This is a genomic window from Bacillus sp. ABA4_010, from assembly GCF_056159105.1.
The window spans coordinates 519044-576097 of the sequence record NZ_JBSWUN010000003.1 but is presented as its reverse complement, the minus strand read 5'-3'; the positions used below and the strand labels follow the sequence as shown (position 1 = coordinate 576097).

At 40.8% G+C, this 57054-nt stretch carries 66 protein-coding genes (1 of these 66 running past the window's edge); 10 read left to right on the top strand and 56 right to left on the bottom strand.

From position 1 onward, the window contains the following. From resB to ACXAEO_RS04085, 10 genes are all read right to left on the bottom strand, one after another. Positions 1–524: the beginning of a cytochrome c biogenesis protein ResB gene (gene resB / locus ACXAEO_RS04130; protein WP_474878307.1), read on the bottom strand. It extends 1099 nt beyond the left edge of the window; 524 of the gene's 1623 nt are visible here — the first part of the coding sequence; it begins with the start codon at positions 522–524; the stop codon falls past the left edge of the window. Between the two features lie 13 nt (positions 525–537). After that, complete coding sequence (gene resA, locus ACXAEO_RS04125; RefSeq protein WP_474878304.1) at positions 538–1059, bottom strand: thiol-disulfide oxidoreductase ResA; 522 nt, start codon at positions 1057–1059, stop codon at positions 538–540. Between the two features lie 213 nt (positions 1060–1272). Further along, positions 1273–1998 carry a pseudouridine synthase gene (locus tag ACXAEO_RS04120; RefSeq protein WP_474878301.1) on the bottom strand — a complete coding sequence of 242 codons (726 nt, stop codon included), beginning with the start codon at positions 1996–1998 and terminating at the stop codon, positions 1273–1275. A gap of 150 nt (positions 1999–2148) precedes the next feature. Continuing rightward, positions 2149–2679: a spore maturation protein gene (locus ACXAEO_RS04115; protein WP_474878299.1), complete on the bottom strand. Its 531-nt coding sequence runs from the start codon at positions 2677–2679 to the stop codon at positions 2149–2151. Next, complete coding sequence (locus tag ACXAEO_RS04110) at positions 2679–3275, bottom strand: nucleoside recognition domain-containing protein (protein WP_474878297.1); 597 nt, start codon at positions 3273–3275, stop codon at positions 2679–2681. Before ACXAEO_RS04110 ends, ACXAEO_RS04115 begins: the two co-directional genes overlap by 1 nt. Next, entirely contained in the window at positions 3268–4437 is a 1170-nt protein-coding gene (locus tag ACXAEO_RS04105) for a D-alanyl-D-alanine carboxypeptidase family protein (protein WP_474878294.1), read from the bottom strand. Before ACXAEO_RS04105 ends, ACXAEO_RS04110 begins: the two co-directional genes overlap by 8 nt. 221 nt (positions 4438–4658) lie before the next feature. Next, entirely contained in the window at positions 4659–5546 is an 888-nt protein-coding gene (locus ACXAEO_RS04100) for a superoxide dismutase (RefSeq protein WP_474878292.1), read from the bottom strand. Positions 5547–5670: 124 nt separating this feature from the next. Continuing rightward, positions 5671–6159 carry a DUF3907 family protein gene (locus ACXAEO_RS04095; protein WP_474878290.1) on the bottom strand — a complete coding sequence of 163 codons (489 nt, stop codon included), beginning with the start codon at positions 6157–6159 and terminating at the stop codon, positions 5671–5673. Positions 6160–6261: 102 nt separating this feature from the next. Beyond that, complete coding sequence (gene scpB / locus ACXAEO_RS04090; protein WP_474878288.1) at positions 6262–6843, bottom strand: SMC-Scp complex subunit ScpB; 582 nt, start codon at positions 6841–6843, stop codon at positions 6262–6264. Further along, positions 6840–7622, bottom strand: a complete 783-nt coding sequence (locus ACXAEO_RS04085; RefSeq protein ID WP_474883961.1) for a segregation/condensation protein A — start codon at positions 7620–7622, stop codon at positions 6840–6842. The genes scpB and ACXAEO_RS04085 overlap by 4 nt, the downstream gene beginning before the upstream one ends. A gap of 163 nt (positions 7623–7785) precedes the next feature. On the opposite strand from ACXAEO_RS04085, the gene ACXAEO_RS04080 reads away from it, so the two are divergent. Next, the gene (locus tag ACXAEO_RS04080) at positions 7786–7878 is read left to right on the top strand and encodes a YjcZ family sporulation protein (RefSeq protein ID WP_474878284.1); all 93 of its coding nucleotides are present in this window, start codon (positions 7786–7788) and stop codon (positions 7876–7878) included. 123 nt (positions 7879–8001) lie between these two features. Beyond that, positions 8002–8532 (top strand): DUF309 domain-containing protein, encoded by a 531-nt coding sequence (locus ACXAEO_RS04075; protein ID WP_474878282.1) that lies wholly within the window; start codon positions 8002–8004, stop codon positions 8530–8532. Positions 8533–8550: 18 nt separating this feature from the next. Here the strand turns inward: ACXAEO_RS04075 and ACXAEO_RS04070 are convergent, their stop codons facing one another. After that, complete coding sequence (locus tag ACXAEO_RS04070) at positions 8551–8910, bottom strand: GNAT family N-acetyltransferase (protein WP_474878279.1); 360 nt, start codon at positions 8908–8910, stop codon at positions 8551–8553. A 488-nt stretch (positions 8911–9398) separates the two neighbouring features. Further along, positions 9399–9833 carry a peptidylprolyl isomerase gene (locus ACXAEO_RS04065; protein WP_474878276.1) on the bottom strand — a complete coding sequence of 145 codons (435 nt, stop codon included), beginning with the start codon at positions 9831–9833 and terminating at the stop codon, positions 9399–9401. A 198-nt stretch (positions 9834–10031) separates the two neighbouring features. On the opposite strand from ACXAEO_RS04065, the gene ACXAEO_RS04060 reads away from it, so the two are divergent. Next, a complete protein-coding gene (locus ACXAEO_RS04060) occupies positions 10032–10901 on the top strand; it encodes a DUF1002 domain-containing protein (protein ID WP_474878272.1) in 870 nt (289 codons plus the stop codon). Between the two features lie 151 nt (positions 10902–11052). Here the strand turns inward: ACXAEO_RS04060 and lysA are convergent, their stop codons facing one another. From lysA to ACXAEO_RS03935, 25 genes are all read right to left on the bottom strand, one after another. After that, the gene (lysA, locus tag ACXAEO_RS04055; RefSeq protein ID WP_474883958.1) at positions 11053–12372 is read right to left on the bottom strand and encodes a diaminopimelate decarboxylase; all 1320 of its coding nucleotides are present in this window, start codon (positions 12370–12372) and stop codon (positions 11053–11055) included. Between the two features lie 277 nt (positions 12373–12649). Beyond that, positions 12650–14125 carry a spore germination protein gene (locus tag ACXAEO_RS04050; protein WP_474878270.1) on the bottom strand — a complete coding sequence of 492 codons (1476 nt, stop codon included), beginning with the start codon at positions 14123–14125 and terminating at the stop codon, positions 12650–12652. Continuing rightward, positions 14088–14684, bottom strand: coding sequence for a stage V sporulation protein SpoVABEA (gene spoVAEA / locus ACXAEO_RS04045; RefSeq protein ID WP_474878268.1), 597 nt, complete (start codon positions 14682–14684; stop codon positions 14088–14090). The genes ACXAEO_RS04050 and spoVAEA overlap by 38 nt, the downstream gene beginning before the upstream one ends. Before the next feature lie 6 nt (positions 14685–14690). Next, positions 14691–15041, bottom strand: a complete 351-nt coding sequence (spoVAE, locus tag ACXAEO_RS04040; protein WP_474878266.1) for a stage V sporulation protein AE — start codon at positions 15039–15041, stop codon at positions 14691–14693. Continuing rightward, complete coding sequence (gene spoVAD, locus ACXAEO_RS04035) at positions 15042–16058, bottom strand: stage V sporulation protein AD (protein WP_474878263.1); 1017 nt, start codon at positions 16056–16058, stop codon at positions 15042–15044. It abuts the gene before it with no gap. A gap of 18 nt (positions 16059–16076) precedes the next feature. Then, the gene (spoVAC, locus tag ACXAEO_RS04030) at positions 16077–16532 is read right to left on the bottom strand and encodes a stage V sporulation protein AC (protein ID WP_474878261.1); all 456 of its coding nucleotides are present in this window, start codon (positions 16530–16532) and stop codon (positions 16077–16079) included. A gap of 73 nt (positions 16533–16605) precedes the next feature. Continuing rightward, on the bottom strand, positions 16606–17028 hold the full coding sequence (locus ACXAEO_RS04025; RefSeq protein ID WP_474878259.1) for a stage V sporulation protein AB: 423 nt from the start codon (positions 17026–17028) through the stop codon (positions 16606–16608). Then, entirely contained in the window at positions 17018–17638 is a 621-nt protein-coding gene (locus ACXAEO_RS04020) for a stage V sporulation protein AA (protein WP_474878257.1), read from the bottom strand. The genes ACXAEO_RS04025 and ACXAEO_RS04020 overlap by 11 nt, the downstream gene beginning before the upstream one ends. 251 nt (positions 17639–17889) lie before the next feature. After that, complete coding sequence (gene sigF / locus ACXAEO_RS04015) at positions 17890–18648, bottom strand: RNA polymerase sporulation sigma factor SigF (RefSeq protein WP_474878254.1); 759 nt, start codon at positions 18646–18648, stop codon at positions 17890–17892. Between the two features lie 12 nt (positions 18649–18660). Continuing rightward, a complete protein-coding gene (gene spoIIAB, locus ACXAEO_RS04010) occupies positions 18661–19104 on the bottom strand; it encodes an anti-sigma F factor (protein WP_474883956.1) in 444 nt (147 codons plus the stop codon). Then, positions 19104–19454 carry an anti-sigma F factor antagonist gene (gene spoIIAA / locus ACXAEO_RS04005; RefSeq protein WP_474878252.1) on the bottom strand — a complete coding sequence of 117 codons (351 nt, stop codon included), beginning with the start codon at positions 19452–19454 and terminating at the stop codon, positions 19104–19106. The genes spoIIAB and spoIIAA overlap by 1 nt, the downstream gene beginning before the upstream one ends. Positions 19455–19551: 97 nt before the next feature. Then, complete coding sequence (locus tag ACXAEO_RS04000; protein ID WP_474878250.1) at positions 19552–20718, bottom strand: D-alanyl-D-alanine carboxypeptidase family protein; 1167 nt, start codon at positions 20716–20718, stop codon at positions 19552–19554. A 115-nt stretch (positions 20719–20833) separates the two neighbouring features. Beyond that, positions 20834–22138 (bottom strand): pyrimidine-nucleoside phosphorylase, encoded by a 1305-nt coding sequence (locus tag ACXAEO_RS03995; RefSeq protein ID WP_474878247.1) that lies wholly within the window; start codon positions 22136–22138, stop codon positions 20834–20836. A 25-nt stretch (positions 22139–22163) separates the two neighbouring features. Next, the gene (locus ACXAEO_RS03990) at positions 22164–22982 is read right to left on the bottom strand and encodes a purine-nucleoside phosphorylase (protein ID WP_474878245.1); all 819 of its coding nucleotides are present in this window, start codon (positions 22980–22982) and stop codon (positions 22164–22166) included. A gap of 16 nt (positions 22983–22998) precedes the next feature. Beyond that, the gene (gene deoB / locus ACXAEO_RS03985) at positions 22999–24183 is read right to left on the bottom strand and encodes a phosphopentomutase (RefSeq protein ID WP_474878242.1); all 1185 of its coding nucleotides are present in this window, start codon (positions 24181–24183) and stop codon (positions 22999–23001) included. A gap of 279 nt (positions 24184–24462) precedes the next feature. Next, positions 24463–25356, bottom strand: coding sequence for a site-specific tyrosine recombinase XerD (gene xerD / locus ACXAEO_RS03980; protein ID WP_474878240.1), 894 nt, complete (start codon positions 25354–25356; stop codon positions 24463–24465). Positions 25357–25362: 6 nt separating this feature from the next. Continuing rightward, the gene (locus ACXAEO_RS03975) at positions 25363–25593 is read right to left on the bottom strand and encodes a DUF4227 family protein (RefSeq protein WP_474878238.1); all 231 of its coding nucleotides are present in this window, start codon (positions 25591–25593) and stop codon (positions 25363–25365) included. A gap of 107 nt (positions 25594–25700) precedes the next feature. Continuing rightward, entirely contained in the window at positions 25701–26159 is a 459-nt protein-coding gene (gene fur / locus ACXAEO_RS03970; RefSeq protein ID WP_474878236.1) for a ferric iron uptake transcriptional regulator, read from the bottom strand. Between the two features lie 137 nt (positions 26160–26296). Beyond that, on the bottom strand, positions 26297–26935 hold the full coding sequence (spoIIM, locus tag ACXAEO_RS03965; RefSeq protein WP_474878234.1) for a stage II sporulation protein M: 639 nt from the start codon (positions 26933–26935) through the stop codon (positions 26297–26299). Positions 26936–27017: 82 nt separating this feature from the next. Further along, on the bottom strand, positions 27018–28184 hold the full coding sequence (locus ACXAEO_RS03960; protein WP_474878231.1) for an endonuclease Q family protein: 1167 nt from the start codon (positions 28182–28184) through the stop codon (positions 27018–27020). A gap of 1 nt (position 28185) precedes the next feature. Then, complete coding sequence (locus tag ACXAEO_RS03955; protein ID WP_474878229.1) at positions 28186–28737, bottom strand: NUDIX hydrolase; 552 nt, start codon at positions 28735–28737, stop codon at positions 28186–28188. Between the two features lie 53 nt (positions 28738–28790). Beyond that, positions 28791–29330, bottom strand: coding sequence for a cysteine hydrolase family protein (locus ACXAEO_RS03950; RefSeq protein ID WP_474878226.1), 540 nt, complete (start codon positions 29328–29330; stop codon positions 28791–28793). Positions 29331–29491: 161 nt separating this feature from the next. Next, positions 29492–29806 (bottom strand): DMT family transporter, encoded by a 315-nt coding sequence (locus ACXAEO_RS03945; protein WP_474878223.1) that lies wholly within the window; start codon positions 29804–29806, stop codon positions 29492–29494. Further along, positions 29807–30148 (bottom strand): DMT family transporter, encoded by a 342-nt coding sequence (locus tag ACXAEO_RS03940; RefSeq protein ID WP_474878220.1) that lies wholly within the window; start codon positions 30146–30148, stop codon positions 29807–29809. 21 nt (positions 30149–30169) lie between these two features. Next, entirely contained in the window at positions 30170–30751 is a 582-nt protein-coding gene (locus ACXAEO_RS03935; RefSeq protein ID WP_474878217.1) for a TetR/AcrR family transcriptional regulator, read from the bottom strand. A 215-nt stretch (positions 30752–30966) separates the two neighbouring features. On the opposite strand from ACXAEO_RS03935, the gene ACXAEO_RS03930 reads away from it, so the two are divergent. Beyond that, positions 30967–31887, top strand: a complete 921-nt coding sequence (locus ACXAEO_RS03930; RefSeq protein ID WP_474878214.1) for an aldo/keto reductase — start codon at positions 30967–30969, stop codon at positions 31885–31887. Positions 31888–31925: 38 nt separating this feature from the next. On the opposite strand, the gene ACXAEO_RS03925 is transcribed toward ACXAEO_RS03930, so the two are convergent. Both ACXAEO_RS03925 and ACXAEO_RS03920 read right to left on the bottom strand, forming a co-directional pair. Further along, positions 31926–32183 (bottom strand): YqkE family protein, encoded by a 258-nt coding sequence (locus tag ACXAEO_RS03925; RefSeq protein WP_474878212.1) that lies wholly within the window; start codon positions 32181–32183, stop codon positions 31926–31928. Between the two features lie 144 nt (positions 32184–32327). Beyond that, the gene (locus tag ACXAEO_RS03920; protein ID WP_474878209.1) at positions 32328–33515 is read right to left on the bottom strand and encodes an acetyl-CoA C-acetyltransferase; all 1188 of its coding nucleotides are present in this window, start codon (positions 33513–33515) and stop codon (positions 32328–32330) included. A gap of 324 nt (positions 33516–33839) precedes the next feature. Between ACXAEO_RS03920 and ACXAEO_RS03915 the strand changes: the two genes are divergently transcribed. Then, positions 33840–34748: an alpha/beta hydrolase gene (locus ACXAEO_RS03915; protein ID WP_474878207.1), complete on the top strand. Its 909-nt coding sequence runs from the start codon at positions 33840–33842 to the stop codon at positions 34746–34748. A 98-nt stretch (positions 34749–34846) separates the two neighbouring features. Here ACXAEO_RS03915 and ACXAEO_RS03910 read toward each other — a convergent pair whose 3' ends face one another. After that, positions 34847–35173, bottom strand: a complete 327-nt coding sequence (locus ACXAEO_RS03910; RefSeq protein ID WP_474878204.1) for an iron-sulfur cluster biosynthesis family protein — start codon at positions 35171–35173, stop codon at positions 34847–34849. A 156-nt stretch (positions 35174–35329) separates the two neighbouring features. On the opposite strand from ACXAEO_RS03910, the gene ACXAEO_RS03905 reads away from it, so the two are divergent. Continuing rightward, complete coding sequence (locus tag ACXAEO_RS03905) at positions 35330–35554, top strand: CDGSH iron-sulfur domain-containing protein (protein WP_474878202.1); 225 nt, start codon at positions 35330–35332, stop codon at positions 35552–35554. Then, positions 35547–35756, top strand: a complete 210-nt coding sequence (locus ACXAEO_RS03900) for a YqzH family protein (protein ID WP_474878200.1) — start codon at positions 35547–35549, stop codon at positions 35754–35756. Before ACXAEO_RS03905 ends, ACXAEO_RS03900 begins: the two co-directional genes overlap by 8 nt. Before the next feature lie 15 nt (positions 35757–35771). Here ACXAEO_RS03900 and ACXAEO_RS03895 read toward each other — a convergent pair whose 3' ends face one another. Together ACXAEO_RS03895 and ACXAEO_RS03890 are read right to left on the bottom strand one after the other, a co-directional pair. Beyond that, positions 35772–36569, bottom strand: coding sequence for an SDR family NAD(P)-dependent oxidoreductase (locus ACXAEO_RS03895; RefSeq protein ID WP_474878197.1), 798 nt, complete (start codon positions 36567–36569; stop codon positions 35772–35774). Between the two features lie 21 nt (positions 36570–36590). Beyond that, a complete protein-coding gene (locus tag ACXAEO_RS03890; RefSeq protein WP_474878194.1) occupies positions 36591–37544 on the bottom strand; it encodes an MBL fold metallo-hydrolase in 954 nt (317 codons plus the stop codon). Positions 37545–37997: 453 nt separating this feature from the next. Here ACXAEO_RS03890 and proI point away from each other — a divergent pair, with 453 nt between their 5' ends. Together proI and namA are read left to right on the top strand one after the other, a co-directional pair. Next, positions 37998–38846: a pyrroline-5-carboxylate reductase ProI gene (gene proI / locus ACXAEO_RS03885; protein ID WP_474883955.1), complete on the top strand. Its 849-nt coding sequence runs from the start codon at positions 37998–38000 to the stop codon at positions 38844–38846. Positions 38847–38952: 106 nt separating this feature from the next. After that, on the top strand, positions 38953–39969 hold the full coding sequence (gene namA / locus ACXAEO_RS03880; protein ID WP_474878192.1) for an NADPH dehydrogenase NamA: 1017 nt from the start codon (positions 38953–38955) through the stop codon (positions 39967–39969). A gap of 79 nt (positions 39970–40048) precedes the next feature. On the opposite strand, the gene rnz is transcribed toward namA, so the two are convergent. The 13 genes from rnz to mce all read right to left on the bottom strand — a co-directional run bounded on the left by rnz (position 40049) and on the right by mce (position 56159). Further along, positions 40049–40975, bottom strand: a complete 927-nt coding sequence (rnz, locus tag ACXAEO_RS03875; protein WP_474878189.1) for a ribonuclease Z — start codon at positions 40973–40975, stop codon at positions 40049–40051. Between the two features lie 312 nt (positions 40976–41287). Beyond that, entirely contained in the window at positions 41288–42655 is a 1368-nt protein-coding gene (locus tag ACXAEO_RS03870) for an aminotransferase (protein ID WP_474878187.1), read from the bottom strand. A 21-nt stretch (positions 42656–42676) separates the two neighbouring features. Further along, complete coding sequence (locus ACXAEO_RS03865) at positions 42677–44152, bottom strand: CoA-acylating methylmalonate-semialdehyde dehydrogenase (RefSeq protein WP_474878185.1); 1476 nt, start codon at positions 44150–44152, stop codon at positions 42677–42679. 246 nt (positions 44153–44398) lie between these two features. Further along, positions 44399–45988, bottom strand: a complete 1590-nt coding sequence (locus ACXAEO_RS03860; RefSeq protein ID WP_474878183.1) for a PucR family transcriptional regulator — start codon at positions 45986–45988, stop codon at positions 44399–44401. 117 nt (positions 45989–46105) lie between these two features. After that, positions 46106–46282 carry a hypothetical protein gene (locus ACXAEO_RS03855; protein ID WP_474878181.1) on the bottom strand — a complete coding sequence of 59 codons (177 nt, stop codon included), beginning with the start codon at positions 46280–46282 and terminating at the stop codon, positions 46106–46108. Between the two features lie 158 nt (positions 46283–46440). Then, the gene (locus ACXAEO_RS03850; RefSeq protein WP_474878179.1) at positions 46441–46653 is read right to left on the bottom strand and encodes a hypothetical protein; all 213 of its coding nucleotides are present in this window, start codon (positions 46651–46653) and stop codon (positions 46441–46443) included. Between the two features lie 12 nt (positions 46654–46665). Beyond that, positions 46666–48138 (bottom strand): NCS1 family transporter, encoded by a 1473-nt coding sequence (locus ACXAEO_RS03845; protein WP_474878177.1) that lies wholly within the window; start codon positions 48136–48138, stop codon positions 46666–46668. Positions 48139–48322: 184 nt separating this feature from the next. Continuing rightward, positions 48323–49741, bottom strand: a complete 1419-nt coding sequence (gene hydA / locus ACXAEO_RS03840; RefSeq protein WP_474878174.1) for a dihydropyrimidinase — start codon at positions 49739–49741, stop codon at positions 48323–48325. Between the two features lie 15 nt (positions 49742–49756). After that, positions 49757–51043: an NAD-dependent dihydropyrimidine dehydrogenase subunit PreA gene (gene preA, locus ACXAEO_RS03835; RefSeq protein ID WP_474883953.1), complete on the bottom strand. Its 1287-nt coding sequence runs from the start codon at positions 51041–51043 to the stop codon at positions 49757–49759. Between the two features lie 23 nt (positions 51044–51066). Beyond that, the gene (locus tag ACXAEO_RS03830; protein WP_474883952.1) at positions 51067–52395 is read right to left on the bottom strand and encodes an NAD(P)-dependent oxidoreductase; all 1329 of its coding nucleotides are present in this window, start codon (positions 52393–52395) and stop codon (positions 51067–51069) included. A gap of 646 nt (positions 52396–53041) precedes the next feature. Further along, on the bottom strand, positions 53042–54163 hold the full coding sequence (locus ACXAEO_RS03825) for a tripeptidase T (protein WP_474878172.1): 1122 nt from the start codon (positions 54161–54163) through the stop codon (positions 53042–53044). A 27-nt stretch (positions 54164–54190) separates the two neighbouring features. Next, entirely contained in the window at positions 54191–55741 is a 1551-nt protein-coding gene (locus tag ACXAEO_RS03820; protein WP_474878169.1) for an acyl-CoA carboxylase subunit beta, read from the bottom strand. Beyond that, positions 55725–56159 (bottom strand): methylmalonyl-CoA epimerase, encoded by a 435-nt coding sequence (mce, locus tag ACXAEO_RS03815; RefSeq protein WP_474878165.1) that lies wholly within the window; start codon positions 56157–56159, stop codon positions 55725–55727. Before mce ends, ACXAEO_RS03820 begins: the two co-directional genes overlap by 17 nt. 174 nt (positions 56160–56333) lie before the next feature. Here mce and prli42 point away from each other — a divergent pair, with 174 nt between their 5' ends. After that, a complete protein-coding gene (gene prli42, locus ACXAEO_RS03810; RefSeq protein ID WP_474878163.1) occupies positions 56334–56429 on the top strand; it encodes a stressosome-associated protein Prli42 in 96 nt (31 codons plus the stop codon). Positions 56430–56518: 89 nt separating this feature from the next. Here the strand turns inward: prli42 and ACXAEO_RS03805 are convergent, their stop codons facing one another. Beyond that, on the bottom strand, positions 56519–57046 hold the full coding sequence (locus ACXAEO_RS03805) for a L,D-transpeptidase (RefSeq protein WP_474878162.1): 528 nt from the start codon (positions 57044–57046) through the stop codon (positions 56519–56521). Positions 57047–57054: the final 8 nt, after the last annotated feature.

Sequence of the window (57054 nt, the reverse complement as noted above, 5' to 3'; positions counted from 1 at the left end):
CAACTTGTATTCACACCAAATAAGCGCTGTCTTTTCAAGAAATTGGCATGACGGGTCACCCCTTGCTTTTTCAAAGCACGATACAAAGGGACTACCCGATCCAAGCTGCAAATGACAAGAGAAATCCCGATAGAAGCAACTAAAATCATGTACCACCATGAACCATATAAGTTATGAAATCCAAGCTCATAATACAATTTTCCACTCCAGCCGTATTGATCTTCATAATATTGTGCTGGTGTTACTGACGGAGGAATGTACATTTCCTGCGGATAAATGGTCCCAAGGGCTGAGGCCACGAGCGTAATCACAATGAGCCATACACCGACTTTAACAGATGAAAAGAAGTTCCAAACTTTATCGACAATCGTTTTATTATACGTTTGCGAACGTCTTGCACTTCCTTCATAGCGCATATCTAATAGCTTTTTTGACTGTTCTTCCGCTACGGGCTTTCCGCACGATTCACATAAAACTGTCCCATGTGGATTGACATGCCCGCACTCACATTTTACATGTTCCATTGCTGAAAACTCCTTACGGTTTAATCATTTCCATGTATTCATTTATTTTCTGTTCATCTAAACCACCGAGAAATACATCGACAACTTTTCCGTCCTTATTAATTAGAAATGTCGTCGGCAAAGGTTTGACGCCGTAAGTATGTAGCACTTGTGAACCTTTGTCAATCATAATTGGAAACGATAGTCCGTAACGTTCCGCAAATTTTGTAACCGCTATATTTGTTTCGTCTACATTGACCGCCAAAATTTCGACTCCTTGGTCTTTGTAGATTTGATATTGCCTTTCCATAACAGGCATCTCTCTCTCACACGGCTTGCACCATGTACCCCAAAAGTTTAAAAATACCCCTTTTCCTTGGTAATCGGATAACTGATGGGTGTTTCCTTCCAAATCTTCTAACACAAAATCTGGCGCCATATCCCCTACTGCCACTTTTTCTTTGTTTGTAAAAAAATTTGTATATAACGTATACCCTAAAGCAGCTAGGAGTACAGCCAAAATAACCGTTCTCATCATTAAACGACGATTTTTCATGGCAATTCCCCTCTAAGACGTTCTGAAAATACAGTATAAATTATAACATTTTTCACTTTAATTACCTTGGAAAGATTATGAAGGTTATGTGACGCATCATCGCTGTTTTTGTTCGTCCGGTTGTTTCATTTGGAAGGTTTTTCTCCTTGGAACCTTACCTTCCAAATGGAACATCCCGTTTGCTCTTATAAAATAGAGCAGACGCTTCGGTATTTAGCGAGCAGCTGTCGCCAACGCATATAGTTGCCTCACTTCATGAGCATTCAGCTCGCGAGATTCACCTGCGTTGAGTCCCTTCAAATCTAAAAATGCGTAACGGTCACGGCGCAATTTCATGACAGGATGGCCGATCGCTTCAAACATTCTTCGGACTTGACGATTTTTTCCTTCATGGATCGTCAGCTCAACAATAGCTGTTTCTTTTCGCTTGTCCACAGAAAGAACTTTCGCCTTTGCTGGTGCGGTCATTCCGTCTTCTAAGCGAATGCCTTTCTCCAGCTGTTTAATTTTTTCGCGGAAAGGAATTCCTTTTACTTTGGCAATATATACTTTGTCAATTTTATGTTTTGGGTGCATAAGCAAATTAGCAAACTCACCATCATTTGTTAACAAAATTAAGCCGGACGTATCATAATCTAAACGACCAACTGGATAAATCCGTGCCTCTCCTTGCGGGAAATAATCGGTAACCGTCTTTCTTCCCTTCTCATCACTCACACTGGAAATAACGCCGCGCGGTTTATAAAATAAGAAATAAACAGGCTCTTGTCTCTCGAGAGGAACTCCGTTTACCTCCACCCGATCGTTAGGACCTACCTTTTGTCCTAACTCTTTGACCACTTTCCCATTTACTTTCACTTTTCCTTCAGTAATTAGCGTTTCTGCTTTTCGTCTTGATGCAACCCCTGCATGGGCAATCACTTTTTGCAATCGTTCCATATTGTTTTCACCTCTTGTAACATCTTACTTGTTTGCTGTTAATTGTACAAGTGTTCTATTCCATTAGTTTTGCAATCCTGCAAGCGTTCTAGACATTCATAATAGAAAACAACAAAAAAAGATGACATGAAAGGAATACTTCCAATCGCGTCACCCGAAAACCATCGTCACTATTATAATAGAAGCGATAAAGCCGACTATATCCGCCAGTAAACCGACCTTCAACGCATCGCCCATTTTTTTAATACCGACAGCACCAAAATAGACGGTTAATACATAGAAGGTTGTATCTGTGCTTCCTTGCATTGTCGAAGCAAGCCTGCCGATAAAAGAATCTGGCCCATAGGTGGCGATTAAATCGGTTGTCATTCCTAGGGCAGCTGTTCCAGAAATCGGTCTGATAAAAGCAAGCGGGGCTACTTCTGGAGGAACACCAATCGCCTGTAAAAGTGGGCTAATAAAAGAGATAACATATTCCATTGCCCCCGAAGCACGAAAAATAGAAATGGCCACCATCATCCCGACCAAAAATGGAATAAGAGAAAAAGCAATTTGAATTCCTTCTTTTCCCCCTTCCACGAACGCTTCGTACGTCGGCACTTTTTTCAGTGTGGCATAAAGCAAAATTCCGCCAATAATAAGCGGAATGAGAAAAAGCGAGACTTGATTAATGATGGACATCAATGTTTCCTCCCTTTTCTTACCCTTCTATAATAAAAATAGCGGTCAAGGAGTATCGCTCCTATTGTAGAGCAAATTGTGGCCAATAGCGTCGTCCCGATGATTTCCGCTGGATTGGCGGATTCGTATGTAATTCTAAGGGCGATGACCGTTGTGGGAATAATGGTCAAGCTCGATGTATTAATGGCCAAAAAAGTAATCATTGAACGACTTGCTTCATCGGAGCCGCCATTCAATTTTTGAAGTTGCTCCATCGCTTTTAATCCGAGCGGGGTTGCTGCATTCCCTAAGCCAAACATATTCGCCATCATATTCGATAAAATATACCCCATAGCAGGATGATCTTTCGGAATGTCAGGAAATAACCTCGTCACAATCGGACGGCATAGGGCAGCAAGTTTGTCGAGAATGCCTGCCTGCTGCGCAATCGCCATCATCCCAAGCCAAAATACAAGGACACTAATTAACCCAATGCTAATGGTAACCGCTTCGGCTGCCCCTTGAAAAATAGCTTTGTTCACTTCCTCCATTTTTCCATTCACAACAGCAAATACGATACCAATAACCGTTAATAACATCCAAATAATATTAACCATCTGATTGTACCCCTAAAACGAGAAGAAACAGACCTTTCACTTTCCCCCAGAAAGATTCATCGCCATCTGGATTCAACCCTTTTTTAAAATAGATAGGAAGACGGCCAATTTCTTCATCCCCTTGATAAATATCAAGTCGCCCGACAATATTAGGCACATTCTCTTCTTCTTGCCATAATTTTTTATCAGGTTTAATGAGAGTGACCTTAAGTTCAATGTCTTCTCGCTCTTCGTCTTTTAAAGGATAAATGAAATCACGTTTAACATATACTTTCTTCTCGTAATAAGGATCATTAATATCTTGAATGTTTCCTTCTTTCACCACTTTCGTCGGTTCAAATTGTTCAAATCCCATCTCATACATCCAAATATGATCATTCCAGTCTCCCGGAGCATTTAACGTCACAGCAATTAAGTCAAGACCATCTTTTGAAGCCGTTGTTACAAGCGTTCGTTTCGCTCTTTTCGTATAACCTGTTTTTCCGCCTGTCGTATATTGATACAGGCTTGTCAGCAATTTATTTTTATTTTTCCACACCCGGTCCCACTGCTCTTCAGGATGGGCAGAACGATACAGCTTTGTTCCAGAAATTTCTTGAAACTGCTCATTTCCCATCGCATACTTCATTAAAATGGCCATATCATAGGCTGTGGAATAATGATTTTCATGGTCATCAAGGCCATGCGGATTGGCAAACTCTGTATTCTTCATGCCTATCTCCTCGGCTTTTTGATTCATAAGATAGACGAAGCCGTCCAAGCTCCCACCAACATATTCAGCAATCGCGACAGCTGCATCATTTCCTGAACGAAGCATAAGGCCATATACTAAATCTTTCAATTTTATTTTTTCATTTGCGACCAAATAAAGGGAAGATCCTTCTGTACCAACCGCATTATTACTCACGGTTACCATCTCTTCCATTTTTCCTGATTCAACCGCCAAAATCGCCGTCATAATCTTCGTAATACTGGCGATTCGAAGCTGTTTATGAGCATCTTTACTGAACAGCACTCTTCCTGTATGCTGTTCGATTAAAATGGCACTTTGTGCACTAACACCTCCCGCTTCTGCTGGAGGCACAACTACATGAAATGAAAGAAGAACGGCCATGAAAAGCAAACCTATCTTCTTTAACACTCGGCTTTTAATCGATTTCATCCATATCATCCCGTCCCTTTGCTTGTTTGTACAAGTTTATGCTTGTCTCGAACGGTTATGAATGAAATCTCCGTTACCGAAAGAAAAATCCTTGTTAATCAAGCAAATTGTAAGCTGAAAGTCATACTACTTTTGATTCATCCTAACGCTCTATATTATAAAACATATACACATAATTAAAAATATTTACTTTTTCACTAAAACAATTACATCCCCCACCTCTAATAAAGTCGCCACTTCACTTTTTTTGCTTCGTTAAATCGATCCACCACAGCTGGCCAATACACAATGTTCCACCATTGATCTACATACGCTCCTCGGTCATTTTTATACTGCAAATAATAGGCGTGTTCCCATACGTCCAATACAAGAAGTGGAATTGTATCCCACTGAGTCATTAATTGATGGCGCTCTGCCTGAAGAATTTCCAGTCTACCAGAGCGCGGAGCCCAAACTAATATTGCCCATCCTACTCCTTCTACTTTTTTCGCTGCTTGTGAAAAATGCATGTTAAATTTTTCATATGACCCGAAATCCTGTTCAATTTGCTGACGCAAATTCCCCTTCGGTTCGCCCCCACCTTTTGGGTTCATAATCTCCCAAAAAATCGAATGAAGATAATGGCCCGAACCGTTAAAAGCCGCTTCTCGTTCCCAATGCTTAATTAAGTCGTAATTTTGGGTCTTTCTCGCCTCTTTCATCATCTGTTCAGCTTTATTTAAGCCATCAACATAACTTTGATGATGCTTCGTATGGTGTAGTTTCATAATTTCACGATGAATGTAAGGCTCCAGTGCATCATACGCATACGGCAACGGGGGCAGTTGATGCTTTCCGATTGGAACACGCTCTTTATGTTGCGTTCTACTTGCAGCATATGGCTGAATGTGCGTAGTTAACTTATTGAGATTGTCAGTCGTAATCGCCAACATGTTTTCATCAAAAGTATGTGTTTTTAATTGCTCACGAACTTCTTTTTTTAATTGCTCCATCGTTTCCATAACGAACTCATCGTCCATCTCCCCTTCTGAGTAAGCCCATTGTTCCATCTCTCCAAGCCACTTCTCCACTTCCAGCAAATAACACTTCATCTGTTCTTGCATATTCATGATAATGCCCCCCCTTCAATCATCTTCACTATCCTATTCTCACCAAAGGAAAATATGATGGAGATTCATTCTCATAAAAAATAGACAGAGCGTTTTGCCCTGTCCATTTTTACGTTGTTCTATTTTATTGAGATTGTGTCATTTTCGTTACATAGTCCGTCTCATAAAATTGAAGCTCTTCCCGCATCAACTGAAAATCACTTTCCATTGACGACATTAGCCGTTCAATTGATGGCGGTGCCGCTTGACGATATTTAATGGCATTGCGTCCTGTATAGGCAGAACGGCTATCTTCATACCATAAATCATGCTTTGGGGCGTAAAACTCTTCAATGCATTGATGATAAATACGATAAAGGGTGCGTTCTGCCGCCGCTTTTCTAAACGGTTCAGTCCCCGAAATAACACGGCACGCATCCAAGCCTTCTTCACAAAAAACAGCCAGTCTTCTCAAGTTAGACAATAAAAGGGCATAATCACTTTGTTCCCCTTGTACCTCTTCATTCAAATGGGAAATCGTCACATGATTTAAATACTCATTCAATGCTGTTACCGATACTTCCAACTTCTGTTGTACGAGTTCAATTTGTGATTTGACTACCGTATTTGCCATATTGCCGTCCTCCCCGCAATCATCTTCCCTGATTTAAAATGTAAAAAAATGATTGTTTTTAATAATATTACCACATATTAGATATGGAATATAATAGTTTCTTTACTCAAACACTTCTTGGAGCTTTTCAAAGAATAAATCTGCTTCTTGTTCATCTGGCTCCATTACAGCTGAATTTGAGAGCACCGGCAATTCTTTAATGCTTTTAAGGCCAAAATACGATAAAAATTCTTTTGTCGTTCCATATAAAATAGCTCGACCTGCCCCCTCTGCCCTGCCTACCTCTTTGATTAAAGCTTTCGCTACAAGGGTTTGAATCGGTCGCTCCGTTTTCACACCTCTAATTTCTTCAATTTCCACTCTAGTGATTGGCTGGCGATACGCTACAATCGCTAACGTCTCCAGCGCTGCTTGCGAAAGGGATTGATTAGAAGGAGCCGTTACTAAACGTTTTACATACTCAGCGTTTTCTTTTTTCGTTACAAACTGATAAGTGCCTGCTATTTCAATCATTTCAATGCCTCTGTCATTCTCTTCAAAATCTTGGCGCATCTCTTCAAGAATAGACTTGGCAGCTTCTGCTTCAATCGTTAAAACAGCGCATATTTGGGCAAGCGACAAGCCTTCATCTCCTGCCACAAATAAAAGACTCTCAATGACAGATTTATAGGTTGTCATATTCATGCGTGTCCATTCCTTTCTTGATACGAAACATACAGTTCGTCAAAGTTCCCCTGTTGTTCTACAGCAATTTGATTATGTTTCATTAATTCGAGCACCGCTAAAAAGGTGACAACAACATATTCTCGTTCAGGACGAGAAAACAAATCATAGAAACGCCTTTTTCCATGAAATGTTTTTAATTCTTGCAAAAGCTCTTCCATTCGCTGTTCAATCGGAATTTCCTGTCGAGTGATTTTCGCTTTAATCGGCTTTTGGATTTGCTTTCGTTTTAATAATTTTTGAAAAGCGCTCAGCATATCGTACAGTGTAATATCAAGTTGTTGATTTTCCACTTGAACGTCTGTTGCCAAATAGCTAAGATCACTTGGCGATTTCGTATAAATCTGCCCTCGGTCTTCTTCCAGCTGTTTCAGCTCTTGAGCCGCTTCTTTATATTTCCGATATTCAATTAACCGCTGCATCAACTCTTCACGCGGATCATCTTCGCCGTCTACCTGTTCAACATCATCCATTTCATCTTCTTCATGTTTAGGTAACAGCATCTTACTTTTAATCGCCAGCAAGGTAGCCGCCATCACTAAATATTCGCTAGCTAAATCGAGATGAAGTTCGTTCATCGTATGGATGTATCCCATGTATTGCTCGGTTATTTGAGCCACCGGTATATCATAAATATCAATTTCCAATCTATTTATTAAATGCAAAAGAAGGTCCAACGGCCCTTCAAATGCCTCTACCTTTACGTTATATTCCACAGTCATCCCACCAACATTACCCATTTCCATTTTTTCTTCCATTTTCCTTCTTAAGTATAGTGCATCATTCCAACATGTCCAATAAGAAATTATACACGAAAACTAGGTCATCTGCCCAAACATATCCGCAATTCCAACATATGATGACAGTGCAAACGAAATATAAGACCATTAAGGAGGAGTTAATATGGGCGAAAAAGGCTGCTATTACGGAAGTGGGTTTGCTTTAATCGTTGTATTGTTCATCTTGTTGATCATCGTTGGATCTGCTTGGTGTTAATATGACTCAAAAGTGTTCAGCTCCCTCGCTGAACACTTTTTCATTATGTGTGAACATAGCCTTTACTGAAGACGAATAAGCTTTATGATAAACTGATAGCATGAAACAAAAAGGAGGCCCTCTATGAACTATCCTGCAGCCTATATTGATTACCTTGTACATTTTCATGCTGATCGTGATTATTTTGAATGCCACGAATTGTTGGAAGAACATTGGAAAATGGATGTGCCTGCCGATCGAAAAATCGTGTGGGTCGGTTTAATTCAGATTGCTGTTTCTTTATATCATCAAAGGCGAGGAAATTATAATGGCGCCTTCCGCATGATGAAAAGCGCTGTGCGGATTTTAAGCGACGAAAAAGAAGAAATCCAGAAGCTTGGGCTAGATGATACTACCCTTCTTTCCTCTTTACATACACGCCTGACAGCCATTCAACACGAAATGACTTATGAAAGTCTTGATTTGCCGATAACCGATTCTTCACTTCTCACACTTTGCCAGCAAAAAAGCAAAGAAAAAGGGCTTATTTGGGGACAACGTTCAGATCTCTCAAACAACGAGCTCATTCATCGTCATAAACTGCGCGACCGTACGTCCGTAATCGCAGAACGCCAAAAAAGTCTTCATGATAAAAGAAACACCAGGCAGTCGTAACAACCTGGTGTTTCCTCATTATTCTTCTGGCAACATCGTGCATTTCTCAAAAAACGGAGCTACATACGCATTAGGTTTTACCATCATGTTCGGATGAAGGGACTGAAGCGCTTGAACCATTTGTTTACCGATGCCTTGGTGTCGATGTGATGGGTTAACACTCACATGCTGAATTTCCAGCTCTTTATCGTTCACCATAGCAATCCCGGCAATCCCAATAATATCGTCATCTTCTTTCCATAAAAAAAGCTTCCAATGTTCATTTTGCTCATATTCCTTCATCGTCTGCTGCAATGCTTTTAAATCTTTTTCCGTTGGCATAAACGATAAAAGGCCCATTGCAATTTTTTCATAGTTTTTCTTATACCGAATAAGCATATATTTCTCCCTCATTGTTGAAAACTATCTTAAACTTTCTTCAAGTAAAATATTACCTGCTTTAACCTTACTTTTCCTCTATACGTCATACAGATGTAAACAAACCGTAATCTTTTAGACTAAAAAGTCATACTTTGTATTTTATGATACATAATTTAAATTGTGTTATCAACATACAATGGATGAGCTAACATGTTACGCAATATAAATCCAGTAGATAATTCCCCATACAAAACTAATTCCAATGAGTATGAAAAATAAAATCCAGTTATTTTTATTCAAAATTAAACACCTCTATTTACTCAATCACACCTATTGGAAATTCTATACCGAAAATAACATTCTGGCAACCTGAATATGAAAACGTTTTACTAAAGAAGTTATGAAAGAACCGTTTCTAGGTAAAAATGCTTAAAAAATCCGATCATATTGTCACGCAGTTTAAAAAAGAATGAGTGCCCCCAAATCGGAGACACTCATTCTTCTCTTTATTCTTCCCAAACTTTAACTTCTTTCATTACATCGCCGTTTCGCATTTTTAACACAGCATCTAAACCTTCTGTTACTTGTCCGAATACTGTATGCACACCGTTTAAATGCGGTTGTGGCTCATGAACGATAAAGAACTGGCTTCCGCCTGTATCTTTTCCTGCATGTGCCATTGATAATGCACCTGCTGTATGTTTATGAGGATTTCCTTGTGTTTCACATTTGATTGTATATCCAGGTCCGCCTGTTCCAGTTCCAGATGGGCAGCCGCCTTGACTTACAAACCCAGGAATTACACGATGGAATGTTAACCCGTTGTAGAATCCTTCATTCGCTAACTTTTCGAAGTTTTCCACTGTACCTGGAGCTTCGTTCGCGAACAAGTCAATCATAATTTTATCGCCATTTTGCATTTCAATGCTTGCTTTTTTCATTATGTAACCTCCAATATAAAATTCTTCATTCATTCTACTACAATTCAAAGGACAAATCCAATATCTTCATTCATCTTACCTTTTTGAAACCTAATTGCCTGTTCATCCGTCTAATAAGATAGCGTGGAGTCTCTCTATCATATTTTGAAAAACCATACTATAATATGAGTGTCCCACGTATGAAAAGGAGGTCTTTTTTTGAAACGAAAATTACAAGCTATGCTTTTAACCGCAACATTGATACTCACTGTTCCTTCAATCAGCTTGGCAGATGCAGCAGAAGGCGATGTGATTGTCACACTAGGAGAGAATTTAACGACCCAGCAGCGAAATGATATATTAGCCGAATTAGACGTGCCAGAAAATGCTCAAATTATTACCGTCTCCAATCAAGAGGAGCACGATTATTTAGGTGAATTCATCCCAAAAGCTCAAATTGGATCACGTGCCATTTCCTCTGCCAGCATTACAATTGGAGCAAAGGATTCCGGCTTAGATGTTCAAACGAACAATATTACCTGGGTAACCAATGAAATGTACACGAATGCCTTAATTACAGCAGGGGTAAAAGATGCTGTCATTGAAATTTCTGCTCCCTTTTCCGTGTCTGGTACTGCTGCACTGACAGGCATTATGAAAGCATATGAAACAACAACGAACGAAAAGATTCCAGAAGAGATTAAAAAAGTCGCAAACGAAGAAATGGTTAAAACGGCCCAGCTTGGCGATTCAATTGGAGCTGAGAAGGCTGCTGCTTTAATGGCAAAAGTAAAGGATGAAATTGCTAAAAACGAACCGAAAACTGAAGCAGATTTGCGCGCTTTAATTGAACAGATTGCTCAAGAACTTGGGATTACGCTAACTGCTGCCGAACTAGATACACTTGTCGATTTCTTCAATAAATTAAAGGAAATGGACATCGACTGGAACCAAGTGAAAGATCAATTAAATGTGACAAAAGAAAAAATTTCGACTTTTCTCCAGTCAGAAGAAGGACAATCTTTCTTACAAAAGCTCCAAAACTTTTTAAATAGTTTATTAGATGCCATCCGTGCCCTTTTCGCCTAATCTTAATCTGTCCATTTTCGATACTATATTAAAAGAACACGACCTATACACAGGCCGTGTTCTTTTTAGGCTATCTATTAAAATGCGCTTAATTTACGTAACAGAGCTTTAGGAGATGACTAAAAAGGATGGTTTTTAGTCATCTCCTTTGTTAGTTTTTTACTTTTGACTTAAACGGCAGATCGTTTTTCACAAGCTCTTCATATGTTTCACGCTTGACTACAAGCTGCGCCTCACCATCTTCTACAAACACAACCGCAGGTTTCGGAATGCGGTTATAATGGCTAGCCATCGAATAGCCATACGCCCCTGTACAAAATACAGCAAGTAAATCATCTGACTGAGCTTTCGGCAAAGCGACATCCCAAATGAGCATATCTCCTGACTCACAGCACTTTCCGGCAATGGAGACTGTCTCATCTTCATCATCCTTCATCCGATTCGCTAATGCAGCTTCATATTTTGCTTGATACAGAGCAGGGCGAATATTGTCATTCATTCCGCCATCAACCGAAACATACTCACGTACGCCCGGCACATGCTTTCTTGATCCGACCGTGTATAAGGTTGTCCCTGAATCTCCCACTAGCGAACGACCAGGTTCAATCCAAATTTCAGGGATGTCTACATTCATTTCATCCGTTTGCTTTTTCACTTCTTGAATAATAACATCCACATATTCACTCACTGGAATCGGATCATCTTCGCTCGTATAGCGAATGCCGAAGCCTCCTCCTAAATTCAACACTTGCGGGAAGAAATGAAAACTGTCTTTCCACTCTTTTAATTTTTCAAAAATCTTTTGCGTTGCCATAACAAAGCCTGTCGTTTCAAAAATTTGTGAACCGATATGGCAATGCAAACCAAGCAACTCGAATTGATCCGCCTCGTATGTTTGACGAACAGCTTGCTCAGCTTGTCCATTTTGCAGATCGAAACCAAATTTAGAATCTTCCTGTCCTGTTAAAATATAATCATGCGTATGTGCTTCAATTCCTGGTGTAATACGCAAAAGCACTGGCACTTTCTGTTGGAATGAATCACTTAACTCCTTCAACAGCTCAATCTCATAGAAATTATCGACTACAATACAACCGATTTTTTCTTTCAGAGCCATCGCTAATTCTGCTCTGCTTTTATTGTTTCCATGAAAGTGAATTTTTTCACGAGGGAACCCGGCAGCAAGCGCTGTATATAACTCTCCTCCTGACACAACATCTAATGAGAGGCCTTCCTCATGTACAAGCTGAACCATCGCCATCGTTGAAAAAGCTTTACTTGCATAAGCAACTTGTGCTTTCACATTGTGCTTTACAAAGGTCTCTTTAAATTGGCGGGCTCTTTCCCGAATTAAAGCAACATCATATACATATAGAGGCGTCCCGTATTCTTTTGCTAATTTAACGGTATCAACCCCTCCGATTTCTAAATGGTTAGAACCGTTTACTTTACTCGTTCCATGCAAAAACACCATTCGTCCTTACCTCGTTCCCCTTCATTATTTGTTCTGCTGACTGACAATTGAACAAAACCAATAGGACAGCACTTTCTTGAATGTACACAAAGAGACAGCTAGTCAGCCCTTAAGCTGTTAACTGTCTCGTTCATTCATTGCTTTCTTAATTAAAACAACCTTATCATATCTCCAAACTCGATGCAACCACATTATTACAATATTCAAACAGCCGTTTTTCTATATAGGTCGTTTTAGAAAGTTCACAAACTTTCCCTCTAGCACTTATACATATTTACACAGGCTGTCGTGATTTATTTTGCGGATGGACAATGCTTGGTCTAACATTATCCCCTGGTTTAGACGTTCGAAACATAATCCCTTTAAAAGCACTCGGATTGAACGGAATGAAAGGCCATAAGTATGGTGTATTTAATGACTTCGTTGCTGCTAGCAATAAAATATACAGCGTCGTACCAATAACAAAACCTGGCGTGTGAAAAGCAGCCACTGCAGCAAGCAATAATAGACGAGCCATCTTATTCGCGACACTTAGCTCATAACTCGGCGTTGCAAAGTTACCGATAGCGGCAACAGCAACATATAAAATAACTTCTGGCACAAACAGCCCTACGTCAATGGCAATTTGACCAATTAACGCCGCCGCAATTAATCCCATAGCTGTGGAGAGCGGCGTTGGGGTATGAATGGCGGCAAGCCTTAGAAATTCAATGCCGATATCTGCCATAAAAATTTGAACGACAATTGGAATGTTCGTTTTTTCATTTGGACCAATGAATTGTAAATTCGCCGGCAACAAAGAAGGTTCTGTTACAAATAAAAACCATAAAGGTAATAAAAAGACTGAAGCCAAAATCCCAATATATCTAATCCAACGAATGAAGGTCCCGACAGCAGGAGCTTGTCTAAATTCTTCCGCATGCTGAACGTGGTGGAACAAGGTCGTCGGCGTGACAATTACACTTGGAGAAGTATCTGTAATAATGAGTACATGTCCTTCTAATAAATGTTCAGCCGCAACATCAGGACGTTCCGTATAGCGTACGAGCGGAAATGGATTATACCCTTGTTTAACGAGAAATTCCTCTATGGTTTTGTCCGCCATCGTTAGACCATCTGTTTTAATCGCTTCGATTTCTTTTTTAATAACGTCCACTAATCCAGGATCGGCAATATCATTAATATACCCTATGGCGACATCGGTTTTGGAGCGTTCTCCTACCTTCATCATTTCAAACCGAAGACGCCCATCGCGAATACGTCTTCTCATTAAAGCTGTATTAATGATAATATTTTCTGTAAAACCATCCCGTGCTCCGCGAACAACTTTTTCTGTATCTGGCTCTTCTGGCCCGCGTCCGGGATAACTGCGTACATCTACTTCATACCCAACCTCTTCCTGATCAATTAGAACGACAATTAAGCCTGCTAAAATTGTATCAAGCGCATCCTCTAAATATTCGACAGGGGTGACTTGCTGATGAATAAGACGATTTTCAATGATCTCTTTTGCTTTTTCTTTTTCAGTTTCATGGTCATTTACTTCCACGAGCTGATCCGCAATTTGGATGATATAATTGCTGTCGCAAAGTCCGGTCACATAATACATATGTACTTCCCGCTCTAAAATAAGCAGCTTTCGAACTCCGACATCAAAACTCGTATTCATGCTCCCATGTTCAATAAACCATTTATCATTCTCATGAACCTTTTTATAAATGGCCGTCTTTTGCTTCGTTTGCTCTGCCACTGTATCCGCTCCTTTCCAAAATAATTTCTACAGCTTTCATTGTAATGGGCGAACCATATTCAATGTGGTCCATTTTTGCCATCTTCCCGATGTCTCCAATTCCTACAATGATTGGAACTTCCAAACGATCCAGGCAATAAACGGTGTCGCCATTTATTCTGCCTATTTCAAATTCTGCAATACCGTTTTTATCAACGCCATATTCTGTCAATTCTCCATACCGATCTATACTCACATCAACCCGTGTCCATTCATTTTGATGCGTTTTGGCAGCAACCGCAATAACGCCAAGTACTTCTATTTGCTCATGAGATGCGACATATTTTAACGCTTGTTCTCCCGAACCTTCTCCTAAAAAACCGCTATCATCAAACATCACAAACACAGGATCGTAGGCGGCTTTCGTAATTAATTTCACGATTTCTCGTCCTGATAACTTCGTTGGGTTTCCGTGTGATTGAGAGATACAGCGTCCTCCATACTGCTTTGCTACATATTCAATGGTTTTTTCAGCATACTCATCGCCATCTGTAACAATAATGACCTTTCTTTTCTCCATATATTCTTATCCTTTCGGTTTAAAGATAAGAGCGATAATAAAGGCAAATAAAATCGCTGAGGCAATACCTGCTGAAGTGAGTTCGAAAATTCCCATGGCAATCCCAATTATTCCATGCTTGTCTGCCTGCTCCATCGCCCCGTGCAACAACGAGTGACCAAAGCTTGTAATCGGAACGGTCGCACCAGCTCCGGCAAATTCGATGAGCTTATCATATAATCCAAAGCCATCCAGTACGGCTCCGGCTACTACGAATGAGCTTGTGACATGAGCAGGAGTTAATTTTGCAACGTCTAACAATAACTGCCCAATAACACAAATCGCTCCGCCAACTGCAAATGCAATAATATATTCCATTTAATGGCCTCCCTCCAATGCCTCAATGACCACTCCATGGGCAATAGTCGGAATCGTTTCTTTTTGCTGAATCATCGTCGGGCTTAATAATGCCCCTGTTGCGACAACCAATACTCGTTTAAAATTTCCCTTTATTAACTCGCTCAATATATACCCGTATGTGACAACTGCCGAACAGCCGCAACCGCTTCCACCTGCAAATACTTCTTGGTCCGGACGATAAATCATGAGCCCGCAATCATTATGAACATCAAAAATATCGTACCCCTCTTCTTGAAGCAGTTTTTTAAGAATTGGGCTTCCAACCCCCGACAAATCTCCAGTAACAATCAAATCGTAATACGCGGGTGAACGGTTCGTATCCACTAAATGCTGACGAATCGTATCAGCGGCGGCTGGCGCCATTGCTGAGCCCATATCAAATGGATCGGTAATACCGTAATCGGCTACCTTCCCAATCGTCGCTGCTGTAATTTTGACTAAGCCTCTTTCCTGGGAAACGAGAGCGGCCCCTGCCCCTGTGACAGTAGCGGTAGCCGTATCCGGCTTTTGTCCCCCATATTCAGTTGGATAGCGAAATTGCCGCTCGGCTGTCGCATTATGGCTGCTTGTAGCCGCAACGATTTTCCGGGCAAACCCACCATCAACTAATGCTGCTCCGACCGCTAATGTCTCCATTGAAGTAGAACATGCCCCAAACATACATAAAAAGGGGATTTGATTCTGTCTTGCTACATAATTTGCGGTGACATTTTGATTCAATAAATCACCAGCTAAAAAGAAATCAATATCGGAATAATTCAGATTACCCTTTTGTAAACAGGAATCAATCGATTCTTTCATTAACAAACGCTCCGCCAACTCCCAATTATCCTCTCCGCAATGCAAATCTTCGTGCGTGACATCAAATGATCCTGCTAAAGGTCCCGCTGCTTCTTTCGGACCGACAGCCGTTCCCGTTGCATTAATGTAAACATCATTTTCAAACATCCACGTTTGTTTTCCAACAAGCCGCATGTTCGTTCCTCCCTTCTTCTAAAAAAAAGACTTAAACGCATAGCGCAGCATCCCTATGACGTAGGCAGCTACCACTCCAAAAGTAATGACACTTCCCGCTAATTTGAACATATTGGTAGCCACCCCAAGCACAAGCCCTTCGCTTCGATGCTCCATCGCTGCACTCGTCATCGTATTGGCAAAGCCGGTTACCGGTATGGCAGAACCTGCTCCAGCAAACTGACCAAGCTTGTCATAAATGCCAAACCCTGTTAAAATGGCTGACAGCAAAATAAGAGTCGCTACTGTCGGATTTCCGACATCCTCTTTTGTATAATTAAAATAATGTAAGTAAAAATTTTCCACCACTTGACCAATGGCACAAATGAGCCCACCCACCACAAAAGCTTTTACACAGTTGATAAAATAAGGAGGAGTCGGCTGGTACGGTTTGATGTTATCTTTGTAATTATCTTTCAATTTGCTGCTCATCACTATTACCTCCACTTATCCAGGCACAGTTCCTCACACTACGCCATGTTTATCACCACAACACGTCCTTGCTTCATTACTGATCGACAAAATAGATCCAGTGAAACAATGAACCAAATACTTTACCGAGCACAATTGCCATGAGTAAGACGAGCATTTGATCGGCTACACCAATTCTTTTTGTTAAAATAGGAAGAACATTCAATACTTCTGTTAGAGCAGCTGCCAGCATGCCGATAAAGATGCCGCTCGCCGCTCCCACAATAATGGCAATGAACGCCGGCAAATATAAAACATGGCCGTGAAGACTCATCCACGCTCCTCCTATCGCTCCTGTAATGACAGCCCATTCGTATGCCTGTACATATTTCATAGTCTTTGTTAACTGCATCAGTCGGGGAATGACCCCGAGCACGGTCAAAAAAGCGACAAAGCCCCCTCCTACAGCCAACCCTCCGGCAAATCCGATGAAAATGGTCAACAACACGTTAAGGCTCATCAATGTGCTTCATGCTTTCCTTATTTTCATGCATAATGACATATTGATCTAAATCTTGCTGATAATTAAACATTTCCACTTCCAAAGGGCTCGGTTCTTCGTTAATTCGCTTACGAAAAAGATGATTAAAAAACAGCACCATCCCTAAACCTAATCCAAACGAATAAGGAATTTGAAGAAGTAACGGCTGTTCATCCTGAACACCTGTCAGCATGTAAAACAGCTTTTGATGAACTTGCCGCATACTCACATCTTCATGGAAGTTCATGATGGCGAGAGCCGCTCCAATGAAAAGGAGTAGCCACACAAGACAAAAAAAGAACTTTGAATAGTGCTTTTTTTCATACACCACTTCCACAATTGTTTGAGCAGGACCGATATTTTGAATATCAAAATCTACATCCTCTTTCCTTATCTCAGCAATGGCTTTCATTACATCTACAACAATCATATTTCGGTCACTAGCTGTCACTTGATGCACAGGCAATTCTTGAAGCCTTGCCTTGATGTCTGCTCTTGCTTCAATTAAGGAAATTTGACCAAGGCTTACGGTCTCATTCGGTTTAACTTGTACACGGTGACGCATTCGTAAATAAACTGTATTATCCATCCATATCACACCTTGCAAATGGTTCTCCTCGTATGAGTAGTATGTTATTTCTTAAATTTTCTAATTCAAAAACCGAACATCCATTAATTACCACGATGTTCTTCCAAAATGTTTGACGTTTCTATACTTTGCTAAATGGCAAAACCAACAAAAAAAGTGAAGCAGAAAACCTTCAGCGAGGTTTTCCGCTTCACTTTTTTTTGAAGTCACTTCAAATGATCGTCATCCAGATAGAAACAAGCTTTTTGTCGCTATTCTCCCATCTGATTTTTCATTTGATGTAAAATTTTCTTTTCCAAGCGAGATACTTGCACTTGTGAGATGCCTAGTCTAGAAGCCACTTCTGATTGTGTTTGATCCTTATAATATCGCAAGTAAACAATGAGCTTTTCTCTCTCGTCCAATTCCTGAATGGCTTCTCTTAACGCAATTTTATCAAACCACTTTCCTTCGTTATGGTCAGCAATTTGATCGAGTAGCGTAATCGGATCACCATCATTTTCGTACACCGTTTCATGAATGGAAGCAGGCACGCGATTAGCTTCTTGTGCGAGTACAACGTCTTCAGGTGTGATCTCTAAATATTCTGCCACCTCTACAACCGTTGGAACTCGATTCAGCATCTTAGAAAGCTCATCTTTCGCCTTGCGAATTTTATTGCTGAGTTCCTTTAAAGAGCGACTTACCTTCACCGTTCCGTCATCGCGAATAAAACGCTGAATTTCACCAATAATCATCGGAACGGCATATGTGGAAAATTTAACATCATACGATAAGTCAAACTTGTCAACCGATTTCAAAAGACCAATACAACCAATTTGAAATAAATCATCCGGCTCATATCCTCTGTTAAGAAAACGCTGAACAACAGACCATACGAGCCTCATATTTTTTTCAGCAATCAAATCGCGGGCTTGTTGGTCTCCTTGTTGACTTTTTTTAATTAATTCCTTTACTTCACAATCGGATAAATAACCTCGGCTCTGTTCGTTTTTGACCTCGACATCCATAGGCTGATCTCCTTAATTACATAACGCTTTGCTTTTTGTTAAATGCTTTTTCAAATAAATGGTCGTTCCTTCTGTACTCGATGAATCGATAGCAATTTCGTCCATAAAGTTTTCCATAATAGTAAAGCCCATTCCAGATCGCTCCAATTCAGGCTTTGTTGTATAAAGCGGCTGCTTTGCTTCCTCTACATCTTCAATTCCCGTTCCCTTATCTTTTACGATAATTTCGATCGTTCCCTCTTCCATCAAGTAAACGGAAATATACACCGTACCATTTGGATTATTGTCATATCCATGAATGATAGCATTGGTGACCGCTTCTGACACGACCGTTTTAATTTCCGTCAACTCATCCATTGTTGGATTAAGCTGTGTAACAAAGGCCGCAACCGTTACACGAGCAAACGATTCATTTTGGCTTAATGCGGCAAATTGGAGATGCATCTCGTTTTTCATCATGCCACCCCCAACGTTGCTAAAGCATTTTGCTCTGTTTGCTCTAAGCGGATAATTTTAAATAAACCTGACATTTCAAATAATCGCTGTACAGAAGGAGAGATAGCACATACGACCATCTCTCCGCCGCTGCTTTTAATTTGTTTATATCGTCCTAAAATAACACCAAGTCCTGAGCTATCCATAAAACTTAAATCACCAAGATTTAATACAATATGATGAATAAGTTCATTCTCCAGAAGGTCTGTAATTCTCGTTCTTAACTCGTCTGCTGTATGGTGGTCAAGCTCCCCGCTTAAACGCACGAGCAGCACATGATGCTTTACTTCTAAATTTATAGAAAGACTCACAATTCAAACCCCCTTGAAAGTTTATAGAGAGTCTTTCGATAGTTTCTTATTGGAATCCTTCCGTGTGACAAAACTAGTTATTTTTCGCCAACATTAGTTATGAAGTTTTCGAAAAGATTGAGAGAGTTCGTTTAAATAAATCCCACCAAGATGCTTCCATAACGTCTTCTTCTGCCACAAGCGGGGATTCACTTAACACCTTGCCGTCTTTTTTTATAATTAACGAGCCGATTTCATCCCCTTTTTGAATAGGTGCTTTGACAGATTCCTTTAGCTTAATGTCTTTTTCAATATCTTTTGTGGATGTCCCTTTTTTCGTTAAAAAAGAAATCGGTTCAGATGTCACAGCTTGTACGGTCTTTTGAGTTCCTTTGCTCACTTTAACAGAACCAATCTCGGCATCCTTTTCGTACAATGGTGTTGTTTGATATTGACTGAACGCATAGTCTAACATTTTCGTTACTTGGGCATTTCGGTCTTTCGGGGTTTCAGCTCCAAATACAACCGCGATTACCCTCATGTTTCCTTTTTTGGCGGTAGCGGTCAAACAATATTTCGCCTCATTTGTAAAACCGGTTTTCACCCCGTCTACTCCCTCATAAAATTTGACGAGACGATTTGTATTGACAAGCCAAAATTTTTTATCTGTATTTTCTCGCAAATAATCTTCATATTTGCCTGTGTAATCCGTAATCTTTTCATATTTCATAAGTTCTTTTGCCATAATCGCCATATCATAAGCTGTGCTGTAATGGTCAGCAACAGGTAATCCGGTAGGGTTCTGAAACTGCGTGTTTTTAGCCCCCAACTCTTTCGCTTTTTCATTCATCATGTTGACGAATTCGTCTTCCGATCCGGCTAAATGCTCGGCCATAGCCACTGATGCATCATTTCCTGATCCAATGGCAATACCTTTTAACATTTCATCAACGGTCATTTCCTCGCCGGGCTCCAAGAAAATTTGCGAACCTCCCATTGAAGCAGCATATTCACTTGTACGAACTTTATCACTCCATTTGATCTTTCCTTCATCAATTGCTTCCATAATTAAGATCATGGTCATAATTTTCGTCATACTGGCAGGTGGAAGCTTTTCATTACTATTTTTTTCATATAATACGGTCCCTGTATCACGCTCAATTAAGACAGCTGATTTAGCTTTTTCAGCTAGCTCCGCTGAGGTTTCTTCCTTGGCAAATACCGCTGTTATATGAAAAGAAAAAAGAACTGCTACTACGATTGAAAATGAAAAAAATCGCTTCATCTCCACAACCCTCCATTCTTTATACAACCTATTTTTGCCAAATTATTTTTTTCTTATACCCGCAACAAAAAAAGAGCAGGGAAAAGAAAATAAATTCTTTTCCCTGCTCTTTTCATTAGTTCGAAATTTTATCGTAAACAAGAGGTGGTGCTTCTACTTTCTCAGTAGATATTTTAATGCTTTCGTAAATTTTTGCTTTGACTTCCTCCACGTTTTCCTGATTACTGTGGATGGTCACAAGTGCTTCACCTTTTTTCACTTGATCGCCAATTTTCTTCTTCAGCACAAGTCCAACAGCCAAATCAATTTTTGATTCTTTCGTCGCACGCCCTGCTCCTAGAAGCATCGCCGCCGTTCCGATTGAATCAGCAATAATCTCTGCGACATAGCCGTCTTCTTTTGCTTCTAAGTCCATCACATATTTCGCTTGAGGTAGCCTAGAAGGGTCGTCGACAACCGTTCCGTCTCCACCTTGAGCACTTAAAAATACTTTTAACGTTTCAAGAGCTTGGCCGTTTTGAATCACTTCTTCCAGCTTGCGGCGAGCTTCCTCCAAGCTGTCTGCTTTCTTCGCTAAATAAACCATATAGCTTCCGAGAATTAAGCAAAGCTCTTCTAAATCTTTTGGTCCTTGCCCTTTTAATGTATCAATTGCTTCTTGAATTTCAAGTGCATTTCCAATCGCAAAGCCTAATGGCTGACTCATATCAGAAATAACTGCCATCGTTTCACGTCCAACATTATTTCCAATGTTCACCATTGCTTGCGCCAATTCTTTTGCATCATCCAAATCTTTCATGAATGCCCCGGCACCTGTCTTAACATCTAGTACAATTGCATCTGCTCCAGCTGCGATTTTCTTGCTCATGATTGAGCTGGCAATAAGCGGAATGCTGTTGACAGTTGCCGTCACATCACGCAGAGCGTAAAGCTTTTTATCTGCTGGCGTTAAGTTTCCGCTTTGTCCAATAACCGCTACTTTATTTTTATTAACTAAATCAATAAATTGTTGCTTATCAATTTCTACATGAAAGCCTGCTACGGATTCTAATTTATCAATAGTGCCGCCTGTATGACCTAATCCCCGTCCAGACATTTTCGCTACCGGCACACCTACTGCCGCTACTAATGGAGCTAGAACAAGCGTTGTTGTATCGCCGACCCCACCAGTACTATGTTTGTCCACTTTAATTCCTTGAATATCAGATAAATCGATTTGATCTCCTGATTCCACCATTGCCATCGTTAAATCTGCTCGTTCTTTTTCTGTCATTCCTTGAAAGAAAACAGCCATTGCAAAAGAACTCATTTGATAATCAGGTATAGATCCATCTGTAAATCCCTTGATGATGAACTGAATTTCTGACGTTTCTAATTCTTTCCCATCGCGTTTTTTTTCAATTAAATCAACCATTCTCATCTGAAACACCTTCTCTATTTAGAATTTAGGCACGTTCTTTAATGATTCCTTTAACTAACGATAAAAATTGTTTTTTGACCTTTTCTGTTGTTTCAATTACTTCTTCATGGTTTAAAGGCTGATCTAAAATACCAGCAGCCATATTGGAAATACAAGAAATCCCTAATACTTTTAATCCGGAATGACGAGCCACGATTACTTCCGGTACAGTAGACATACCCACTGCATCTCCACCGAGCACACGCAGTAAACGAACTTCGGCTGGTGTTTCGTAACATGGCCCTGTATTGCCGACATACACCCCTTCTTGTACCGAAATATTCAAGTTAGCGGCTACGTTTTTCGCTAATTGGCGCAATTCCTGGCAATAAGCTTCAGACATGTCTGGGAAGCGTACCCCAAGACTAGAATCGTTAGGACCAATTAACGGATTAGTCCCCATATTGTTAATATGATCGGAAATAATCATTAAGTCGCCTGGCTGGAATGATTCGTTCACTCCTCCTGCCGCATTGGTAACAATCAATGTTTCAACACCGATTGCCTTCATCACACGTACAGGAAATGTTACTTTCTCCATACTGTAGCCTTCGTAATAATGGAAACGCCCCTGCATAGCTACTACTGTGACACCGTGAATCGTTCCAAGTACAAGTTGTCCTGCATGACCTTCTACGGTTGAAACAGGGAATTCTGGAATTTGTTCATATGGAATTTTAACAGCATCTTCAATTTCATCTGCCAATACTCCCAATCCAGAACCTAAAATTAAACCGATAGACGGTGTATGAGGAAATTGGCTTTTAATATATTGTGCTGATGTTTCAATCAATTCTCGCTTCATCTTCAACTCTCCTAGTTTATGATAATTCGTTTAAAAAGCTTTGGCCGTGCTGCGGCATCTTAATTTGGAAATTATCCGCAATACTTGCTCCAATATCAGCAAATGTGCTGCGCACCTTCATTTCTTTTCCTTCCTTCATACGAGGACTGTACACAATTAACGGGACATATTCTCTCGTATGGTCTGTACCGTGGTGAACAGGATCGTTTCCATGGTCGGCTGTAATAATTAATAAGTCATCTTCTTTCAGATGATCCATCACTTCTGGTAAACGTGCATCAAATTCTTCCAACGCCTCACCATAACCTTTTGGATCACGGCGATGACCAAACAACGCATCAAAATCTACAAGATTAACAAAGCTCAACCCTGTGAAATCCATCTGTAACGTTTCAGCCATTTTGTCCATTCCATCCATATTGGACTTCGTTCGGATCGATTTTGTGACTCCTTCACCATCATATATATCGGAAATTTTCCCGATTGCAATAACGTCCAGACCTGCATCTTTCATTTCATTCATCACTGTTCGACCAAATGGTTTTAACGCATAATCATGGCGATTCGCTGTTCGCGTAAATTTCCCTGGTTCACCTAAAAATGGACGAGCAATTACACGCCCAACCATATATTTCTCATCTAATGTCATCTCGCGGGCAATTTCACAAATTTTATAAAGCTCATCAATCGGAACAAGCTCTTCATGTGCCGCAATTTGCAACACAGAATCGGCGGAAGTGTAGACGATAAGCGCTCCAGTGTCCATATGCTCTTTGCCAAGTTCATCTAAAATTTCTGTACCAGAAGCTGGCTTATTGCCAATAATCTTGCGCCCCGTTTTCTCTTCCAGTTCTTGAATCAATTCATCTGGGAAACCATCTGGAAAAACACGGAATGGTTGCTCAATATTCAAACCCATAATTTCCCAGTGACCTGTCATCGTATCTTTACCTGCTGATGCTTCCTGCATTTTCGTATAGCAAGCGAGCGGTTGCTCTGCTTTTGCAATCCCTTTAATTTCGCGAATGTTGCTCAAACCAAGCTTAGCCATATTCGGCATCTTTAAGCCATTCATATGCTCGGCAATATGCCCTAATGTATCGGCCCCTTTATCATTGTATTGTTCTGCATCGGGCGCTTCCCCAATGCCGACAGAATCCATAACGATTAGAAATACTCGTTTGTATGTATGTGAAGACATCCTATTCCCTCCAAATATGTATTTATCCTATTTGTAACGTTCCCTTTTTAAATAGATTTAACCATGGGAACCATCGAACTGTTATTTGAAAGCGGTTTCTTGTTGTGTGTGATTGGTCAGAAGTCTGACAACATCAGTATAGAACTTTTTTAAGCGTTTGTCGAGATGGTAAATTCATCTCGACAAACTAAAAACGGACCAACCTTTATTTAATCTCCCTTTTCATGCAAGGAAGAAACCATCTGGAACGCATACAACCTTTAAACGCTTCCGCCCCTTTTATGCTCTCGGGTGGAATTGATTGTATACATCTTTTAATCTCGCCTTTGTCACATGTGTGTATATTTGAGTCGTCGAAATATCAGCATGTCCAAGCATTTCTTGTACCGCACGTAAATCGGCTCCATTTTCCAATAAATGTGTCGCAAAAGAATGCCTCAACGTATGTGGCGTTAATTCTTTTTCAATCTTTGCTTCCGATGCTAGTCTCTTTAAAATTTTCCAAAATCCTTGCCGTGTCAATCTTTTCCCATGATGATTGACAAAAAGCGCTGTTTCCGACTGTTGCTTTTTAGCAATCAGCGGCCGAGCTTGAGATAAATAAATGTCTACCGCTTCAGCAGCCAAACGGCCAATGGGAACAATTCGTTCTTTACTTCCCTTTCCGAAACAGCGAATAAACCCCATTGTTAAATGAACATCATCGAGGTTTAAATTCATCAGTTCCGAAACACGCATTCCTGTTGCATATAACAGCTCCAGCATCGCTTTGTCCCTCATACCAAAAGGAGTGCTTACATTCGGCACACTTAACAGCGCCTCCACTTCTTCGGCGCTAAGTACATGAGGCAATTTCCGTTCAAGCTGCGGCGTGTCAATATGAACGGATGGATCTTGATCTGCTTGCTTTTCTCTTAATAAAAATTGATGAAAAGCACGAATGGAAGCTAGATGACGGGCAATCGTTTTGGATGATTTGTTTTGCTCATTTAAATGCTTCAAAAACGATAAAATATTTAAGCGTGTTACATCATTAAAGGAAGAAAGTTGCTCCACACGCTGTAAATACTGCATGTATTTCATTAAATCACGCTGATATGACTCTATTGTATTTTTAGCCAATCCCCGCTCCACCACTAAATAATGCATAAAATCCTTAATTTGTAATTCCACTGACCTCTACTCCCCGCTATGATAAAAGAGAAACAATCGCTGAATCCAGCTTGGCTGCTCGTTTACAGGATGCATACTCATCACTTTCACAGCCGCTCCTTCTGGTTCATCGTACCGCTGATATTGCTGATACTCCTGCTGAACCCAAATCATCCCGTAATAAAAAAGAAAGGTGAACCCTGTAAACAGTACAAACACTTTCAACGTTTGATACAATAATTGAATAAAACCTTTCATGTTCACACATCCTCCAATTTATATGCTATTAGAAGATATGCCAAGCAGGACAAGTTTTATACATTTATTGAAAACAAAAACCTTCTCCTTAATGGAAAAGGCCGATTTTATTGTGTATCATCTTCCGCCTTTTCCTGACATCGGTAGCAAATCCCGTGAAAAGTGAGACGATGATCCTTAATTTTAAAATTCCAACGACGTTCAACAACTTCTTCTACGTCTTCTAGTAAATCTTCCTGAATTTCATCAACCGCACCGCACTCAATGCATACAAGGTGATGGTGAAAGTGCGCTGCACCCTCTTGCCTTAAATCATAACGGGAAACCCCGTCGCCAAAATTAATTTTATCAACAATTTTCAATTCTGTGAGTAATTCAAGTGTACGATAAACAGTCGCTAATCCAATCTCGGGAGACTTTTCCTTGACGAGGAGATACACATCTTCTGCACTCAAATGATCCTCTTCATGTTCAAGGAGCACCCTAACAGTCGCCTCACGCTGAGGTGTTAGTTTATAGCTGGCTGAGTGCAGCTGCTGCTTGATCCGTTCGATTCGACTTTCCATTAAACAATCCTCTCCCTCGCCATTTTGCTCACTTTATTATAGCAAATGTAGGAGAAGTGTCAAAATAAAATCATTACAATCTAATGAAGACATTCCTTATCAATAAATAATAATTACTATTTGATAAAAAATGTTATTTATTTACTAATGAAACCTAAAATAGCTTTCATTAAATAAGGAGACATATACGCTTCAAACCCAGAAGCCATTAAGACAAAGAAAGCCATCCATACGACTGATAGACTGTAACGTAAAAAAGCAGAAGAAATCGGTTCATGCACTCTCTTCACAAATTGCTGACGAATGATTTTTAAGGAAAATGAAATAGAAATGGTTGATAAAATAATAAAGGCAGGGATTAAAAATACATTTTGAGGGAGAACAGATACAAAAGAAAGTAAAAATCCCTGTAACTGCATTTGATTGACAAGAAATCCAACTGTAAACCCAATCATCATTCCCTTTAAAAACAGAAGAACTAATATAATAGGCAATCCGATAATGGAAATGCCTAAAATCCAAATAAAGCCTAAATATTTAAGGTTATGAAGCAAGCTTTGCTGAAACATCTCATGGTTCGTCACAAACTCTCCAGCCGCAACTTGTCCAAAAAAACGGTTTAAATAAAAATAAAGGTCTTGCTTTTGCTCCAGGTTGAGACTGTTTACGACAATGGCGCCAAAGATGACACCCATTAAAAATAGAACGGTTGTAAACAAATAAATAGAACTATTTTCTCTCACATGATAAAGACAAAACTGTTTCAGCTTTTTCATGGTTTTCCTCCTATCATCCCCTTACTAGATAGTATGATAGAGGAGCCATTGTATGACATAAAAATGCCCGTAACAAGTACCGTTAGTCTGTCATTATTTTTCCGTACGTTCCTCCGCCGCCTGATTGAATGTTTAGCTTTCCTTGACGAGCTTGTAAAATAAGCTCCACAATGGATGGTTTTACATATGAGCTCAATTCCTCTTCTGACGCATTATGCAAAATATACATTTCCGTTCCTACAAACTGGATGAGTTTATGAAGCGTTTGCTTCCCAATACCAGGTAGAAACTCTAACGGAACTTGATGGATATACGGAGGGCGTGAGACTGGATGGTGAGTATGAGGCAGCTCTTTAATTCGCTCTGAAACCCCTTTAATAAAAAGATGATGTCCGCACTGCTGACAAGTCCAATTAGCTGAACTCGGCTGTTGATAAGTACATTTTGCGCACACCGTCTCATAATACTTCCCCAAAAATGGATTCAGTCCGTAATTGGCTATAATTGCTCGGTTTTTTTCGCCCTTTAACGCCTTTTTCAACTCAGTAAAACTCGGTGATGTCATCGCTATTTTTTGATATTCTCTCGCAATTTTGCCAGCAGAGTGCGCATCTGAATTCGTTAAAAAAGGATAAACTTGAAGCTCAGCTATTTGATGGGCCATCACCGTATTAGCACTAAGCCCAAGTTCTATTCCATCTATTAAATACGGATTGAACACCTCAGCTAAAGAACGCCTTACACCTTTTCCGTACAGACTTTTAAATGGCGTAAACGCGTGGGCCACAATAAAAAGACCGTTTAGTTCCCTTACTTTTTCTTGCAACATCACCGCATCTTCGTATACACGCTGAGAGCTTAACGTAATATTTTTTAACCTTGTTGACAGCCATAATGAAAATTCGTGCATCTCACGGATTGTTCCAAAATATACGAGAACATGAATTGGACCTTGGCAATTATGGTCGTAAATTTCTACTTCTGTTCCAAGAAGCACTGTTAACTCTCCGTACTGAATGCCTCCTCCATCTCGTTCGCTCATCTCACCAGCTCGAATGGATGCTTCAAAGGACGATAAAATTTCTGGCACATGTGCATCAATAATACCAATCATGTCCAGTCCCTTACGCACAACGGCTTCCTGAAGGATAGTGGGAACCGTAAGAGATGGTGAAGCCGTAATTTTAACAGGTTTTCCACTTGCCGTTCTTCCTACGTGAATATGCAAATCCACATAATAATGCTGCATATTACTCCCCTAAAGCGCTTTTAAGCTGCAAATATTGGATGGCATAGGCCGTTTTGGCATCGTAAATTTGTTGATTTTGAATGAAAGAAAGAGCTTCTTCCAATGTCACTTCTACTACATCGACAAATTCATCTTCATCCAATTCAGCTTTTACTTCCATTTTCTCTAAACTCCCTGCCACATACACATGCACAAGTTCATCCGCAAAGCCAGGAGAGGTATAAAACGAAATAAGATGATCTAATGAATCACATGTATAGCCAGTTTCTTCTTCAAGCTCCCGTTTCGCCGTCACCTCTGGCTTTTCACCTTTTTCCAATTTCCCTGCCGGAATTTCCAGCAATACACGGTCCATCGCTTTCCGGTATTGTCGCACCATCACAATTTTATGGTCCTCTTTTAAAGCGATAATGGCTACAGCACCTGGATGCTTAACAATTTCACGTGTGCTTTTTTTCCCATTCGGCAACAGCACTTCTTCATGATATAAATCAATCACCCTGCCGCTAAACAGCTTTTCAGATTTTAACGTTTGTTCTTTTAAATGCTCCATCTTGGCACCTCGTTTTCAGTTTTCCTTTTCTTGTTGTGAAGATGATGGTCACCTTACACAATAGTCGTTTGAAAGACCGTTTTCATATGTTGAACAAATGTATCATGTAGCTCTGTAAACGTCGCCATCTTATTGCGATGAGCAACCGTCTTGTATCCTCTTGCATACGCACCATAGGCTGTTAAAAAATTACAAATATCTGTACATACTCCTGCTAAATGAACTGTAGTTACATCCCGTTTTTTCAGCTCTTCATCCAGATTGGTTCGAAAAAAAGCGTCATACTCAGGCTTTTCAATATACACTACATTTGGATTATCCTTGTTTTGCTCATACCATGTTTGGAGTTCCCCGTATAATTCCTGTCCCCATGTGCCTTTCACATTATGGGCAGGCCACAACTCAAAATGAGGATCGTTTTCTTCATGTCCATCCATGCACACAGCGACTACTTTATTTTGGGCTAAGCATTCATCTGCAAACTCGATAATAGCTGGCACAATAGCTTGAGCACTCTGCCCCACCGTCAAGTTTCCATTATCATCCACAAAATCATTGCTCATATCAATAATTAACAATGCTTCTCTTCCCATTACCATACCCCTTTTCTTATGATTTAGCTACACTTGGCCATCTGCCCTTTCGGTATGACTAGTTTATCATATTTGCCGCTTCTCTTTCCAAAAACTTCCCCTTCCATAAACAATAGCCCGTCTTCTTTCAACTCAAGAAAACGGGCTCATTAAGGAATGATTTATGCTATCCATTTCAATCCAATGACGGCAATTAAAATGAGGGCGATGAATAAAATTCGTTTCCAATCTTTTTGTTCTCCATAAAACAACATCCCTACAATTACGCCTCCCACTGTTCCAATTCCTGTCCATACAGCGTAGGAAATTCCCATTGGGAGAGTTTTCATTGCCAAACTAAGAAAACTAAAGCTTAATAGAAAACCAATAAACAGTATCATATACGACTGCACATTTTTATCTTTTGCCACTTTGTTTATACCAGTAACACCTACCACTTCAAAAACACCCGCTAAAATAAGGTACATCCAAGCCATTTACACCATACCTTCTTTCTCACCTGATTCCGTTGTTACAAGTTTCAAACCTATCACACCAGAAAGAAGCAGAAGAATAAACAATATTTTTATCCAACTGAAAGGTTCACCGAAAACCACCATTTCAACTAAAACGGTTCCTGCCGTTCCAATCCCTGTAAAAACAGCATAGGCGGTAGCCACAGGTACTTTCTCAGTTGCCTTAATTAACACGATAAAAGATACGCAAATAAGAAGAAGAGTTCCAGCCCACGATATGACATTAGTGGAATACTTCAAGCCCATTGCCCACAAAATCTCAAGAATGCCGGCAATAAAAACCAATGTCCAATTTCGGTTCATTTAAATCCCCTCCTATAACGGTTAATCATGTGAAAGTCCACGCCAGTACATATACCAAGAGGCATCCAATCTTTTCTGCAAACGTTCTGGACCTCCATATAACATTTCAACGAAGATGCCATCCAATACCCCTAAAAAGGCAGCAGTCGCCCGTTGTTCACCAATTGTTGAATTGATTTCTCCTTTGTTCATTGCTTTTTCTATAATTGGAAGAAAAAGCGCTTCTATTCCATCCAAGTATTCATAAACATATTTCATTACTTGATCATGCAGATGACTTGGCGGAAAGAAAGCGGTACGAATCCAAAATTTAGTTGAATCGTCCGTCTCATAGCGATCTATACCTTGCAAAAGAAAATCAAATAAAAACTCTTTTATAGGTTGGTCGATGTTCTTTTCAATAAACTGATTGACAAATTGCAGCTCATGCTCACACGCATCCTTGCATATTTGCAGAAAAAGTTCATCTTTTCCTTTGAAATGAGTATAAATGGATTGTTTCTTAATCCCTACATTTTCAGCAATTTGAGCCATTGATGCCCCTTCATATCCATGTTGTGCAAAATATTTTATCGATACTTCCTTAATTTGTTCTGACGTCATGTTATCATCCTTCCGAACGGTCGTAAGTTAAAATTAACATTTATTCCCTTGCAGGTCAATCATTTTAGCATTACTAAATTATTTACAGCATCATTGAAAAGAATTAGGTATACAAAAAATGGTAGAGACTAGTAGCATGTCATTTGAGTTAAAGCTTCTGTTCAGGCTACAATAGACAGAAAGTGCGAATGAATTAAATTGGGGGTATAACAATCATGAGGAAAAATCGTTTAGGAACATCTGATTTACATGTAAGTGTACTTGGGCTTGGATGCATGTCCCTCGGCACAGATTTCGAAAAAGCAGAAGCCATTATCGACCGAGCACTCGATGCCGGTGTCAACTATTTGGATACCGCTGATTTGTACGATTTCGGTTTAAATGAAGAAATTGTTGGGAAAGCCGTCAAAAAACGACGGCATGACATTGTGTTAGCAACAAAAGTAGGAAATCGATGGGAAGAAGGAAAAGAAGGATGGAGCTGGGACCCTTCGAAACAATACATAAAAGAACAAGTGAAAGCGAGCTTACGCCGCCTGCAAACAGATTATATTGACCTCTATCAATTGCATGGTGGAACAATAGAAGACCACATAGATGAAACGATTGAAGCGTTTGAAGACTTAAAAACAGAAGGCATCATCCGTCATTACGGCATTTCGTCTATTCGCCCAAACGTCATCCGGGAGTATGTTCAAAAATCCTCCATGGTGAGTGTGATGATGCAATACAGTATTCTCGATCGCCGTCCAGAAGAAACAGTGATAGACCTTTTAACAGAGCATAACATTAGCGTCATCGCAAGAGGCCCACTCGCAAAAGGCTTGCTCACAAATGAAGGCTTACGCAAATTAGAAGCGAAATTTTCTCCGAAAGGCTACATGGATTATTTCTATGACGAACTTTCTAGCTTAATCCCGCAATTACAGCAGCTTCGTCCAACTCACACGTTGAATGAAACAGCCATCCAATATTGCCTGCACTCTCCTGCGGTCGGAGCCGTTATACCAGGTGCCAGCAGCATTCGCCAGCTCGAGGAAAATATAAAAGCCGCTAACGCCCCTTCTCTATCAGACGCAGAGTGGCAACAAATTCAACATATAAGTAAAACTGGGCGATATGACGCCCATCGCTGATTACAAATAATAAAACCGAAGGAGTATTCCCTTCGGTTTTATTTGTAATCATTCCACTTTAATTCACTCTCATTTAAAAGCTGTTCGAACGTTTTGTTTTTTTCTTGCTGCTTCCGAAGTTCTTGCTGTCTTCTCAGTTCCTCTTCTTTCTGCTTTTCTTCCTTTGTTTCCAACATTTGTTTTTTCTGCTTGAGCTGTTCTAAAATCGAACCATTTAATTGATCTTTCAAACTTAGTTTATCGTCCTTCAAATAAGAAGGTGTCGTTTGCTTTGATTGTCTTGCTTTTTTAGCCATCGTAACCCTCCGCCTAGCGTTTTAGACGTATTATAACACAATTTCACATGAGCGGGAGATGCAGATGCTCCCTGTCTTTTCTTCACTTTTCAAAAAAATCCGCCTGCTTCCCTTCAAACAGAGAAACAAGCGGACATTCTATAATTACGCGCGCTCTACAACCGTCGCTACACCTTGGCCTCCGCCAATACATAATGTAGCAAGACCTAAAGATGACTCGCGCTTTAACATTTCATGAATTAATGTTACAAGGATACGCGCTCCACTTGCACCGATTGGGTGACCAAGCGCAATGGCTCCACCGTTAACATTTAATCGTTCTTTATTAAAATGAAGCTCGCGATCAACTGCAAGAGCCTGCGCAGCAAAAGCCTCGTTTGCTTCTACTAAATCGATATCTTCTAAACTTACTGCTGCTTTTTCAAGCGCCTTTTTCACTGCATTCACAGGACCGATTCCCATAATGCTCGGATCCACTCCCGCATTAGCATTCGCACGAATACGTACTAAAGGCTTCACGCCAAGCTCTTCTGCTTTTTTCGCACTCATCACGACAAACGCTGCTGCGCCATCGTTAATGCCTGACGCATTTCCGGCAGTAACCGAACCATCTTTCTTAAATGCTGGACGAAGCTTTCCTAATCCTTCTGCTGTCGTACCTGCACGTGGAAACTCATCTTGGTCAAAGACGGTGACTTGCCCTTTTCTTCCTGGAACTTCGACCGGAACGATCTCATCTTTGAAACGTCCTGACTGAATAGCCGCTTCTGCCTTTTGTTGGCTTAAAGCTGAGAACTCGTCTTGTTCTTCTCGGCCAATATCATATTTATCACATAAGTTTTCAGCAGTAATGCCCATGTGATAATCATTGAACGCGCACCATAATCCATCTTTAATCATGCTGTCAACCATTTTTTGATCGCCCATTTTAAAGCCATTGCGCGCACCATTTAATAAGTATGGAGCCTGGCTCATGTTTTCCATTCCTCCGGCAACCACGATGTCCGCATCTCCAGCAAGAATAGCTTGAGTAGCCAAGTGTACCGCTTTCAAACCGGAACCACACACTTTATTTATCGTTAAAGCTGGAACCTCTTGCGGTAAGCCTGCTGCAATCGCGGCTTGGCGAGCAGGATTTTGTCCTAATCCAGCTTGTAGAACATTCCCCATAATAACCTCATCTACAGCACCCGCTTGTACCCCTGCTTTTTCCAAAGCTTCTTTGATTACTACTCCGCCTAATGTAGTCGCTGCTACATTTTGCAAGCTCCCCCCGAAACTGCCAATTGCAGTTCTCACTGCGCTTACAATTACAACTTCTGTTTGACTCATGACGTTGCCTCCCATACTGAATTGATTCGTGTACATGGTTGTACGAAATACATAATTCGTCAACATTCTTTAAATTCCTTTAAAAAATTTGCCAAAAAACATTTTTACATTAATTTTACAAAACAATTGAAATAATTTAAAAATACGCTTGTAAACTAAATAGTTTGTTTTCATTTCCACTCACATGTGTCTACAAAACCATTCCCACTTTCAAAGTAGCTATGGTACACTAGGCAAAGCAGAACCTCTAAAAACATCACGCAATATAAACATTTGTCCCCCTCTTATTTCGTGACCATCTTTGAAAGTAAAGGAGAGACACCCATGAAAAAGTGGCTATTTATAGCAGGAACCATCCTTGCTTATACCCTTACTGTTGGACTTTTTTTTACAAATAAAATGATGTATATCCGTAAAAAAACGGATGAAGAACTGTTGAATCGAGAAAAAAACGATGGCTTCTACATAGATGAGACGTACGACGCTTTAACAAAAGAACGTTTTTCTATCTCTTCTCCTTTCGGTTATTCCTTAAAAGGAACCGTAATTCGTCCCTATCAAACAAAAAAGTTTATCATTTTTTGTCACGGTGTCACTGTACATTCTCTTAATTCGATTAAATACATGAACATCTTTTTAGAACGGGGATGGAATGTCATCTTATACGACCATCGGCGCCACGGCCAATCTGGAGGAAAAACAACGAGTTATGGCCATTACGAGAAACTTGATTTAAAAGCAGTCGTCGATTGGGCAAAAAAACAATTTGGACAAGATATCACCCTTGGTATTCACGGAGAATCTATGGGCGCCGCAACGATGCTTCTATATGCCGGTGCCGTAGAAGATGGCGCAGACTTTTACATAGCGGACTGTCCTTTTTCTGATTTAAAACAACAGCTCAGCTATCGGCTTAAAGAAGAATTTCGATTGCCCGGCATCGCTGTCTTACCGGTTGCCGATATCTTTTTAAAACTTCGGGACGGCTATTCGCTTAAAGATGTCTCCCCAATTCAATATATTCATAACATTGAAAGTCCGATTCTCTTCATTCATAGCGGACAAGATGACTATATTTTGCCGCATATGACCCAAGGCCTGTACGAAAAAAAGCTCGGCGCCAAAGCATTTTATTATGCACCTTTTGGCACGCACGCACGCTCCTATGCGGAAAACCGCATTGACTATGAAAAAGCCATTGATGAGTTTTTGGAAAAATTCCATATAGCATAACGAAAAAAGACCCGTCATGAATTCCAGGAACATTACAGATTTCATGACAGGTCTTTCTGTTTTAAGGTTTTATAGGACAGCTACTGACTCTTTTTCTCTTACAGCTTATCAATCAGCGGCATACGAGGGTTTAAGATTTGATTCGGACTTTTTAACATAAACGAATTGGCTGCTTCTACAAAATCAATTGTCATTTGTTCATCAAAGAAAACTTGTTTCGTCTTCTCCATTAGCAACGGACGGAAATTAGTTGCAATCTCAATGTCTCCTTCTTCTGAATTACGGACCATCCAAAGAGCTGATACCCCGCTTACTACACAGCCGCAGCCCTCTGTATCGTACTTTAATTTCAATTGTTTTTCACTTTCTTCGGGGAATCGATCTTGTATTTTTTGAATAGCTTTATCAGTAAACGTAATATTCATCGTCATATATCCTCTCTTCCATCAATATCGTTCATACTTTTAAGTATAATACATCTTTTTTTATTCGGCGATGTATCAAGCTTGGTTGATTCCTGCACCATTTACGATTACGATAAGAACAGGTACACATTTTTTATATTAAAGGAGGCTATAACAATGTCAAAAGTACAAATTAAAGTGCTAGACAATGGACCTTTTCGCGTCACAGGAGAAGTCGAACTGATTGATGCAGAAGGTAATACATTTGAAACAAAGCAAGCGTTCTCTCTCTGCCGATGTGGACTGTCCAGCAAACTTCCATTTTGCGACGGCGCACATAAAGGACAGTTTGACTCATGTGTACGCGCAGCGAAGGTGCTGGACGAAAATAAAGGTGAATAAGCAGTTCATCTACAAAATGATTCGAAACAGCTTCCTTCAATATAGCCATCTAGCGGAATCCCTTCCGCTGACAGAGCCAGACTATGAAGAAATGTTCCACATCGTTAGTCAGCGAATGGAAAACGAAGCAGAAACTGATTTACACGACATCATCCAAGACATCGTATACGATTATTTAACAGAAAAAGGCACTCCATGGTAGGAGGGCCTTCTTTTATTATTTTTGGTGAAAACGATCACCCGCTAATTTTTCTACTAAACGTGGAGCTAATAAGTAAAGCGTACTTCCTAGATTCATCCATCCCGGCAAATTTAATTCTCGCTTTTTCGTAAATAAAGAATCGACCACTTTCTTAGCAACATCCTCTGGATTCAGCATAAACTTCTCCACATTTTTCGTATAGCTTCCTGACGTATCCGCAATGTCAAAGAAATTGGTTTTAATGGGACCAGGATTGATCGCGGTCACCAATATATTCGTTTTCGCTAATTCCATCCGTAAGCTGTTCGTAAACCCGAGTACAGCATGCTTCGTCGCTGAATATCCACTGGACTTTGGCGTCGCTAGCTTACCTGCCTGTGAAGCGATATTGACAATATGCCCTGTATTCCGCTCTAACATGTGTGGAAGAACCATTTTTGTACAGGCGATTAAACCAAGAACATTCACTTGAAACATCGACTGCATGTTTTCCATTTTCGCGTCCACTACGTCTTCAAAAATGCCAAATCCAGCATTATTAATTAAAACATCTACATAACCGACATCTGCCAAAATTTGCGGGTACGTCATTTCGATTACTGCCAGATCTCCAACGTCTAAGCTGTAAACAGGGGCAGTAATTCCATACTCTGACTGAATCCGTTCTGCGACTGACTTTAATTTCTTTTCATTTCTCGCCACCAAAATGGGGCGCGCGCCGCGACTCGCGGCTTCATAAGCAATCTGTTCACCAATTCCACCTGATGCACCTGTAATCATGACATGCTTTTCTGCTAACGTCTGTTTTTTCATATATACACCTCAGTTGAGTTTTCACTGAGCATAATATAACCAATGAGCCCCCGATTCATCAACCTTTATCTCTCCCATGTCTTCTAAATAATCCAGTTGTCCTACCGTCTCTGAAATAGTCAATCCGAGCTGACTTTCATATACAGCAGGAAACAGGCGCTGACAAATTTGAAACACAGTCATCGGTTTTTCTTTCAGCATTGCTAATACAACATTCGCTCGTTCTACCTGTTTTTGCAGACGATGATCAATCAATTTTTTAACCTCTTCCACATCGTTTCCGTGACCAGTGTAAACACGTGATAGCGGTAATTCACTAATTTTTCTTAACGAACGATTATATTGCAATAACGACTTCGCTCGACTTGTGTACGGTTTTTGCGGCGGCTCCAGCAATGGGTTGGAAGACACATGCCCCAATAGCAAATCGCCCCCCATTAATATTCCTTCTCCCTCATGATATAAACAAATATGCCCTTGTGCATGACCTGGCGTCTCCATCACTGTCCATCCCCCAAGTCCATTGATGTTCTCCCCTTCACCTATTGTTTCACTAAGAGAGCGCCTGCACGAATACTTCATCGGAGCTTCTAATTTTTTCAGCAGCAGCTCGGATGGGTAAGGGATGCCGCACTCTTGAAAGAAATGGGTGAAAAATTCCCGATAGAATTGAAAAAACGACGCATCTTGCTGAAGCCATACATTATTATGTTCATGACCAATAATCGGAAGGTCGCGCGGAAGAAAATGGAGCAATCCGACATGGTCCGGATGATGATGAGTCACAACCACCTGTTCAATCTCTTCAGCGCGAAAGCCTAAATTATGAACTTGTTCATTAAATGCCTTCCACGCTTCTTCCGTTTTCGGCCCCGCATCAATTAATGTCAATTTTTCTCCTTCTAGAAGATAAGCGTTTAAGTCCCCTACTGGAAAAGGGGTTGGAATCGTTAATTTATGCACTATTACTGACATCGTTATTCTCCTTTTATCCGACCTGTTTATCTTCAGTTTACATCGTTACCACCATTTTGTCTTTATATTCAAATAATTTAATCATTTATTTCCTCTTTTTTCTTATTGACAGTACAAGCTTGTTCAAGGCATAATAGCAAAAAATATGTGTTGCGTTGATTGGGACTAGTATTTCGTTAACGATAATAAGAGATTGAAACCCATAGGCTGAAAGGTTTCATTATCCCCTTAACGTTTGAACCTACCCATGAGCTTTTAGGCAAACCTAAACGTTCCCCACGTTACGGGCATAAAGATGAGCATTTTGTATGAAATGCTAATAAAGGTGGTACCGCGGATTCCAAGACCTTCCGTCCTTTGCGACGCAAGGTCTTTTTTGCGTTTTCGTAAATAGATGATTGTACACGAACTCTTTTAATACACATTACAAATGATAAATGGAGGAATGACATGATGAATGAAATGAAAAGAATTTCCTTTATTGGGGCAGGCTCTATGGCCGAAGCGATGATTGCCGGCTTGTTGCAACATGAACATGTAAAAAAGCAACATATTACTGTTACTAACCGGACAAATGACGAGCGCCTTAATTATTTCCGTAACCACTATGGAATCAATACAACGCGAGATGGGCAGGAACTCATTGAACAAGCAGATGTTATCGTTTTGGCAATGAAGCCAAAAGATGTAGCAGAAGGGCTCAGCGCCATTAAACAATACGTTCATGAACAGCAATTAATTATTTCGTTATTAGCGGGCGTCTCTACAAAAAGTATCACTTGCCTGCTTGATCAAAATATCCCGGTCATTCGCGTAATGCCAAACACGTCCGCCACCATTGGTCTTTCAGCTACAGCCATCGCAAAAGGAGATTATGCTTCTGACCATCACCTTTCATTTGCTTCTCAATTGTTTGAAACAGTTGGAACCGTTTCGGTCGTCGAGGAACACCTTTTACACGCTGTTACAGGACTTTCAGGAAGTGGGCCAGCATATGTATATTATTTAGTGGAAACAATGGAAAAAGCGGCCGAACAAATCGGTCTTGAAGGCGAGGTTGCTAAAGACCTTATTCTTCAAACATTAATTGGAGCTGCTGAAATGTTGAAACACTCTCCAAAACAACCGGGCGTTTTACGTAAAGAAGTGATGAGTCCAGGAGGTACGACAGAAGCTGGCATCCAAAAGCTCGAAGCGTACCGTTTTCAAGAAGGCATGATTGAATGCATTAAACGAGCAGCAGAACGCTCAGAAGAGCTAGGGACAGCAATTGAAGAAAGTATTTTAACAAAACGGTTGTAAAAGTAGGAACGACTTCCATAATAATCAAGCTAATTATGTGAAAACGTCTTTCCCCCAATGATATAATACCAATGTTTAGAAATTATTTACACATGGGGGTTTCAATATGTCGTCATTGCTATTTTCACCATATTCTATTAAAAATGTTGTACTAAAAAATCGGATTGTTATGTCACCGATGTGCATGTACTCTTGTCAAAACGAAGATGGGAAAGTGGAGAACTGGCATTTTACCCATTATACGAGTCGGGCTGTTGGGCAAGTCGGATTAATTATGCTTGAAGCGACCGCTGTCACTCCACAAGGTAGGATTTCGGTCAATGATCTTGGCATTTGGAGTGATGACCATCTTCCAGGATTAACAAAGCTCGTATCAATGATTAAGGAGCAAGGGGCAGCTACAGCCATCCAACTCGCTCATGCCGGAAGAAAATCCACCGTCGATGGAGAGATTTTAGCACCTTCTCCTATTGCATTCGATGACAACATGAAGCAACCAAAAGAAATGACCAAAACCGATATTGAACAAACCATTCTTGCTTTCCAAGCCGGGGCAAAACGCGCCGCACAAGCTGGCTTTGACGTTATCGAGCTTCATGGCGCACACGGCTATTTGCTTAATGAATTTTTATCTCCGTTAAGCAATAAACGAACAGATGAATACGGAGGTTCAAAAGAAAATCGCTATCGTCTTCTACAAGAAGTGATTGCAGCGGTCAAGGAAGTTTGGGACGGTCCGTTATTTGTCCGCATTTCGGCTTATGACTATCACGAAGAAGGCTTGACAGCAGAGGACTACGTCACATTCGCTGAATGGCTGAAACGTGACGGTGTCGATTTAATTGATGTAAGCTCAGGTGCAGTCGTTCCTGCACGCATTCCTACATACCCAGGCTATCAAGTGAAGTTTTCCGAAACGGTAAAACATGGAGCTTCAATTGATACAGGGGCTGTAGGATTAATTACAAGCGGACTTCAGGCAGAAGAGATTTTGCAAAATGATCGCGCTGACCTCGTCTTTATTGGGCGTGAATTGCTGCGAGATCCTTACTGGGCACGAACAGCCGCTCGTGAACTGGGAGTGGAACTTGAAGCACCACTTCAATATAAGCGCGGCTGGTAACACACTGTCCAAGTAACAAATGGGGATGACTGAACGGCTGTTTCGCCTTTTCCGTCATCCCCACTTCTTTTTCATCCAATCACACTTGCTTCAACACATCAATCTGCTTAAAATCCTCTGCCACTTCCGTATTTTCAAAAATCTGCTTTGCATCATTTATGAGAAGATGGACATGTTCCGATTGGTAGCGCGCACTAATATGGGTCAACACAAGCTGTTGAACATTGGCTTCTTTGGCTACTTTTGCGGCTTGAGCAGCTGTAGCATGAAAATATTCATAAGCCAATGTGGCATCTTCCGCGGCAAAAGTAGATTCATGCACTAGTACATTCGCATCTTTCGCAAGCTGGACACTTTGTGGACAAAATCGCGTATCACCTAAAATAGCGACAATCCTCCCTTTTTGAGGAGAACCGATAAAATCTTGACCATTCACGACTCTTCCATCTTCCAGTTCAATGATTTCTCCTTTTTTTAGTTGCTGATACAATGGGCCTGGCGGAACATTGGCTTCTTTTAACTTATCTACAAGTAACGTCCCCGGCAAATCTTTTTCAACAATTCGATAACCATAGGAAGGTATGCCATGTTCTAACAGCTTTGCCTCCACAATGAAGGACCTATCTTCAAAAACAATGCCTTCTGTAATCTCGACAATTTCTAATGGATACTTGACGTGTGTTTGGCTCACAGCCAATGAAGTTTCAATAAACGCTCGAATGCCCTTTGGCCCATATACGGTTAATGTAGATTCGCCGCCTTGAAAAGAGCGACTTCCAAGCAAGCCTGGCAATCCAAAAATATGATCTCCGTGCAGATGGGTAATAAAGATTTTTTCAATTTTTCTTGGTTTAATAGACGTATGTAAAATTTGATGTTGGGTCGCTTCTCCACAATCAAACAGCCAAGTCGTTCCTCGTTCTTGAAGAAGCTGCAAAGCAATGGCTGATACGTTTCGATGTTTAGCTGGAACACCTGCGCCCGTTCCTAAAAATAGCAGTTCCAATGGATTAATCCGCCGCCAAAAAAAACCAAAAAATCAATCTACTTTCAGTTTGATTTTTAGCGTGTTGCTCATTTTGGCAAAACGGCTCCCCTCCTTATTCATGTTAAATTTTTTGGCAAGCTCTTCTCTGCAACACAGAAAGACGCTCCTCCCGTTTGGCACTCTCACAGTTTACTAATGTTCATTTTTTCTATTATACAAAATTTTCGTATGAAGGCGAATGGGCTATAACAAAATGGACTGTGCAAAAAGAGGAAAGCCACTTCTTTTCACACAGTCCTGTTGTGTCATCTTTGAATAATCCCTAACCGCCTATTCATTGGATTGATTTAATGAAGCCATCGCCTCAATAAATGTTTTAATGAGAAATTGTAAATCTTCTTCGGTAATGTTTAATGGCGGCGAGAGCGTTAATACATTATTATATCCGGCAACCGTTGCCCCATTTTTCCCGATAATCAAGCCATTTTGTTTACAAAGAGCGATGACTTTGTTCACCCTGTCCTGACTTAGCGGTTCTTTCGTTTCTTTATTTGCAACAAGCTCGACTCCGATAAGCAGTCCCTTCCCTCTCACATCTCCTACATATTGGTGGTTGGAAAGAGCGGCTTTTAATTCATCAAGCAAGTAAGTGCCAAGGTGCTTAGAACGCTGAAATAAATTCTCTCGCTCCATAATCTCCAAATTTTTTAAGGCAACAGCACATGCTGCCGGATTTCCCCCAAACGTATTAACATGCCGCAAATAATCGTATTCTTCCGTCCCTTTAAATGCTTCATAAATCTCCCGTTTGACCGCTGTCGCTGACAATGGTAGATAAGCACTTGTAATTCCTTTGGCCATTGTCACAATATCTGGCTTTATCCCATAGTTCATATGACCAAACGCCTCTCCCGTACGTCCAAATCCGCAAATGACTTCATCGACAATTAAAAGGGTTCCGTGTTTTTCGCATGTTTCCTTCACCCCTTGGAGATAGCCTTCCGGCGGCATTAAAATTCCACCACCTGTAATGATCGGTTCCATAATTACACCTGCAATGGTATGACTCAACTCCCATGTCATTGTCTGGTCAATAGCTTGAACAGACGGAAGGTCCGTTGGGGCACACTCTTTCGGTTCTGGTGAACGATAAGAATCGGGCGGCGCTACATGAATGAACCCAGGAGCGAGCGGTTCATACTTATATTTACGCTGTGCCTGCCCCGTCGCTGCCAATGAACCCATTGAATTTCCATGATAAGCCCGGTAGCGTGAAATAAACTTAAAACGATGATGTTCACCTCTTTGCTGATGGTATTGACGGGCGATTTTAAACGCAATTTCATTTGCCTCTGAACCGCTGTTCGAAAAGAAGATGACGTAATCTCCCCCAAGCAGCTCATTTAACTTTTCCGCCAGCTGAATCCCCGGCACATGACTTTGAGTCATTGGAAAATAGGCTACTTGCTTTAATTGCTCATACGCCGCTTCCGCGAGTTCCTGCCGTCCATACCCCGTATTCACACACCAAAGCCCTGCCATTCCGTCTAAAAAGCGATTCCCTTCATGATCCGTCACCCATGACCCTTCCGCCTTTGTGATAACCATCGTACCTTGAGGGTTGTAAGGTTTCATTGAATGCCACACATACTTTTCATCCTTTGACAGTAGGTCTTGATTCTGTCCTAATTGAACCATCTTTTCTCCTCCTTCCTATTCTTAAAAATCGAATCGAGATGTAATCATCTTTTTACGTGTGTAAAAGTTGACGCCATCTTTTCCATTCACGTGCAAATCACCATAAAACGAATCTTTCCATCCCGAAAACGGAAAGAACGCCATCGTCGCTGGAACACCTACATTAATCCCAAGCATTCCTGCATCCGCCTCCTCCCGGAATTGACGAATAGCTGCTGCATCTTTCGTATAAATAGTCGCTCCGTTTCCGAAACGAGATTTCCGTATATAATCAAGTCCCTCGTCAATATGTTCCGCACGCAGCAAACTTAAAACAGGAGCAAAAATTTCTTCTTTAGCAATCGTCATATCCGGAGACACCCGATCAAAAATCGTCGCACCTAAAAAACTGCCTTGGGGAAGCTCACTCATTTCTTTTCTTCCGTCTCGCACAAGCTCAGCACCTTCTTGAATTCCTTTTTCGATGTACTGAAGCACTTTAGCTCGATGCTGATCCCGAATAACTGGTGTTAACAACACTTCATCGTCCATTCCGTTCCCAATCACCAATTCATTTGCCCTTTGCTTCAATATGCTCACAAACTCATCACTACGCTTTTCGTCTCCGACTAAAACGACGGCGCTACATGCCATACAGCGCTGTCCTGCGCTACCATAAGCGGAGCTAATAATATGTTGAACCGCTTTTTCCATATCGCAATCCGGCATGACAAGATGATGATTTTTCGCTCCTGAAAGTGCCTGAACCCGCTTTCCTTCTGCAGCGGCACGCTCATATACATATTTCGCCACCGGTTGTGAACCGACAAATGAAATTGCTTTAATATCATCATGTTCAAGAAGGCCATTTACAACGTCATGCGCACCATGGACAACATTGACCACACCCGCCGGACCGCCTGCTTGTGCAAACAACTCAACAAGTCTATTCGCCAAAATAGGCGTCCGCTCTGACGGCTTTAATACAAAAGTATTACCGCACGCAATGGCTAACGGGAACATCCATAACGGAACCATCATTGGAAAGTTAAATGGTGTAATGCCGCCCACGACTCCGAGCGGATAGCGATACATTTCCGAGTCAATTTCTTCTGCAATATTACCAAGTGTTTCGCCCATTAACAAAGAAGGTGCACCAGTGGCAAACTCTACACATTCGATTCCCCGCTGCACTTCTCCATACGCTTCTTTATAGGCTTTTCCATTTTCTTGGACGATCAGCTTCGCCAGTTCTTCGTGATGCTCCATCAGCAAGGAGTGATATTTAAATAGAATACGGGCTCGTTTAGGCACAGGAACGTTTTTCCACGTTTTAAATGCTTGGGCGGCTGCCCCAACCGCTAAATCTACATCTTCTTTCGTGGAAACAGGCACACGCGTCAATACCTCTCCTGTTGCCGGATTTAACACATCGAGCGTTTCACTGCTTTTAGCTGTTACCCATTGACCATTAATATAATTGCGAAGATTTTCAGTTTCTTTTTTTACAATTGACATGGCCATTCCTCCTTGAATGATGAACATCGGATTTTTTTTATTATGGAACATTTTCCGTTCTAATTCATTAGACATAATGTGAAATCATGACAATTAAACATTTCACATTGTGAGTAATGAACATGCTCTCAACTCTAGTAAAATATAAAGAAAGGCACATATGAGCGACACAACTTCAAACGCTATGTTCCACATAAAAAAAAGGAATCCGCTATTGGACTCCCGCTCTTTCATGTCAATTTCGTTTTAAGAAGAAATTTGCTTCGTATTGGCAAATAAATAGTCATAGACCATAATCATAAATTCAATCGCCATTCTTTTTCTCGGTTCCATAAAATCTTGCCCTAAAAGATTTTCAAGTTTTTCAATCCGGTGATACAGTGTTTGCCTTACAATAAACAACCGCTTAGCCGTTTCTTGCTTTGAACCGTTGCACTCTAAATATGTCTTTAACGTTTCCATTAATTTTCCGTTACATTGCTCGTCATAAGTTAAAACAGGCTCCAAATACTCCATCATAACGTCCTTTAACTCTTTTGGCTGTGTAATGAGGGACAAGACACGGTACATATGCAGTTCATCATAAAAGTGAAGGGCAGAGCCGGACTCCAGCTTTTCCTGAATTTTAATCGTTTCTAAAGCCGTTTCGTAGCTTTTATGTATGTCCAAAACATTATGTACGAACTGTCCAATCCCGATTAACTGAACGAATGGACTTTGCCTTGTAATATAGTCGGTATTCAAAAACCTCATAAACCCTTCCTTCAACCGTTGCTTCCAATTATCTACAGGTCGCTTGTTCATTAAAATTAATATGAAGTCATTGCGCCGTTCCGCAATAAACACATCAAAGCCATGCTGCTCAAAAAGTGTTTTTAAAAACATCCTTAAATAAGTAAAATCAGCAGAATGTTTTTTCGGACTAGGCCTACACACACATACAACGGTACCGTTCATACGGCTGTCCACCTCAGTTTCTTCCAAATGCTGAAGTAACTCTCTTTCTCCAAGTTCGCCCGTCAGCCACTGAATCATCCATTCAGCTTCATCTACACGTTTTTTTTCAGCTACATATAAATCTCTTAAAAAGTGTTGAGCAAGAGCTGTCGCTGTTCGATCAAGAGCCAGAAGATCAAATTCTGTCAACGTTCCATCAACAGAAACAGCAAAAAGTTCTGCATAATTTCGATTCAATATTTGAATATCGTGTTTCGCAGCGGATTTTTCCGTTATTTTATCAGACATAGAAGCGAACAAGTCTCTTCTCTTTTTCATATTGGCTTCAGGTACAAAGACAATCTCGTTTTCGTTTAATTTCACAATGAGCTGTAAGTCTGTATATTGGTGAAAAAAATGAAGAATTGGTTCGTAGTGATCAATCGTTAAGAGCATTTTATGAAGCTTTTGTGAGTAGCTTTCCAAGTCGGAAATCATTTGATAATGCTGATTGATGAGTAGAGAATGAATGTCTTGCGTAATCTCAATGAAGGGGACTTCTTGATGAAAGAGAATGATAGGAAATTGATACTGATTGGCGATAGCGATGACTTTTGAAGGAATTTCTGAGGTATATGCACCTATCTCGATACATAGTCCGGATGCGTTGCACTCGATGAGCTGTTCTAAAAATAAAACAAACATGTCATCATCTTTCTCCCACCCGACTCCTGTGGACAAAATTAGTTCATTGCCTTTTAATAACCGTTTTATTTGGGTGACTTCTACTACATGTACCCATTTGACGGGACGGTAGAGCCCCTTCGCTCCTGCCACTACCTCGCTTGTGACAAAATGCTTTCGCTTTAAAACCTCTTGAATCGTAAGGTATGACTTCAAATTGACACCATCCCTTCCATTATGACTTTTACCTAATCATATAACATTCGGACGAGATTAAAAAGAATTTTCTGTATTTTATTGTTTATATTTCCAAATAAACACTTCTTAAGGCCATTAATTAACAGATGTTTCTCTAGAAAAACTTCTTCTTTTTTTCGCTCCTTCGACGATACGATCCATTTCTTTTTTATAAAACATTAAGTCTGTCACTGTAGTAGCATGGAGTATTTCTAATTTTAATTTATCAAGCAAAATACACTCTTCCTTCGTCAACCATTCGCGTACGTTCATTTCCATACACCCTTCCACACATGTTATTACTTATAAGATACGAACGCTCGATGTATTTTGAGGGGGGGGCTTTTGTACCAAATAGCAAAAAACCAAAAAAAAAAAATGTTTCAAAGGTCGTCAAACCTTTGAAACAGTAAAAAGGAATGTTAGCTTTTTTATGAGTGCTGCTGTTGAATTAGCAGCGAGGAAAAATATTTGCGAGCATCAGCTGTTAAAATATGAAGAGTTGTTTGTTCATTCCCTTCTTTAGACTGAAGCGATACAAAAGCACCACTTAAATTTTCTGTCACGCTTTTAATGACATATCCTTTTTGAATGTAAAAATCGATTTTCTCTCTCTCTGCTATATATTCCGCATAACTTGACATAACCACCCCTCCTTATTGGCTAAAAGATGTGTTCTTGGTTGGAACTGAAACATCCGATTCAGTTTCAATGATCCAATCCCGTCCTGCCGTAATCCCTAAATATTTTTCATCACTTGGGTCTTCTAGTTCCGCTTGAGAATATTTCGCAAACCACCAATACTTCGCTAATACATAATAGCAGGCACATCCTGAAACGAAACCGACAATAAATGAATAGTTGGCCAGCATGTAAGAAGCGACTCCCCCGATAATCCATGCAATAAAGCCAGCTGCATTGAACCCTTTATAATAGCTGTACTGCCCTTCTTCTTCGTACAAATCTACGACATTAACACGGCGCTTCCTAATTAAATAATAATCCGCAAATAAAATTCCGACGATAGATGATAAAATGCCTCCGATAATAAGAAGCGCAGGGATAATAATCGCAAACAAATTCCATGGCTGAACGATACAGCCGATAAACCCAGCGATAAACACCCCAACCCAAAACGGAACTTTCGGACCTCCTACATTTGAAAAGATTGTGGCAGCAGGAATTAAGTTTGCAGATGTATTGGTAGACCATTGGGCGAGAATAATCATAAGCAGCAAAACCCCAAGTACAATACCTGTTGCCGCTTCTTGCAACGCCACGACTGGATCATAGTTTTGTACCGCAATATAAGAGACTCCACCAATGATGACCATAAACGTTTGGGTAATCGGCAAGGCTACAACGTTGCCAACAAAAGCAGATTTGTTGCGTTTAAACCAATTCGTTTCACGCTGAGGCGCTTTAATATAACGGGAAAGAGAAGGCATATCTGCCGCCAATGTAGCCCAAAATCCCATATTACTCATAATAACGACGACAAAAGCCGTCACCGCTGCTCCTCCCGTCACAGGACTTTCAATCCACGCCCACACCTCTCTACCTTGAGAAAGAGCTTGATCGGACAACGTAGTATACATCCATGCTGAAATAATAATAATGATAGGGGCTGCCAAATCAGCGAAACGTTCAATCGCTTTAATCCCAAGCGCTGTATTGACAAGCTGTAAAAGAGCAAAAATGAGAAAGCAAACAAACCAGTTATCATATCCAAATAACACGTTTAATATTCCATTCATCGCTGTCGAGCCAAAGTACGTATTAATCCCAAACCAACAAGATGCAGCAAGTCCACGTACGACCGATGGGATATGAGTTCCAATGGTCCCAAACGGGGCTCGCATATAAACCGGAAAAGAAAGTCCATGCTCAATGCCAATATCACCGATGAGCGTCATAAAAATACCGATAGCAACCGACCCGATGACAGTAGCGAGTACAACCCAACCCAGCGACAAACTTTGCACACCAGCTCCCCCGATAGCAAAAGCCGCTAAAACAACCGCCATCCCTACCCATATCAGGGCAAATCCGAGTGTTCCAATTTTTTTATCACGATGTGAAATTGGCAGTAAATCGGGTGATTTTAAATACGTTGATTTTTTATTCATTTTTAGCACCCCTTCATGTAAATAATTTATTCTAAAGCAAAAGCAACACGGCTCTCCTGCATAAAAGAAGGACATATAGCTCATAAAATGCCTTTCTTTTATTTTCTCTTTTTGTGTATTTATCACATCAGGACAATTGCTTCGAATAAAATATGACTGCTAAAGGGGTGAGAATTCCGCCCGTTTAAATGGTAAGCTTTTCATTTTCACTAATATTAACTGAATGGCCATATTTCGCCCGCTTTAAGTAACGACCAGATCCAGCCTTGCCAACAAATTGTTTATCCCGAATAACAAATTGACCGCGAGATAACACAGATACTGGCTCCCCTATGATGCTCATCCCTTCAAAAGCATTATAATCGACCGCCATATGGTGAGTGCTCGCTGAAATCGTACGCTCCACATTTGGGTCAAACAATACTAAATCAGCATCTGCCCCAACGGCAATCGTGCCTTTTTTCGGATAGAGGCCAAATAGTTTCGCAATTCTTGTAGATGTTATGTCCACAAACTGATTAAGCGTAATTCTCCCTTTTTTGACCCCTTCTGAAAATAAGATAGCGGTTCGATCTTCAATAATTGGACCTCCGTTAGGAATTTTCGTAAAATCATCTTTCCCTAAGTCTTTTTGTCCATTGAAATCAAAAGAGCATTGATCCGAGCCAAGCGTCTGCAATTGTCCGTTTTTCAAGGCTTTCCAAAGCACATCTTGGTTCCATTTTTCACGAAGCGGTGGAGACCAAACGTATTTCGCCCCTTCGAAATTCGGCTTCTCCAAATAGCTTTGATCAAGAACTAAATATTGTGGGCACGTTTCGCCCCAAATATCAATTCCTTTATTTCTTGCTTCTGCGATACGCTCTACGGCTTCCGCACATGATACGTGTACAACATATAGTTGAGAATCAGCCAATCCTGTCAGCTGCGCTGCTCGGCCGGTAGCTTCCCCTTCTACTTCAGGAGGGCGTGTTAAAGCATGATAAATTGGAGCGGTTTTTCCTTCTTCGAGCGCTTTTTTCGTTAAGTAGTCGATGACATCTCCATTCTCTGCATGTACCATAACTAAAGCTCCTAAGTCTTTAGCAGCGACTAGTGTCCGAAATAAAGTTTGATCATCTGCTTGGAACACATTTTTATAAGCCATGAACACTTTAAAAGATGTAATCCCCTCTTCATCCATCACTTTTGGCAACTGTTGTAAAACATGGTCATTAATTTCTCCAATCATTAAATGAAATCCGTAATCGATAACGGCTTTCTCTTTCGACTTTCGATGCCACACATCAATGGCATTTTGCAATGGCTCTCCTTTATTCGTTAAACAAAAATCGATGACTGTTGTCGTTCCCCCAAAAGCGGCCGCTATCGTTCCACTTTCAAAATCATCTTTTGTGACAGTCCCGCCAAAAGGCATTTCCAAATGAGTGTGGGGATCAATGCCGCCAGGGAATACATAACACCCCTTTGCATCAATAACCTCGCAATCTTTTTCATCTAAATTTGTACCAATCGCTGCAATCACTTCATTTTCAATTAAAAGGTCGGCTTGATACGTATCAGCAGCTGTCACAATAATTCCATTTTTAATGACTTTCTTCATGCACAATCTCCCCCTCTATTTAACGGTATCTACTTTACATCCGGCTGCGAGCCCAATAGCTGTTTGGCGTTCATTCCACGTCATCGGCGGTTGTTCGTTTGGTATTTCTACCATAGAAATCGCCCCGTCTACTGGACAAACAATGGAACAAAGATTACAGCCTACACAATCTTCTTCACGTACCTTCAAATAATTTTTCCCATTCGAATCTTTCAGCATATCAATACATTGATGAGAAGTATCTTCACAGGAAATATGGCATTTATTACAATTAATGCACGTATTTGGGTCAATACGAGCAACGACCTTATAGTTCAAATCAAGATTTCCCCAGTCCGAATATTTCGGTACGACTTGACCGACAAGATCTGATACACTCGCAAGCCCTCGTTCATCTAAATAATGGTTCAATCCATCGATCATATCCTCAACAATACGGAAACCATGATGCATCGCTGCCGTACAAACTTGAACACCAGATGCTCCCATCAACATGAATTCAACAGCATCCCGCCAGTCAGAGACACCACCCATCCCCGAAATCGGAACGTTGATTCTTGGATTGCGGGCACATTCGGCGACCATGTTCAATGCAATTGGTTTGACCGCTGGTCCGCAATAGCCGCCATGTGCTCCTTTTCCTGCTACATGTGGGATTGTATTCCATGAATCAATATCTACCCCCGCCAAGCTGTTAATGGTATTAATCATACTAACTGCATCCGCCCCGCCTTGAACAGCTGCTTCTGCTGTTACGGTAATGTCAGTAATATTTGGTGTTAATTTAACAATGACAGGTGTTTGAGCCACTTCTTTCGCCCAATAAGTTTGTTTCTCCACCAGCTCTGGCACCTGGCCAGAAGCAGCTCCCATTCCACGTTCTGCCATACCATGCGGACAGCCAAAGTTCAATTCAAGCCCATCCACTCCGACATCCTCCACTTTTTTGACAATCTCATGCCACTTTTCCTGTTGGGGCTCTACCATTAACGAAGCAATAATCGCATGGTTCGGAAAACGCTTTTTCGTTTCGTAAATTTCCTTTAAATTTACTTCAAGCGGCCGATCTGTAATTAATTCAATATTATTGAATCCTGCGACTCTTTGCCCATTAAAACTTACGGCGGCAAAGCGGGAAGATACGTTCAAAATTGGGTCGCCGAGTGTTTTCCACACAGCGCCTCCCCATCCTGCTTCGAACGCGCGCTGCACTTGATAGCCCGAATTGGTCGGCGGCGCAGATGCGAGCCAAAATGGGTTTGGTGATTGAATGCCAGCTAAATTAATACGTAAATCTGCCATCATAATTCCCCTCCCTTTTATCGTTAAGCCATCTCTACTTGTTCAGCAGCAAATCGGTGAATCGCATACGCCGTATCTTTACCTTGCTGGGCTGCGGTGACAACCATCGCTTCTCCTTGACCTTTGCCAAAAATAACATCGCCGCAAGCAAATACTTTCGGATTCGATGTTTGGAGTGTATCTTGGTTCACTTTTACAACACCGCGCTCATGCTGAAGATTAAATTGTTCAATTAAGTCCACATGGCGATTTTGACCAATAGCCTTAATGACCGCATCAACCTCTAGTAAAAATTCGGACCCTTCAATTGGCACAGGGCGTCTTCTTCCATCTGCCTCTGCCTCGTCCAGCTTCATTTTAATGCATTCAATGTGTGTTACTTTTCCGTTTTCATCACCAATGATTCGTTTAGGAGCAGTAAGCCAGCGAAATTCAACGCCGTCTTGTTTCGCAAACTCATATTCAAAATCATACGCGGTCATTTCATCTGCTGTACGTCGATATAAAATTTTGACATTGTCAGCGCCTAAACGAACTGAACAGGTCGCCGCATCAATAGCGGTATTCCCAGCTCCAATGACAACTGCACGCCCACCTGCCAACTTAAGCGTCAATGGCTTTGTTTTCGTGTCTTTCACAAAATCAATCGCGTCATATACTCCATCCAATTGCTCCCCTTCAATCCCAAGGTCAGGAACTTCTGCCATCCCAATCGCTAGTACGACAAAATCGTATGTCTCCATAATTTCTTCGACTAAAATGTCTTTTCCAACTTTTGTGTTTGTACGGATTTCTACATCAAGCCCCTTTACTTGCTGCACCTCCCAGTAGGAAACCTGCTTTGGTAAGCGAAAAGACACAATGCCGTATGTGTTTAAACCTCCTGCTTCTTCTTCAGCCTCAAAGATTGTCACTTCATATCCTAATCTCGCAAGCTCCCTTGCCGCTGAAAGACCTGCTGGACCCCCACCAACAATGGCTACCTTTTTCCCGTTTCGTTCTCCTTTTGTAAAGAGAATTTGTTCATTTTGCATTGCCCAATCTGTGGCATAACGTTGCAAGTCGCCAATTACAATCGGTTTCGTCGCACCATTTAACACACACGCACCTTCACAAAGTTCTTCTGTCGGGCATACCCTTGCACAGCTCGCACCGACCGGATTAGACAGCATAATGGTCCGTGCCGATCCTTTTAAATTCCCCGAGGCAATTTTTTTAATAAAACTTGGGATATCAATGCTTGTAGGGCATGCCTGAATACAGGGCGCATCATAGCAAAATAGACATCGATTCGCTTCTTCTATTGCTTCCCTATCGGTTAATCCTTTTTTTACTTCTTTGAAATTGTTCATTAAATCTTTTGGAGAAAGTGCATCTCGATAAGCTTGCTTCACTTTAATCAACCCCCTTATTTTCAAAGAAGCGCATAGGTGCAGAATTTTGAAAGCATAAATGAGAACGAACGCTCCTCGAATCAATCCAGTAAAGATCATCATTCTTATTGACATAATTGCATTACTATTGCTCATTAGATTTGTACACATGCTGAGGAAAAATTTTTCTTTCATGCTAAAAGAGGACTTAGCGGGAAAATGAGGGCAGTTTGTGGTTGGAAAGCAGCATCGATTACGGAAAAAACGGTCTATCCATCCCACCCTCTACGGATATACTTTCAATTTGGTGTTGAAGACTTTTACTTATTGCGCAATTTAAATGGAAACGCTTACACTTTTTTATTATTCAAAATGACTCTTATTCCACCCGCCTCTTCTTGTATAATTCAGATTATTCAGAAGTTATTTTTAATTGTACGTGCCTGTTCTCCATCTTACACTATACAAACTGTCAAAAACTTCATACCTTTTTTTAAGCAAAATGTAAAAAGACCCGTTGTGATCATCCAGTAACGTTCAGGATTCCACTAACGGGTCTTTTCTTTCAACACTCATTTTCGGGCTGAGTACAAGGTTTCTCTTCTAAGAAATGGCCAACCTATTTTTAATTTGATGCTACTTCTTTAGCAATCGAGATAACCGCTTCCGCTGTTTTCACCAATTCTTCAATTGGCATTTTTTCGTTTGTTGTATGAATATCTTCATAGCCAACTGCCAAATTCACAGTGGGAATACCAAAACCTGCAATGACATTGGCGTCACTGCCGCCTCCGCTCGTTAAAAGACGAGGCTCACGGCCTAATTTAGCAAGTGCTTTTTTCGCTACTTCAACAACATGGTCACCCTCTGCAAATTTAAAGCCCGGATACATGACTTGAACGTCAACTTCTACTTTTCCGCCCATTTGCTCCGCTGTTGTTTCGAATGCTTCTTTCATTTTTTGAACTTGAGCTTCCATTTTTTCAGGCACTAATGAACGTGCTTCTGCTAAAATATGCACATAATCACAAACGATATTCGTTTGCGTCCCGCCTTCAAAACGTCCAATATTCGCTGTTGTTTCTTCATCAATACGTCCAAGCGGCATTTTAGCAATTGATTTTGCCGCTAAAGTGATAGCTGAAATACCTTTTTCCGGCGCAACACCAGCATGGGCAGTTTTTCCGTATACAGTCGCTTTTATTTTCGCTTGAGTTGGCGCAGCAACAATGATGTCCCCTACTTTGCCGTCACTGTCAAGCGCATATCCGAACTTCGCTGTGACCATTGCTGGATCCATCGCTTTCGCCCCAACTAAACCAGACTCTTCTCCAACTGTAATAATGAATTGAATCGTTCCGTGCTCTACATTGTTTTCTTTTAACACTTGAATTGCTTCAAGCATAGCTGCTAACCCAGCTTTGTCATCGGCTCCAAGAATGGTCGTACCATCTGTGACGATATATCCATCTTGAATAGATGGCTTTATTCCTTTTCCAGGTACAACCGTATCCATATGTGAGGTGAAGTAGATTGGGTCTACTCCCGCTTTTGTTCCAGCAAGTGTACAAATCAAGTTCCCTGCTCCATGCCCCGTAACCGCAGTTGTATCATCTTCTACAACCTCTACGCCAAGAGCAGTAAATTTTTCTTTTAATACTTTCGCAATTTCTGCTTCATATTTTGTTTCAGAATCCACTTGAACTAATTCTAAAAATAAATCGACCAATCGCTGTTCATTAACCATTATGTATCCCTCCATAAGTTGTCGAAATTAGAGTGGAATGTTGCCATGTTTTTTCTTTGGTCGGTCTTCTTGTTTGTTTCGCAACATATCCAAAGCTTGAATGAGTTTAATTCTTGTATCGCGTGGGTCAATCACATCATCGACCATCCCAAATTTTGCTGCTACATAAGGATTAGCAAATTTCTCTCGATATTCCTCAATTTTTTGCGCTCTTGTTGCTTCTGGCGTTTCACTGTCTTGAATTTCCTGAGCAAAAATAATATTCGCAGCTCCTTGAGGTCCCATGACCGCAATCTCTGCGTTCGGCCAGGCATACACAATATCCGCGCCGATGGATTTACTGTTTAAAGCCACATAAGCTCCGCCGTATGCTTTGCGCAAAATCACCGTAATCTTCGGAACAGTGGCCTCTGAATACGCATATAAAATTTTAGCGCCGTGGCGAATAATTCCCCCATGCTCTTGCTTAACCCCAGGAAAAAATCCTGTAACATCTTCAAATGTAACAATTGGAATATTAAAAGAGTCACAAAAACGAATAAAGCGTGCCGCTTTATCCGAAGAATTAATGTCCAGTCCGCCAGCCATAACCTTTGGCTGATTGCAAACCAACCCAATTACTTCACCGTTAACCCTTGCTAATCCAATGACGATATTTTTCGCGTAATCCTTCTGAACTTCCAAAAAGGACTGTTCATCTACAACTTGCGCAATAACATGTCGAACGTCATACGGTCTGACTGCATCGAAAGGAACAGCATCTGCTAAATCTGGACGATAATGCTTATCCAGTGTCGCTTGATGAATAGGCGGCTTTTCTTCATTATTCTGGGGTAAATAGCTCAACAATAATCGGACTTTTTCCAGCACTTCATTTTCTGTTTCTCCAGAAAAATGGGCATTTCCGCTAATTTCATTATGCACGCTTGCCCCGCCCAAATCTTCTGCTGTAATTTTCTCACCCGTCACCGTTTCAATGACCTTTGGTCCGGTAATAAACATTTGGCTTGTCTGTTCTACCATAAACACAAAATCGGTAATCGCAGGTGAATAAACAGCTCCTCCTGCACACGGTCCCATAATAACGGAAATTTGAGGAATGACACCAGAATAGATGGAATTGCGATAAAAGATTTGACCATACCCATCTAATGATACCACACCTTCTTGAATTCGCGCTCCTCCCGAGTCGTTCAAGCCGATGAACGGTGTTCCTGTTTTAGCTGCCAAATCCATCACATACGCGATTTTTTTCGCATGCATCTCTCCTAGCGCCCCGCCAAACACAGTGAAATCTTGAGAGAATAAATAAACAGGGCGGCTATGGATTTTCCCGTATCCCGTCACAACCCCATCGCCAGGCCCTTTTTTATCCTCTAGTCCAAAATCATTGCAGCGATGCTCCATAAAAGGATTCAGTTCAACAAACGTTCCCTCGTCCACGAGCAAATCGATTCGTTCCCGGGCTGTTAGCTTTCCTTTTGCATGCTGTTTAGCAATTCGCTGATCACCGCCCCCAAGTTCTACCTCACGCCGATAATCATATAAAGTATTGATTTTGTCATACATATCCGTCATCTTGTCCCACCTCCTTTGCCTTTTTTTCGCATAATTCATATAAAACTCCATTACATGATTTTGGATGAATAAACGCGATACTGGCTCCTCCCGCTCCCGCCCTTGCTTCTAAGTCAATCATCTGTAATCCTTCAGACTGCAGGTGTTGAATTCTCTCTTCAATGGATTGTATACCTAATGCAATATGATGAATGCCTTCCCCTTTTTTCTCAATGAAACGGTGGATAGGACTTTCTGGGGTTGTAGGTTCTAATAATTCAATTTTCGTCTCTCCAGCTCTTAAAAAAGCCACTTTTACCTTTTGTGACTCAACCATTTCAATTCCCTCAAGCGGCATCTTCAACACGTCTACATATAACGATAAAGCGCTCTCAATTGAACGAACGGCTATACCAATATGATCAATCTTTTCGACCATGCTGCTCTGCTCCTCTCTCCTTTTTGAGGTGTTTTCCATCTCTTAATACCCATTCTTCAGAATATTGGTTTTTCCTTTAATTTTCAGATATCTATTCGTTCAAAGAGGTTATCTTGTCTCAATATCCAAATCCATATACAATAATGGATAGAAATACGTGAGGGAGAGAAAACAATGACCAATAAAAAGATACAAAAACTAGTGGTTATGCTTATGCTTGGTACGATGGTGTTAACGACACTGCTCGCTGGTGTAACGATGTGGCTTTAATATAGAGCAAGCAACACTCCAACTTCAAAAGACATACTAATATTAGTCTACGCAAATACCCCCAAGCAGCAAGTCTGCTTGGGGGATTATTATGGAAAGGAGGCTTCGACAGGCATCGCTCCTGCTTGTTGCGCAAGCTCTTCAAACGACTTTGTGGTTTGGACAACGAGCACTTTCGTTCCTAAAGGTACGTGCTCATATAGCCATTCGATAGAGTCCGAATGAAAACGGACACAGCCCTCCGTCACATACTTTCCGATTGATTGTTCATTATTTGTGCCATGAAGACCATAGATTCGCCCATCTGTTTCTCTTGCATCAAAGCCAATCCATCGCGTTCCTAAAGGATTTTCAGGCGATCCCCCTTCTATATTTTTCCGGCGATAATAAGGGTTTTCCGCTTTAACGACTACTGTAAAGGTTCCTTCAGGCGTAAGGTCCGGCTCCTTCCCTGTTGAGATATGAAAAATCGATTGGATTTTGCCTTCCTCAATAAAGGCAGCTTGATTATTGGTTTTATTTACAATGATAAAAGGATCTCCTAACGTAGGGTTCGTTCCGAGCGGCCAAATGGGAGAGAAGATGAATAAAATAACCAACGAAAAAATTGCCTGCATGATTTCCA

Bases quoted from the DNA above. Each gene is read 5' to 3' on its own strand.
- ACXAEO_RS03975 (WP_474878238.1), bottom strand. From the start codon at position 25,593: ATGAAAGGTTTTATTCAATTATTGTATCAAACGTTGAAAGTGTTTGTA.
- ACXAEO_RS03930 (WP_474878214.1), top strand. From the start codon at position 30,967: ATGAGGAAAAATCGTTTAGGAACATCTGATTTACATGTAAGTGTACTT.
- ACXAEO_RS03935 (WP_474878217.1), bottom strand. From the start codon at position 30,751: ATGACGTCAGAACAAATTAAGGAAGTATCGATAAAATATTTTGCACAA.
- ACXAEO_RS03825 (WP_474878172.1), bottom strand. From the start codon at position 54,163: ATGGTTAATGAACAGCGATTGGTCGATTTATTTTTAGAATTAGTTCAA.
- ACXAEO_RS04020 (WP_474878257.1), bottom strand. From the start codon at position 17,638: ATGGATAATACAGTTTATTTACGAATGCGTCACCGTGTACAAGTTAAA.
- ACXAEO_RS03995 (WP_474878247.1), bottom strand. From the start codon at position 22,138: ATGAGAATGGTTGATTTAATTGAAAAAAAACGCGATGGGAAAGAATTA.
- ACXAEO_RS04080 (WP_474878284.1), top strand. From the start codon at position 7,786: ATGGGCGAAAAAGGCTGCTATTACGGAAGTGGGTTTGCTTTAATCGTT.
- prli42 (WP_474878163.1), top strand. From the start codon at position 56,334: ATGACCAATAAAAAGATACAAAAACTAGTGGTTATGCTTATGCTTGGT.
- namA (WP_474878192.1), top strand. From the start codon at position 38,953: ATGTCGTCATTGCTATTTTCACCATATTCTATTAAAAATGTTGTACTA.
- deoB (WP_474878242.1), bottom strand. From the start codon at position 24,183: ATGTCTTCACATACATACAAACGAGTATTTCTAATCGTTATGGATTCT.
- ACXAEO_RS03890 (WP_474878194.1), bottom strand. From the start codon at position 37,544: ATGTCAGTAATAGTGCATAAATTAACGATTCCAACCCCTTTTCCAGTA.
- ACXAEO_RS03895 (WP_474878197.1), bottom strand. From the start codon at position 36,569: ATGAAAAAACAGACGTTAGCAGAAAAGCATGTCATGATTACAGGTGCA.
- ACXAEO_RS03805 (WP_474878162.1), bottom strand. From the start codon at position 57,046: ATGCAGGCAATTTTTTCGTTGGTTATTTTATTCATCTTCTCTCCCATT.
- spoVAE (WP_474878266.1), bottom strand. From the start codon at position 15,041: ATGGAATATATTATTGCATTTGCAGTTGGCGGAGCGATTTGTGTTATT.
- ACXAEO_RS04110 (WP_474878297.1), bottom strand. From the start codon at position 3,275: ATGGTTAATATTATTTGGATGTTATTAACGGTTATTGGTATCGTATTT.
- ACXAEO_RS04065 (WP_474878276.1), bottom strand. From the start codon at position 9,833: ATGAAAAAAGCAAGCATTGAAATGCAAAATGGCGATAAAATTATGATT.
- ACXAEO_RS03950 (WP_474878226.1), bottom strand. From the start codon at position 29,330: ATGGGAAGAGAAGCATTGTTAATTATTGATATGAGCAATGATTTTGTG.
- resA (WP_474878304.1), bottom strand. From the start codon at position 1,059: ATGAAAAATCGTCGTTTAATGATGAGAACGGTTATTTTGGCTGTACTC.
- proI (WP_474883955.1), top strand. From the start codon at position 37,998: ATGAATGAAATGAAAAGAATTTCCTTTATTGGGGCAGGCTCTATGGCC.
- ACXAEO_RS04105 (WP_474878294.1), bottom strand. From the start codon at position 4,437: ATGAAATCGATTAAAAGCCGAGTGTTAAAGAAGATAGGTTTGCTTTTC.
- ACXAEO_RS03940 (WP_474878220.1), bottom strand. From the start codon at position 30,148: ATGAACCGAAATTGGACATTGGTTTTTATTGCCGGCATTCTTGAGATT.
- ACXAEO_RS04085 (WP_474883961.1), bottom strand. From the start codon at position 7,622: ATGGGTAATGTTGGTGGGATGACTGTGGAATATAACGTAAAGGTAGAG.
- ACXAEO_RS04115 (WP_474878299.1), bottom strand. From the start codon at position 2,679: ATGTCCATCATTAATCAAGTCTCGCTTTTTCTCATTCCGCTTATTATT.
- ACXAEO_RS03820 (WP_474878169.1), bottom strand. From the start codon at position 55,741: ATGACGGATATGTATGACAAAATCAATACTTTATATGATTATCGGCGT.
- ACXAEO_RS03850 (WP_474878179.1), bottom strand. From the start codon at position 46,653: ATGTCAAGTTATGCGGAATATATAGCAGAGAGAGAGAAAATCGATTTT.
- ACXAEO_RS03915 (WP_474878207.1), top strand. From the start codon at position 33,840: ATGAAAAAGTGGCTATTTATAGCAGGAACCATCCTTGCTTATACCCTT.
- mce (WP_474878165.1), bottom strand. From the start codon at position 56,159: ATGGTCGAAAAGATTGATCATATTGGTATAGCCGTTCGTTCAATTGAG.
- ACXAEO_RS03830 (WP_474883952.1), bottom strand. From the start codon at position 52,395: ATGAACAATTTCAAAGAAGTAAAAAAAGGATTAACCGATAGGGAAGCA.
- fur (WP_474878236.1), bottom strand. From the start codon at position 26,159: ATGGAAAGTCGAATCGAACGGATCAAGCAGCAGCTGCACTCAGCCAGC.
- ACXAEO_RS04095 (WP_474878290.1), bottom strand. From the start codon at position 6,159: ATGGCAAATACGGTAGTCAAATCACAAATTGAACTCGTACAACAGAAG.
- spoVAEA (WP_474878268.1), bottom strand. From the start codon at position 14,684: ATGGAGAAAAGAAAGGTCATTATTGTTACAGATGGCGATGAGTATGCT.
- scpB (WP_474878288.1), bottom strand. From the start codon at position 6,843: ATGAATATGACAACCTATAAATCTGTCATTGAGAGTCTTTTATTTGTG.
- ACXAEO_RS03990 (WP_474878245.1), bottom strand. From the start codon at position 22,982: ATGAAGCGAGAATTGATTGAAACATCAGCACAATATATTAAAAGCCAA.
- ACXAEO_RS04075 (WP_474878282.1), top strand. From the start codon at position 8,002: ATGAACTATCCTGCAGCCTATATTGATTACCTTGTACATTTTCATGCT.
- ACXAEO_RS03870 (WP_474878187.1), bottom strand. From the start codon at position 42,655: ATGGTTCAATTAGGACAGAATCAAGACCTACTGTCAAAGGATGAAAAG.
- spoIIM (WP_474878234.1), bottom strand. From the start codon at position 26,935: ATGAAAAAGCTGAAACAGTTTTGTCTTTATCATGTGAGAGAAAATAGT.
- ACXAEO_RS04025 (WP_474878259.1), bottom strand. From the start codon at position 17,028: ATGAGCCTTAACGTGTTGTTGACCATTTTCATCGGATTTGCCGGAGGG.
- ACXAEO_RS04100 (WP_474878292.1), bottom strand. From the start codon at position 5,546: ATGAATATGCAAGAACAGATGAAGTGTTATTTGCTGGAAGTGGAGAAG.
- ACXAEO_RS03845 (WP_474878177.1), bottom strand. From the start codon at position 48,138: ATGAATAAAAAATCAACGTATTTAAAATCACCCGATTTACTGCCAATT.
- ACXAEO_RS03955 (WP_474878229.1), bottom strand. From the start codon at position 28,737: ATGGAGCATTTAAAAGAACAAACGTTAAAATCTGAAAAGCTGTTTAGC.
- sigF (WP_474878254.1), bottom strand. From the start codon at position 18,648: ATGGATGTCGAGGTCAAAAACGAACAGAGCCGAGGTTATTTATCCGAT.
- ACXAEO_RS03865 (WP_474878185.1), bottom strand. From the start codon at position 44,152: ATGTCAATTGTAAAAAAAGAAACTGAAAATCTTCGCAATTATATTAAT.
- spoVAD (WP_474878263.1), bottom strand. From the start codon at position 16,058: ATGCGGCTTGTTGGAAAACAAACGTGGATGTTTGAAAATGATGTTTAC.
- ACXAEO_RS04070 (WP_474878279.1), bottom strand. From the start codon at position 8,910: ATGCTTATTCGGTATAAGAAAAACTATGAAAAAATTGCAATGGGCCTT.
- ACXAEO_RS04000 (WP_474878250.1), bottom strand. From the start codon at position 20,718: ATGAAGCGATTTTTTTCATTTTCAATCGTAGTAGCAGTTCTTTTTTCT.
- ACXAEO_RS03920 (WP_474878209.1), bottom strand. From the start codon at position 33,515: ATGAGTCAAACAGAAGTTGTAATTGTAAGCGCAGTGAGAACTGCAATT.
- ACXAEO_RS03910 (WP_474878204.1), bottom strand. From the start codon at position 35,173: ATGAATATTACGTTTACTGATAAAGCTATTCAAAAAATACAAGATCGA.
- ACXAEO_RS03960 (WP_474878231.1), bottom strand. From the start codon at position 28,184: ATGCAGCATTATTATGTGGATTTGCATATTCACGTAGGAAGAACGGCA.
- ACXAEO_RS03925 (WP_474878212.1), bottom strand. From the start codon at position 32,183: ATGGCTAAAAAAGCAAGACAATCAAAGCAAACGACACCTTCTTATTTG.
- spoIIAB (WP_474883956.1), bottom strand. From the start codon at position 19,104: ATGAAAAACGAGATGCATCTCCAATTTGCCGCATTAAGCCAAAATGAA.
- ACXAEO_RS04120 (WP_474878301.1), bottom strand. From the start codon at position 1,998: ATGGAACGATTGCAAAAAGTGATTGCCCATGCAGGGGTTGCATCAAGA.
- ACXAEO_RS03945 (WP_474878223.1), bottom strand. From the start codon at position 29,806: ATGGCTTGGATGTACCTTATTTTAGCGGGTGTTTTTGAAGTGGTAGGT.
- preA (WP_474883953.1), bottom strand. From the start codon at position 51,043: ATGGCAGATTTACGTATTAATTTAGCTGGCATTCAATCACCAAACCCA.
- hydA (WP_474878174.1), bottom strand. From the start codon at position 49,741: ATGAAGAAAGTCATTAAAAATGGAATTATTGTGACAGCTGCTGATACG.
- ACXAEO_RS03905 (WP_474878202.1), top strand. From the start codon at position 35,330: ATGTCAAAAGTACAAATTAAAGTGCTAGACAATGGACCTTTTCGCGTC.
- ACXAEO_RS03855 (WP_474878181.1), bottom strand. From the start codon at position 46,282: ATGAACGTACGCGAATGGTTGACGAAGGAAGAGTGTATTTTGCTTGAT.